Annotated in this window: 59 protein-coding genes, 3 tRNA genes and 1 riboswitch (2 of these 63 cut by a window edge); of the genes, 40 read left to right on the top strand and 22 right to left on the bottom strand. The window is 50.4% G+C overall.

Annotated elements, in window-relative coordinates; genetic code table 11:
* The 5 genes from nifJ to E1H14_RS05685 all read right to left on the bottom strand — a co-directional run.
* A protein-coding gene (gene nifJ / locus E1H14_RS05705) for a pyruvate:ferredoxin (flavodoxin) oxidoreductase (RefSeq protein WP_149390480.1) crosses the window boundary here: on the bottom strand, positions 1–3052 show its 5' portion. The gene continues 560 nt to the left of window position 1, outside the view; the window shows 3052 of its 3612 coding nt (coding positions 1–3052); the start codon lies at positions 3050–3052; its stop codon lies off the left edge, out of view.
* 90 nt (positions 3053–3142) lie between these two features.
* A complete protein-coding gene (locus E1H14_RS05700; protein ID WP_327436775.1) occupies positions 3143–3958 on the bottom strand; it encodes an ABC transporter permease in 816 nt (271 codons plus the stop codon).
* Between the two features lie 3 nt (positions 3959–3961).
* A complete protein-coding gene (locus E1H14_RS05695) occupies positions 3962–4642 on the bottom strand; it encodes an ABC transporter permease (protein ID WP_235017393.1) in 681 nt (226 codons plus the stop codon).
* Positions 4643–4649: 7 nt separating this feature from the next.
* The gene (locus E1H14_RS05690) at positions 4650–5411 is read right to left on the bottom strand and encodes an ABC transporter substrate-binding protein (RefSeq protein WP_149390478.1); all 762 of its coding nucleotides are present in this window, start codon (positions 5409–5411) and stop codon (positions 4650–4652) included.
* A 48-nt stretch (positions 5412–5459) separates the two neighbouring features.
* Positions 5460–6251 carry an ABC transporter ATP-binding protein gene (locus E1H14_RS05685; protein ID WP_149390477.1) on the bottom strand — a complete coding sequence of 264 codons (792 nt, stop codon included), beginning with the start codon at positions 6249–6251 and terminating at the stop codon, positions 5460–5462.
* Between the two features lie 130 nt (positions 6252–6381).
* Between E1H14_RS05685 and E1H14_RS05680 the strand changes: the two genes are divergently transcribed.
* On the top strand, positions 6382–7209 hold the full coding sequence (locus E1H14_RS05680; RefSeq protein WP_235017392.1) for a CvfB family protein: 828 nt from the start codon (positions 6382–6384) through the stop codon (positions 7207–7209).
* A 93-nt stretch (positions 7210–7302) separates the two neighbouring features.
* On the opposite strand, the gene E1H14_RS05675 is transcribed toward E1H14_RS05680, so the two are convergent.
* A complete protein-coding gene (locus E1H14_RS05675; RefSeq protein ID WP_149390475.1) occupies positions 7303–8421 on the bottom strand; it encodes a hypothetical protein in 1119 nt (372 codons plus the stop codon).
* A 163-nt stretch (positions 8422–8584) separates the two neighbouring features.
* On the opposite strand from E1H14_RS05675, the gene ydiJ reads away from it, so the two are divergent.
* The 5 genes from ydiJ to sppA all read left to right on the top strand — a co-directional run bounded on the left by ydiJ (position 8585) and on the right by sppA (position 14611).
* Complete coding sequence (ydiJ, locus tag E1H14_RS05670; RefSeq protein WP_149390474.1) at positions 8585–11641, top strand: D-2-hydroxyglutarate dehydrogenase YdiJ; 3057 nt, start codon at positions 8585–8587, stop codon at positions 11639–11641.
* 63 nt (positions 11642–11704) lie between these two features.
* The gene (gene rraA, locus E1H14_RS05665; RefSeq protein WP_149390473.1) at positions 11705–12196 is read left to right on the top strand and encodes a ribonuclease E activity regulator RraA; all 492 of its coding nucleotides are present in this window, start codon (positions 11705–11707) and stop codon (positions 12194–12196) included.
* 270 nt (positions 12197–12466) lie between these two features.
* Positions 12467–12862 carry a nucleoside diphosphate kinase regulator gene (rnk, locus tag E1H14_RS05660; RefSeq protein ID WP_149390472.1) on the top strand — a complete coding sequence of 132 codons (396 nt, stop codon included), beginning with the start codon at positions 12467–12469 and terminating at the stop codon, positions 12860–12862.
* A gap of 18 nt (positions 12863–12880) precedes the next feature.
* Positions 12881–13546: an HAD-IA family hydrolase gene (locus E1H14_RS05655; protein ID WP_149390471.1), complete on the top strand. Its 666-nt coding sequence runs from the start codon at positions 12881–12883 to the stop codon at positions 13544–13546.
* Between the two features lie 15 nt (positions 13547–13561).
* A complete protein-coding gene (gene sppA, locus E1H14_RS05650) occupies positions 13562–14611 on the top strand; it encodes a signal peptide peptidase SppA (RefSeq protein ID WP_149390470.1) in 1050 nt (349 codons plus the stop codon).
* A 74-nt stretch (positions 14612–14685) separates the two neighbouring features.
* On the opposite strand, the gene E1H14_RS05645 is transcribed toward sppA, so the two are convergent.
* Positions 14686–15267 carry a Maf family protein gene (locus tag E1H14_RS05645; protein ID WP_149390526.1) on the bottom strand — a complete coding sequence of 194 codons (582 nt, stop codon included), beginning with the start codon at positions 15265–15267 and terminating at the stop codon, positions 14686–14688.
* Between the two features lie 119 nt (positions 15268–15386).
* On the opposite strand from E1H14_RS05645, the gene E1H14_RS05640 reads away from it, so the two are divergent.
* The 13 genes from E1H14_RS05640 to E1H14_RS05580 all read left to right on the top strand — a co-directional run bounded on the left by E1H14_RS05640 (position 15387) and on the right by E1H14_RS05580 (position 25386).
* Positions 15387–15911, top strand: coding sequence for a YceD family protein (locus tag E1H14_RS05640; RefSeq protein WP_149390469.1), 525 nt, complete (start codon positions 15387–15389; stop codon positions 15909–15911).
* A 17-nt stretch (positions 15912–15928) separates the two neighbouring features.
* Positions 15929–16111 carry a 50S ribosomal protein L32 gene (gene rpmF / locus E1H14_RS05635; protein WP_149390468.1) on the top strand — a complete coding sequence of 61 codons (183 nt, stop codon included), beginning with the start codon at positions 15929–15931 and terminating at the stop codon, positions 16109–16111.
* Between the two features lie 2 nt (positions 16112–16113).
* Positions 16114–17172, top strand: a complete 1059-nt coding sequence (gene plsX, locus E1H14_RS05630; protein WP_149390467.1) for a phosphate acyltransferase PlsX — start codon at positions 16114–16116, stop codon at positions 17170–17172.
* A 91-nt stretch (positions 17173–17263) separates the two neighbouring features.
* A complete protein-coding gene (gene fabD, locus E1H14_RS05625) occupies positions 17264–18211 on the top strand; it encodes an ACP S-malonyltransferase (RefSeq protein WP_149390466.1) in 948 nt (315 codons plus the stop codon).
* Between the two features lie 7 nt (positions 18212–18218).
* On the top strand, positions 18219–18962 hold the full coding sequence (gene fabG, locus E1H14_RS05620; protein WP_149390465.1) for a 3-oxoacyl-ACP reductase FabG: 744 nt from the start codon (positions 18219–18221) through the stop codon (positions 18960–18962).
* Between the two features lie 166 nt (positions 18963–19128).
* Positions 19129–19362: an acyl carrier protein gene (gene acpP, locus E1H14_RS05615; protein ID WP_010323864.1), complete on the top strand. Its 234-nt coding sequence runs from the start codon at positions 19129–19131 to the stop codon at positions 19360–19362.
* 85 nt (positions 19363–19447) lie between these two features.
* Positions 19448–20686, top strand: a complete 1239-nt coding sequence (gene fabF, locus E1H14_RS05610; protein ID WP_149390464.1) for a beta-ketoacyl-ACP synthase II — start codon at positions 19448–19450, stop codon at positions 20684–20686.
* A 72-nt stretch (positions 20687–20758) separates the two neighbouring features.
* Positions 20759–21577, top strand: a complete 819-nt coding sequence (gene pabC, locus E1H14_RS05605) for an aminodeoxychorismate lyase (RefSeq protein WP_149390463.1) — start codon at positions 20759–20761, stop codon at positions 21575–21577.
* The gene (gene mltG / locus E1H14_RS05600) at positions 21571–22608 is read left to right on the top strand and encodes an endolytic transglycosylase MltG (RefSeq protein ID WP_149390462.1); all 1038 of its coding nucleotides are present in this window, start codon (positions 21571–21573) and stop codon (positions 22606–22608) included. The genes pabC and mltG overlap by 7 nt, the downstream gene beginning before the upstream one ends.
* A gap of 1 nt (position 22609) precedes the next feature.
* On the top strand, positions 22610–23236 hold the full coding sequence (gene tmk / locus E1H14_RS05595) for a dTMP kinase (RefSeq protein WP_149390461.1): 627 nt from the start codon (positions 22610–22612) through the stop codon (positions 23234–23236).
* Positions 23233–24225 (top strand): DNA polymerase III subunit delta', encoded by a 993-nt coding sequence (locus tag E1H14_RS05590; protein WP_149390460.1) that lies wholly within the window; start codon positions 23233–23235, stop codon positions 24223–24225. The genes tmk and E1H14_RS05590 overlap by 4 nt, the downstream gene beginning before the upstream one ends.
* 19 nt (positions 24226–24244) lie before the next feature.
* Positions 24245–24595, top strand: a complete 351-nt coding sequence (locus tag E1H14_RS05585; RefSeq protein ID WP_149390459.1) for a PilZ domain-containing protein — start codon at positions 24245–24247, stop codon at positions 24593–24595.
* Between the two features lie 8 nt (positions 24596–24603).
* The gene (locus E1H14_RS05580) at positions 24604–25386 is read left to right on the top strand and encodes a TatD family hydrolase (protein ID WP_149390458.1); all 783 of its coding nucleotides are present in this window, start codon (positions 24604–24606) and stop codon (positions 25384–25386) included.
* A 14-nt stretch (positions 25387–25400) separates the two neighbouring features.
* Here E1H14_RS05580 and E1H14_RS05575 read toward each other — a convergent pair whose 3' ends face one another.
* From E1H14_RS05575 to E1H14_RS05550, 6 genes are all read right to left on the bottom strand, one after another.
* On the bottom strand, positions 25401–25952 hold the full coding sequence (locus E1H14_RS05575; RefSeq protein WP_149390457.1) for a chemotaxis protein CheW: 552 nt from the start codon (positions 25950–25952) through the stop codon (positions 25401–25403).
* Positions 25953–26061: 109 nt separating this feature from the next.
* Entirely contained in the window at positions 26062–26388 is a 327-nt protein-coding gene (locus tag E1H14_RS05570) for a TusE/DsrC/DsvC family sulfur relay protein (RefSeq protein WP_149390456.1), read from the bottom strand.
* Entirely contained in the window at positions 26388–26684 is a 297-nt protein-coding gene (gene tusB, locus E1H14_RS05565) for a sulfurtransferase complex subunit TusB (RefSeq protein ID WP_149390455.1), read from the bottom strand. The genes E1H14_RS05570 and tusB overlap by 1 nt, the downstream gene beginning before the upstream one ends.
* A complete protein-coding gene (gene tusC / locus E1H14_RS05560; protein WP_149390454.1) occupies positions 26681–27040 on the bottom strand; it encodes a sulfurtransferase complex subunit TusC in 360 nt (119 codons plus the stop codon). Before tusC ends, tusB begins: the two co-directional genes overlap by 4 nt.
* Positions 27040–27438 carry a sulfurtransferase complex subunit TusD gene (gene tusD / locus E1H14_RS05555; protein WP_149390453.1) on the bottom strand — a complete coding sequence of 133 codons (399 nt, stop codon included), beginning with the start codon at positions 27436–27438 and terminating at the stop codon, positions 27040–27042. Before tusD ends, tusC begins: the two co-directional genes overlap by 1 nt.
* Positions 27439–27515: 77 nt before the next feature.
* Complete coding sequence (locus E1H14_RS05550; RefSeq protein ID WP_149390452.1) at positions 27516–28196, bottom strand: Bax inhibitor-1 family protein; 681 nt, start codon at positions 28194–28196, stop codon at positions 27516–27518.
* A gap of 157 nt (positions 28197–28353) precedes the next feature.
* On the opposite strand from E1H14_RS05550, the gene E1H14_RS05545 reads away from it, so the two are divergent.
* Positions 28354–29133, top strand: coding sequence for a pseudouridine synthase (locus E1H14_RS05545; protein ID WP_149390451.1), 780 nt, complete (start codon positions 28354–28356; stop codon positions 29131–29133).
* Positions 29134–29226: 93 nt separating this feature from the next.
* A complete protein-coding gene (gene mtnN, locus E1H14_RS05540; RefSeq protein ID WP_149390450.1) occupies positions 29227–30009 on the top strand; it encodes a 5'-methylthioadenosine/S-adenosylhomocysteine nucleosidase in 783 nt (260 codons plus the stop codon).
* On the opposite strand, the gene E1H14_RS05535 is transcribed toward mtnN, so the two are convergent.
* The gene (locus tag E1H14_RS05535) at positions 29994–30524 is read right to left on the bottom strand and encodes a TlpA family protein disulfide reductase (RefSeq protein WP_149390449.1); all 531 of its coding nucleotides are present in this window, start codon (positions 30522–30524) and stop codon (positions 29994–29996) included. The genes mtnN and E1H14_RS05535 overlap by 16 nt on opposite strands.
* 93 nt (positions 30525–30617) lie before the next feature.
* Between E1H14_RS05535 and E1H14_RS05530 the strand changes: the two genes are divergently transcribed.
* The 15 genes from E1H14_RS05530 to E1H14_RS05465 all read left to right on the top strand — a co-directional run bounded on the left by E1H14_RS05530 (position 30618) and on the right by E1H14_RS05465 (position 44407).
* Complete coding sequence (locus E1H14_RS05530; protein ID WP_149390525.1) at positions 30618–31490, top strand: NAD(P)-dependent oxidoreductase; 873 nt, start codon at positions 30618–30620, stop codon at positions 31488–31490.
* Between the two features lie 66 nt (positions 31491–31556).
* On the top strand, positions 31557–31700 hold the full coding sequence (locus E1H14_RS13150; RefSeq protein WP_200834042.1) for a hypothetical protein: 144 nt from the start codon (positions 31557–31559) through the stop codon (positions 31698–31700).
* A gap of 148 nt (positions 31701–31848) precedes the next feature.
* Positions 31849–32169 (top strand): excinuclease ABC subunit C, encoded by a 321-nt coding sequence (locus E1H14_RS05525; protein WP_149390448.1) that lies wholly within the window; start codon positions 31849–31851, stop codon positions 32167–32169.
* Positions 32169–33998, top strand: coding sequence for an excinuclease ABC subunit UvrC (gene uvrC / locus E1H14_RS05520; protein WP_149390447.1), 1830 nt, complete (start codon positions 32169–32171; stop codon positions 33996–33998). The genes E1H14_RS05525 and uvrC overlap by 1 nt, the downstream gene beginning before the upstream one ends.
* Before the next feature lie 25 nt (positions 33999–34023).
* Positions 34024–34572 carry a CDP-diacylglycerol--glycerol-3-phosphate 3-phosphatidyltransferase gene (gene pgsA / locus E1H14_RS05515; protein ID WP_149390524.1) on the top strand — a complete coding sequence of 183 codons (549 nt, stop codon included), beginning with the start codon at positions 34024–34026 and terminating at the stop codon, positions 34570–34572.
* A gap of 111 nt (positions 34573–34683) precedes the next feature.
* Positions 34684–34759 (top strand) — tRNA-Gly (locus E1H14_RS05510).
* A 49-nt stretch (positions 34760–34808) separates the two neighbouring features.
* Positions 34809–34882: transfer RNA gene (locus E1H14_RS05505), tRNA-Cys, on the top strand.
* Positions 34883–34957: 75 nt separating this feature from the next.
* Positions 34958–35045: transfer RNA gene (locus E1H14_RS05500), tRNA-Leu, on the top strand.
* A 362-nt stretch (positions 35046–35407) separates the two neighbouring features.
* A riboswitch (guanidine-I (ykkC/yxkD leader) is annotated at positions 35408–35510 on the top strand.
* Positions 35511–35571: 61 nt separating this feature from the next.
* Positions 35572–36621 (top strand): putative urea ABC transporter substrate-binding protein, encoded by a 1050-nt coding sequence (locus E1H14_RS05495; RefSeq protein WP_149390446.1) that lies wholly within the window; start codon positions 35572–35574, stop codon positions 36619–36621.
* A 43-nt stretch (positions 36622–36664) separates the two neighbouring features.
* Entirely contained in the window at positions 36665–37483 is an 819-nt protein-coding gene (locus tag E1H14_RS05490) for an ABC transporter permease (RefSeq protein WP_149390445.1), read from the top strand.
* Entirely contained in the window at positions 37483–38277 is a 795-nt protein-coding gene (locus E1H14_RS05485) for an ABC transporter ATP-binding protein (RefSeq protein ID WP_149390444.1), read from the top strand. The genes E1H14_RS05490 and E1H14_RS05485 overlap by 1 nt, the downstream gene beginning before the upstream one ends.
* Positions 38264–38980: an urea amidolyase associated protein UAAP1 gene (locus E1H14_RS05480; RefSeq protein WP_149390443.1), complete on the top strand. Its 717-nt coding sequence runs from the start codon at positions 38264–38266 to the stop codon at positions 38978–38980. Before E1H14_RS05485 ends, E1H14_RS05480 begins: the two co-directional genes overlap by 14 nt.
* Positions 38981–38990: 10 nt before the next feature.
* Complete coding sequence (locus tag E1H14_RS05475) at positions 38991–39629, top strand: urea amidolyase associated protein UAAP2 (protein WP_149390442.1); 639 nt, start codon at positions 38991–38993, stop codon at positions 39627–39629.
* Positions 39630–39705: 76 nt separating this feature from the next.
* The gene (uca, locus tag E1H14_RS05470) at positions 39706–43359 is read left to right on the top strand and encodes an urea carboxylase (protein ID WP_149390441.1); all 3654 of its coding nucleotides are present in this window, start codon (positions 39706–39708) and stop codon (positions 43357–43359) included.
* Between the two features lie 166 nt (positions 43360–43525).
* Positions 43526–44407 carry a DMT family transporter gene (locus E1H14_RS05465; protein WP_235017391.1) on the top strand — a complete coding sequence of 294 codons (882 nt, stop codon included), beginning with the start codon at positions 43526–43528 and terminating at the stop codon, positions 44405–44407.
* A gap of 25 nt (positions 44408–44432) precedes the next feature.
* Here E1H14_RS05465 and E1H14_RS05460 read toward each other — a convergent pair whose 3' ends face one another.
* The 6 genes from E1H14_RS05460 to rimO all read right to left on the bottom strand — a co-directional run bounded on the left by E1H14_RS05460 (position 44433) and on the right by rimO (position 49292).
* Complete coding sequence (locus E1H14_RS05460) at positions 44433–44840, bottom strand: SulA-like leucine-rich domain-containing protein (RefSeq protein WP_149390440.1); 408 nt, start codon at positions 44838–44840, stop codon at positions 44433–44435.
* A gap of 133 nt (positions 44841–44973) precedes the next feature.
* Entirely contained in the window at positions 44974–45540 is a 567-nt protein-coding gene (efpL, locus tag E1H14_RS05455) for an elongation factor P-like protein EfpL (protein ID WP_149390439.1), read from the bottom strand.
* A 74-nt stretch (positions 45541–45614) separates the two neighbouring features.
* Positions 45615–46067: a PaaI family thioesterase gene (locus E1H14_RS05450; RefSeq protein ID WP_235017390.1), complete on the bottom strand. Its 453-nt coding sequence runs from the start codon at positions 46065–46067 to the stop codon at positions 45615–45617.
* Between the two features lie 58 nt (positions 46068–46125).
* A complete protein-coding gene (locus E1H14_RS05445; RefSeq protein ID WP_149390438.1) occupies positions 46126–47106 on the bottom strand; it encodes a hypothetical protein in 981 nt (326 codons plus the stop codon).
* 142 nt (positions 47107–47248) lie between these two features.
* Positions 47249–47893: an LON peptidase substrate-binding domain-containing protein gene (locus tag E1H14_RS05440; RefSeq protein WP_149390437.1), complete on the bottom strand. Its 645-nt coding sequence runs from the start codon at positions 47891–47893 to the stop codon at positions 47249–47251.
* A gap of 79 nt (positions 47894–47972) precedes the next feature.
* A complete protein-coding gene (gene rimO / locus E1H14_RS05435; protein WP_149390436.1) occupies positions 47973–49292 on the bottom strand; it encodes a 30S ribosomal protein S12 methylthiotransferase RimO in 1320 nt (439 codons plus the stop codon).
* A gap of 146 nt (positions 49293–49438) precedes the next feature.
* On the opposite strand from rimO, the gene E1H14_RS05430 reads away from it, so the two are divergent.
* The 3 genes from E1H14_RS05430 (at position 49439) to E1H14_RS05420 (ending at position 51333) form a co-directional block, all read left to right on the top strand.
* Complete coding sequence (locus E1H14_RS05430) at positions 49439–50074, top strand: DNA-binding protein (RefSeq protein ID WP_149390435.1); 636 nt, start codon at positions 49439–49441, stop codon at positions 50072–50074.
* Between the two features lie 64 nt (positions 50075–50138).
* Entirely contained in the window at positions 50139–50576 is a 438-nt protein-coding gene (locus E1H14_RS05425) for a response regulator (protein ID WP_200834041.1), read from the top strand.
* An 82-nt stretch (positions 50577–50658) separates the two neighbouring features.
* Positions 50659–51333 carry a response regulator gene (locus E1H14_RS05420; protein WP_149390434.1) on the top strand — a complete coding sequence of 225 codons (675 nt, stop codon included), beginning with the start codon at positions 50659–50661 and terminating at the stop codon, positions 51331–51333.
* A 331-nt stretch (positions 51334–51664) separates the two neighbouring features.
* Here the strand turns inward: E1H14_RS05420 and E1H14_RS05415 are convergent, their stop codons facing one another.
* Both E1H14_RS05415 and E1H14_RS05410 read right to left on the bottom strand, forming a co-directional pair.
* On the bottom strand, positions 51665–52747 hold the full coding sequence (locus E1H14_RS05415) for an alkene reductase (protein WP_149390433.1): 1083 nt from the start codon (positions 52745–52747) through the stop codon (positions 51665–51667).
* Positions 52748–52799: 52 nt separating this feature from the next.
* The gene (locus E1H14_RS05410) at positions 52800–54629 is read right to left on the bottom strand and encodes an ABC transporter ATP-binding protein (protein WP_149390432.1); all 1830 of its coding nucleotides are present in this window, start codon (positions 54627–54629) and stop codon (positions 52800–52802) included.
* A 144-nt stretch (positions 54630–54773) separates the two neighbouring features.
* On the opposite strand from E1H14_RS05410, the gene E1H14_RS05405 reads away from it, so the two are divergent.
* Positions 54774–55961, top strand: partial view of a DEAD/DEAH box helicase gene (locus E1H14_RS05405; RefSeq protein ID WP_149390431.1) — the 5' portion only. It continues 207 nt past the right edge of the window; 1188 of the gene's 1395 nt are visible here — the first part of the coding sequence; its start codon is at positions 54774–54776; the stop codon falls past the right edge of the window.

The following is a 55961-nucleotide window of genomic DNA, read 5'->3' as shown; positions in this document are numbered from 1 at the left end:
TATTGGAATAGACCTCGGTATCCAGCACCAAAATGTTGACCTTCTCACCTGAGGCCAATACATGATCCAAGCCTCCAAAGCCTATGTCATAAGCCCAGCCATCACCACCGATAATCCAGACACTGCGAGCGAGTAGATCCTCGGCACAGTGCAGTAATGATTGAGCCTCGGGATGATCGGGCCGATCTCGGAGTGATTGCTGTAATGCCTCCAGGGCTTGGCGTTGGGTAGAGTGTTCGGCTTCATCCAAGGGTTCGTTGAAGAGAGGTGCAAGATCCAGTTCGGGGAGTTCGCTACGTAAAGCCTGCAGCCGTTGGCGTGCCAGATCACGTCTTTGATTAATCGCTAAACGCATCCCCAAACCAAACTCGGCATTATCCTCAAACAGAGAGTTGTTCCAAGCCGGGCCACGCCCAGCAAGGGTTTGGCTCCAGGGTGTGGTGGGGAGGTTGCCGCCATAAATGGAGGAGCATCCGGTCGCGTTAGCAATTACCATGCGCTCACCAAAGAGCTGGCTGGCCAGACGTAAATAGGGAGTCTCACCGCAACCTGAGCAAGCGCCGGAGAATTCAAACAGTGGCTGAGTCAGCATCGCTTCTTTAATCACATCGAGTCGTAACTCACGGCGATCAACTTCGGGTAGGCTTAAAAAATACTCCCAGTTGTGTTTTTCCATCTCCAACAGGGGGGCTAAAGGTTGCATGTTTAAAGCACGACGTCCGGGTTGAGTTTTATCCTTGATCGGACAAATTTCGACGCAGAGGCCGCAACCGGTGCAATCTTCCGGGGCGACTTGATAGCTGATTTTCCAATCCTTCGACATCTCTTTATGGTTAAAATCAGCGTAAAGAAAAGAGTCCGGTGCCTGCTCTAGATGCTCTGAGGTAAATATTTTGCTGCGAATAGCGCTGTGTGGGCACACGAGCGGACATTTCCCACACTGGATACAAAGATCTTGATCCCACTGCGGAATCTCCAGCGCTAAGCCGCGTTTTTCCCATTGTGCGGTCGCACTGGGCCAGGTGCCATCGCAGGGGATTTGGCTGACCGGAATACGATCACCTAACCCAGCCAGCAGTTTTGCACTCACCTGTTGTACAAACTCAGGCGCTTGAGGACTTAAAGCCCAAGGCTGAGTAGTCGGCGTGGTTTGGGACAGCGGGCCGCTGGGTTTGGCTAGAGGCGATAAGCGCAATAAGGCTTGGTCGATGGCGGCGGCGTTTTGTTCAATTAATGCCTGTCCTTTGCCACCATAGGTTTCAACGGCGGCTTGTTTCATGGCGATCAGGGCTTGATCCAGCGGTAACAGCTGCGTGATCGCAAAAAAACAAGATTGCATGATGGTGTTGATACGCCGCCCCATGCCGAGCTCTTCAGCGAGGGCATAAGCATCGATGACGTAACACTGAATCTCTTTTTCCAGCAGTTGTTGCTGCATCGCCTCGGAAAACGAATCCCAGATCGCCTCGGGCGGCAGGGCGCTGTTGAGTAAAAACACAGCCCCCTGAGCGGCATAGATCAGCGGATCAAAACGTTTTAATAAATGACTCTGATGGCAGGCAACAAAACGTGCTTCGCCTGGCTGAATTAAGTAGGCCGAGAGAATGGGTTGGGGGCTAAAGCGCAGATGAGAGATGGTGACCGCACCGGATTTTTTCGAATCATAGACAAAATAACCCTGAACATGCAGAGCGCTGTGATCGCCGATGATTTTGATCGAGTTTTTATTAGCACTGACAGTGCCATCGGAGCCTAAACCATAGAAGATCGCAGCGGTTGCCTGTTGGCTGGCTTGAGTTCGAAAATCTGTCTCCCAGTCTAAAGAGAGATGGCTGACATCATCATAAATCCCGATACTAAAAGGATGTTGAGGTTCGGGTTTATCCAGCTCATCAAAGACGGCTTTTACCATGCCTGGCGTGAACTCTTTTGAGGAGAGTCCATAACGTCCGCCAATAATACGAGGGAGAGTTGCAAAGTGAGGTTGGCGCGATTGCTGATCCTGTGCCACTAGACTCTGTATGTCGAGAAAGAGCGGCTCGCCCAGGCTGCCCGGTTCTTTACAGCGATCCAGAACGGCGATGCGCCGCACCGTTTTCGGGATCACGGCCAGTAAACTTGCGGCATCCAGAGGGCGGAACATACGCACAGCAAGTAGACCACAACGTCGGCCCTGCTGCTGCAAGTCCGGCAGCGTTTCTTGTACGGTTTGCACGGCGGATCCCATCAAGACGATTAAGGCATCGGCATCCGGGCTGCCATAATATTCATAGGCTTGATAGCTGCGCCCGGTGGTTTGGGCAAACGCCTGCATGACCTGCTCTAGGTGAGGTGCAAACGCAGTGTAAAAAGGATTAACACTTTCCCGACCTTGAAAATACACATCGGGATTCTGCGAGGTGCCGCGTATGACCGGATGCTCTGGGTTCAAAGCACGTGCACGATGAGCTTGAATGGCTTCTTCATCCAACAGTGTTTGCATCGTCTGGGCTGACACCAGTTCAATCTTGCTGACTTCGTGCGAGGTGCGAAAGCCATCAAAAAAGTGCAGTACGGGAATACGCGATTTTAGGGACACTGCTTGGGCAATGAGTGCCATATCCTGCACTTCTTGTACGCTGTTAGCGGCAAGAATCGCAAAACCGGTAGCACGTGCGGCCATCACATCGCTGTGATCACAGAAAATCGATAAGGCTTGAGCGGCGAGGGAGCGCGCCGCGATATGAAAGACGGTTGGACTCAGCTCACCAGCAATCTTATACATATTCGGTAGCATGAGCAGAAGGCCTTGAGAGGCGGTAAAAGTGGTGGCGAGTGCGCCGAGTTGTAGTGCACCATGCAAGGCACCTGCCGCACCGGCTTCACTTTGCATCTCAATAATGCGGGGAACCTGCCCCCAAAGATTCGTTTGACCTTCTGCAGACCAAGCATCGGCCAACTCCCCCATCACGGAGGCGGGTGTGATCGGATAAATCGCGATGATTTCATTGCAGGCGTGTGCGATACGGGCAGCAGCTTCACTGCCATCGAGAGTCAGGGTGATCGGATCCATAATCGCCATCCTAAGCGGTTAAACTTCCTTAACCTTAGATCTGCCCTGGTTAATCTGCCAACTTATTCGAATAAGGCTTGATCTAGATCCCTATTTCACCTGTTGTTCAAGATGTTCATCACGCAATTGCGCATCGAGTTTTTTTACAGAAAGATGTGTGGCGTGCTGATGTGCGTTATATACGCGCTCAAGTAAGCGAAACGCACCGATCAGTAAGGCGGTCATGAGTAAATAGAGTAACCCGGCCAGTAAGAAAAATTCGAGGCTTAAGTAGGTACGAGCGATGGCACCTCGGGTGGCACCCATCAAATCCATCAACGTGATGGTCGAAGCCAGCGCACTGCCTTTCAGCATGAGAATCACTTCATTGCCATACGCGGGCAGGATAATGCCAAACGCACGCGGCAACACCACAGACTGATACTGCTGACGTCGACTCATGCCCAGAGCTTGAGCTGCTTCCAGTTCGCCTACAGGCACCGCCTGAATGGCCCCGCGAAAGAGTTCAGCAATATAAGCAGAGGTGTTCAGCGTAAACGCGATAATCGCGCACCAGTAAGGCTGGGAAAGCACGTCCGTCCATAACCACCCGAGATTCCTAAGGCTCTCAAATTGTGAAAGGCCGTAGTAAACCAAAAAGATTTGTACCAGCAGGGGGGTACCACGGAAAAAGAAGATATAAGCGTAGGCCAGCATCCAGAGTCCGGGCGAGCGTGCAATCCGCATCAGCGCAAGCGGGATGGCCAGCAGAAAACCGGCAATACCGGATAGAATCACCAGCTGCAGTGTCACCCAAACACCGTCCATCAGGCGCGGTAGGTAACGAGCATAGGCGTCCCAAGGCTCTTGTCCCTGGGTTAGGGTGAGGAGCCATTCGGAAAGAGCCAATATCCATTCACCTAGCATAGGTTAACTCTCTGCATGTCGTTGCCAGGGTCGATTGGCACGTATTTCCATCCAGCGCAACACCTGCATACTGATAATAGTCAGGAGCAGATAGATACCGGCGGCGACCAGATAAAAGGTAAAGGGCAGCTTAGTGAAGCCAGCGGCCACATAGGCTTGGCGCATGAGATCATCGAGGCCGATGACAGAAACCAGCGCCGTATCCTTCAGTAACACTAAGAATAGATTGCCCAATCCAGGCAGCGCAATGCGCCAAAGCTGGGGCAGCTGGATATGATAAAAACTTTGCCAAGGGGTTAGACCGAGGGCTTGAGCCGCCTCTTTTTGGCCTTTAGGCATCTCCTGTAAGGCGCTGCGAAAGACTTCAGTTGCATAGGCACCAAAGGCGATGGAAAGCGCTGTGACACCGGCCGCAAAGGCACTGATCTCGACATAAACATCAAACACGCGCAAGAGCAACTCGGTGAGACCAAAATAGATGATCAGCACCAAGAGAAGTTCCGGAATGCCACGGATTAAGGTGGTATATAGGCTGGCCACCCAACGTAAAGGGGCCAGCGTGGAAAGCTTGGCGGCGGCACCTAAAAGACCCAGCAGTATGCCAAACAGTAAGCTGGTCAGCGCAAGTTGCAAGGTAATCCAGGTGCCTGCCAGGAGCAGGTGGCCAAAACCCTGTAGATCCATCACTTAATCAGTAGATATCAAAAGGAAAGTATTTGGCGTTGATTTCGGCATAGGTGCCATCTTCACGGATCGCTTGAATCGCGGCATTAAAGCGCTCTTTTAAAGCTTGGTCCTGCTGGCGGACGGCGATCGCGACCTTGTCATCAATATCAATATCTTCGCCTTTGAATGCAAAATTGGCACCGGCCTCAGTTTGCATCCAATCGTAGGCGGGGAGTTTATCACTTAATAGGCCATCCAGACGGCCCGCCGCCAGGTCAAGATAGGCGTTGTCCTGTGTATCGTAGAGACGAATATTGGCGATCTTACCAAACTGATCTTCCAGATACTGACCGGCGATGGTTGCTCTTTGTGCACCGAGGTTTTTGCCTTTTAGTGCTTCAGGATCTAGGGTGAGGTCACTGCCTTGCGCGGCCACAAGTGCTAGAACATTGGAGTAGTAGGGATCGGTAAAGGCGACAACACGCTCACGCTCTTCCGTAATCGACATGGAGGCGATGATGGCATCATAACGACGCGCGCGTAATGCGGGAATGATGCCATCCCAATCCTGAGTCACGATTTCACACTCGGCCTGCATTTTTTCGCAGAGTGCCAGGGCAATATCGACATCAAAGCCTCCCGGCTGACCGCTACTGTCAATAAAGTTAAAGGGTGCATAGGCACCCTCTGTAGCAATACGGATTTTATCGGCCATAGCATTCGGCGCCAATAAACTGGCAGAGGCTAGGATAAGAGCTGCACTCAGAAATTTTTTAGACCCACGCATAGAATCACCTCATTTCATTGAATGGCCCGGTCATCTTTAATAGCAAACTCAGCGATGACTGGAGATAAATTCCCGGCAACGTTCCGATGTCGGGTGATTAAAGACCTCATCCGGAGATCCGAACTCTTCAACACGTCCTTGATGTAAAAATAAAATATGGGAGGACACATCACGAGCAAAGCGCATCTCGTGGGTCACGATTAGCATGGTGCGTCCTTCTTCCGCCAAACCCTGCATTACACTCAAGACCTCATTGACCAGTTCAGGATCGAGGGCGGATGTCGGTTCATCAAACAACAACACATCAGGTTCCATGGCCAGCGTGCGGGCAATGGCAATGCGTTGTTGTTGTCCACCTGACAGCATGCTGGGGTAGGCCTTGGCTTTATCCGCCAGGCCCACACGCTCAAGTAAAGCTAGGGCGCGTTCACGGGCTTGTTGGCGCGAGAGCTTTAACACCTGAATCGGAGCGAGTTGAATGTTTTCCAAAACGGTCATATGTGGCCAGAGATTAAAGTTTTGAAAGACAAACCCCATACGTGCACGCATGTTTTCCAGTTCGCGGCGATTTTTGACCTCTAACTCACCGGCGGAGTTAAGGCTGAGATTGAGTGCCTGACCGCCCAAGCGTATTTCGCCTTGATTGGGTTTTTCCAACAGATTCAAACAGCGTAAAAAGGTGGATTTGCCTGAGCCGCTGGAGCCGAGAATAGAGATGACATTGCCTTCTGCTGCGGTAAGCGAGATGCCTTTTAAAACCTCATGTGCGCCATAACGCTTGTGAAGATCATGCACCTCTAGGGCGCAGGGCTTAGGTTGAGTGGATTGGGAAGCGCTCATCGGCATGGGCTGTCTTCTGATATTGCTGATTTCATCAGAGAGTAATCGTTTTTATACAAGTCTGTAAACGAAAAATGCTTGGGAGTTGTGCTAGTCTAGGCAAGGTTATCCAGTAGGAGTAGAAGCTTTGGTGCAGTTAGGTCGTTTTAATACGCTGAGCGTGATACGCCAGGTTGAATTTGGTGTGTACTTAGACGGTGGAAAGCTCGGTGGCATCCTTTTACCCAGCTCAGAAGTGCCGACAGACTGTGAGCTGGGCGATGATCTTTACGTCTTTGTCTATCTCGACAGTCACGATATGCCGGTGGCGACGCTGAAAAAGCCCTACATTCAATTGGGTGAGTTTGCACGCTTAAGAGTGTCTCAAACCAACGATATTGGCGCATTTCTGGACTGGGGGTTGCCCAAGGAGTTGTTTTTACCCTTTGCGCAGCAGCCGCAGAAGGTTGAAGCGGGCCAGCGCGTGACGGTGTTTGCGTATCTCGATAACTCTGGGCGTTTGGCTGCGTCGGCTAAGCTGGATCGTCATTTTGATAAAACGCCTTGTACTTTGGCGCCAGGGAGCGAGGTGGATCTATTCGCTTGGCGTCCGACAGAGCTAGGTTATCAGATGATCGTGAATCATCGTTGGCCGGCTATGTTGCATCGTCAAGATCAGGTACAAAATCTGCATGCAGGTCAAAGTGTTAAAGGCTATATCAAGACTTTGCGTGAAGATGGTAAGTTAGATGTGATGCTACACCCCCCCGGCTATGGGCGGGTTCATAGTGTGAGTGATCAGTTGCTTGAGTATTTGCAGCAGCATCAAGGCTTTTGTCCACTGCACGATAAGAGTGACCCGGAAGAGATCAAACGTGTCTTTGGTGTCAGCAAAAAAGCATTCAAGATGGCGATAGGTCAGCTGCTTAAGCAGGGCAAGCTGGTGCAGGATGAGCAGGGCTTACATCTGCGCGGCTAAAAATCCGGTGCGTCGAGCTTGGTGCCAGCAGGACGCAAACCCCTGCACCGAAAAGTCAGCTAGGGGAAGCCTAGGCTTCCCCTAATCTTTAGATTACTCGCGCTTTAATAAGAACCAGGCATCGGCATAATCACTAATATGGCGATTGGCTGCGTGATAGTCCTCCCAGCCATGGTAATAACCACTGAGCCAGTCGAGTTGATAGAGGTTGTCATGGAAAGCCCCTCCGGTATCCGCCAGGATATTCAGACGATAAGTAGGCTGTCCGGCTTCCTCCGTGCGTAGCAGAATCAAGCGCCCCAGGCCGAGTTGAAACAGATCCCCTGCAACCGTGACCTGTGGTTTGATGGGGATTTTGTAGTCCGCATCCTTGCCATACCCTAAGACGCCGGGTACCTCTTTAAAGTACCAGTAGCGCTCCTGTTCTTCCGGTTTACGCGTGCGATCATAGGCAATACCATTATTGCGATGCACATTAAAATATTGACGCAAGCCATTGTTTTCAATGACTGCTGTTCCTTGAAGTAAAGCCCCTTCCAGATCGGCGCGCGACAGCCAGGTTAAAGCGGGTGCGAGAGGCGTTGGGTGATTTAAAGCCCCTTTTAAAATCGTTTGTTTGCCAAAACGATAGCGTGTGATCTGATCTTTTAAGCGATCCGCTTCCTCCAAACTCAGGTGAGCTTCATCAAAGGGTAAGCCATAAAGTGCATGAGGCTGTGATGGGCTAGGTTGAGTCGCGCCCTGTGCTTTACGGACATAGTATTTGGTGAGCAAGATCCGTTCAGCGGGTAGACGCTGCAGGAGCGGCTTGTCGGCACTCAGGCTTTGGGCTTTGGCTTGATCTGGATGCCAGCGTACGCGTTCAAAAGCCTGTTCGATAAAGGCAGGATCGGCTAAGCGTGAAGGGCGCCCTTGCTGACGGTCTTCTTGTTGGATTTGGCAAATAAACGCGAGAGTCCGCTGAATGCGAGCCGGTGATACTTGAATGTTAGTCAGTTTGCCACCGTGAATGGCTTCCGGATCATAATTTTCTCCCTGCGCCAGATATGCTGAGGTTGCCTGTGCCACACTACAGAGATCGGCAGACTGGTCTACCCAGCGTCCGGCGGGTAAGGGCGTGTCCTGTGTGATAAAAGTGGGCGCTGCCCAGGCGGCACTGCTGAGCGCACAGGTGAGCAGATAAACGGGGAGTTGGGTGATGTTTCGCAGCATACGAGATTGACCCTAAGCATCGATAAAGAAACGCACTATAGCGACTTTCGATAGGTTGTATAAGTTTTTTGATTTGAACCTGAATCGCCAATCTAGGATGATTACGTACCTAGATCGATGTTGCTTTCGATACTTAATTCCGAGATGAGTTCAGGACTGTCACATGATTCCTCGCGTTGCTGATATTAACCCTACCCAAACCCTGTATTTAGACTTCATTGAGACATTGAAGCAGCAAGGCTTTGCGGGGGATCTGAACCCGGATTATGCCAATCGCGTGGTCTTGGCGACGGATAACAGTATTTATCAAATTCTGCCGCAAGGTGTGCTCTATCCAAAGCATACAGAGGATTTAATCCGCATCGCTAAGTTGGCGGATCAACCACGCTTTCACAGCATAGTGTTAAGTGCGCGTGGTGGTGGTACTGGAACCAATGGTCAATCCTTGACCGATGGTTTGATCGTGGATTGCTCTAAGTACATGAATCGTATTCTTGAGATTAATCCAGACCAGCGCTGGGTACGTGTGCAGAGTGGTGTGGTTAAGGATCAGCTGAATGCAGCACTTAAACCCTATGGACTGTTTTTTGCGCCCGAGCTTTCCACCAGTAACCGAGCCACGCTGGGGGGCATGATCAATACGGATGCCAGTGGTCAGGGTTCGGTGCTCTATGGCAAAACCCGAGATCATGTCTTGGAATTGGAGAGTGTGTGGTTAGGCGGTGAGCGCTGGTTGTCGCAGCCTCTAAGTGATGCTGCGCTGGATGAAATCTGCCAGCAAGAGGGGCGTGTCGCGGATGTGCATCGTTTGCTGAATAGGATCTATACCGATAAGCAAGCGTTGATTGCTGAGAAGTTTCCAAAGCTCAATCGCTGTTTGACCGGTTATGACCTCGCCCATATCCGTGATGAGTCTGGACGCTTTAATCTCAACTCGATCCTCTGTGGTGCAGAGGGGTCTTTGGCGTTTATCGCTGAAGCAAAGCTGAATGTTTTACCCATCCCTAAACATTCGGCCCTGGTCAACGTCAAATACGACAGCTTTGAATCCTCCCTTCGTGATGCCAAAGCGCTCATGGATTGGCAGCCCACCTCGATAGAGACGATTGACTCCAAGGTCCTCAATCTAGCCATGGGTGATATCGTTTGGGATACGGTGCGCGCTTACTTCCCTCAGCAAGAGGGTGAGCCGACGATTCAGGGAATTAACCTGATTGAGTATACCGGTGATGATCAGGTCGAGCTGCAGGCTCAGGTGGAAAAACTCTGCCAGCATCTTGACGAAGTGAGTGGTCAGCCAGGTAAAAGTTTTGGCTATTCTGTGGTCTATGGTGCAACCGAGATTAATAAAGTCTGGGCGATGCGCAAAAAGGCGGTGGGGCTCTTAGGTAATGCTCAGGGCGCTAAGCGTCCGATTCCTTTTGTCGAAGATACCGCAGTACCGCCGGAGAATCTCGCGGACTTCATTATGGATTTCCGTCGTGTCCTCGATGAGAATGGCTTGGCTTATGGCATGTTCGGCCATGTCGATGCGGGGGTGTTGCATGTGCGCCCCGCGATCGATATGAAAGATCCGCAACAGGAAGGTTTGATTCGTAGCATTACCGATGAGGTGGTGCGTTTGACCCAGCACTATAAAGGCTTACTCTGGGGTGAACACGGTAAGGGCGTGCGCTCTGAGTATGCACCGGAGTTCTTTGGTGAGTTGTATCCTGAGTTGCAGCGTATCAAAGCGGCGTTTGATCCACGTAATCAAATGAATCCTGGAAAGATCGCAACGCCGATCACTCAGGATGGTGCCGAATTGCTCAAGATTGATGCCGTGCCCACTCGAGGTCAACAGGATCGTCAGATACCTGGAGCCCTACGCGAGACCTATGATTCGGCCATGAACTGCAACGGCAACGGGGCCTGTTACAACTACGATCCGAATGATGCGATGTGCCCATCTTGGAAGGGGACACGTGAGCGTATCCACTCCCCTAAAGGACGTGCTTCTCTGATTCGTGAATGGTTGCGTTTGATGGCGCAACGCGGTGTCGATGTCAATGCGGAAGCTCGCGCAATTCGCCAGGGTGGTTTTTTGCGCAGCTTGCCAAAACGTATTCAAAACACCTGGCAGCGTAAACGTGGTGATTATGACTTCTCCAATGAAGTGCATGAAGCCATGATGGGCTGCCTGGCGTGTAAATCCTGTGTCGGCCAATGCCCGATTAAGGTGAATGTGCCGGACTTCCGTGCACGTTTTCTTGAGGTCTATTACGGCCGTTATCTGCGTCCGGTCAAAGACTATTTGATTGGTAGTTTGGAGTTTATGGTGCCGGTGTTGTCTCGTTTCCCCGCACCTTATAACTGGGCAATGCGTAACTCTTTTGTGCGCGCCTTCCTCAAATCGGCGGCGGGCATGGTCGATAGTCCAGTGATCTGCACCCACAGCTTAAAACAAGGGTTGCAGGCGCGAGGCTTGGACTGGGCAACGCCTGAAACCCTAGCTCAACTGACCCCTAAGCAGCGTGAGAAGAGTGTTATCCTGGTGCAAGATGCCTTCACCAGCTACTTTGAAACCCCTTTGGTGCTGGATCTGATCGATCTGCTGACACATCTAGGCTTTAATGTGGTTGTGGCACCTTATCTACCGAATGGTAAGCCCCTGCATGTGCATGGATTTATGCAGGCGTTTACGCAGGCGGCCGAGAAAAATCTGGAAATGTTGCGCGCGCTGCAGGCTTCAGGTGTACCGATGATCGGTGTGGATCCGTCCATGACACTCACCTATCGCTCTGAATATAAAGATTTGAGCCAGGATCTGCCGTCGGTACAGTTGATTCAAGAGTGGCTGGCCAGTGTGTTGGATCAAATTCAGCTCAAGGGTGAGGTGCAGGCCGGGGAGTATAAGTTGCTGGCGCATTGCACTGAAAAAACCTCCGCGGCACCTTCTATTCGTCAATGGCAGGCCATTTTTACGGCACTTGGGCAGAAGCTGGATGTTGTGGCTACAGGTTGCTGCGGTATGGCGGGCACCTTTGGGCATGAAGCTGAGAACTATAAACGCTCGAAAGCCATCTATGCTCTCAGCTGGGGGGCTGTAGTCAATGATCCAGCCCATAAAGGACAGTTGCTCGCCACCGGTTACTCTTGCCGTTCGCAGGTGAAGCGTTTGGATCGTCAGGAATTGCCGCACCCTATACAGGCCCTTTTGGCTGTCGTGCAAAAGTTGTAATGCAAATTGGCCGGGAATCAGCCACACTCGGCGCTGAATAAACTCAGCTTGATAGGAGCGAAGATGGACGATTTATTGCCGGAATTGTGTGACCAGTTTCCTGATTTGGTTCAGGTGGTAGAACCTATGTTTGCAAACTTTGGGGGGCGTGAGACCTTTGGTGGAGAGATTGTTACCATCAAAGCTTATGAAGACAACTCTCTGGTGCGTGAGCAGGTGGCGCAACCTGGGCAGGGTAAGGTGTTGGTTGTGGACGGCGGCGGTTCCATGCGTCGTGCCATGCTGGGTGATATGCTGGCAGAAAAAGCGGAAAAGAATGGCTGGGAAGGCATCATCATTTACGGTTGTATCCGTGATGTGAATGCGATCGGGCAGCTGGATCTCGGCGTGCAAGCCTTGGGTACACATCCGATGAAAACCGACAAGCGCGGCTTGGGTGACTTAAACATTGCGGTGACCTTTGGTGGGGTGACTTTCACGCCTGGCCATTATGTCTATGCAGACAATAATGGTGTGTTGGTTTCTGCACAGAAGCTCGAGCTGAGCGCTGAATAAATCTAAAGACGCAGAGCGGTCTGGTTTGGCTGGATCGCTCTGCGTTTGTGCTACAGGGCTTTCCGTGTCACCCATGCCTTGCCCCTTCATTCTTTAACACTTCTCTGGCACAATCTCATTTCTACTTAAGTGTGCTTTGCAACGATTCTTATGGCTGGCGCTCATTTCTGTCACCGCCAGATCGAAATCTAATTTCCCAAATGTTGTACTTAAAACTTGCCCTGCCTTGGCGGGGCAAATCTGTTTTTATTCTGTTGAATGGAGTTTGAAATGTCTGATCTGCCGCCCATTACTGTCTCTGAGTTGGACATAGATCGGCTAGAAACCTTGCTCGATAAAAAGCCCTATCGTGATGATAAGGCATTAGAGGGTTTGCGCCATGAGCTGGCGCGTGCTCAGGTGTTGCCGGTCAGCGAAATGCCAGATGAGTTGGTCCGTATGAACTCAACGGTCACTTTTGAGGTAGAAGAAACCGGTAAGCAGTTTCATTTAACCCTGTGCTATCCGCATGAAATCAAAGGTCAGCCGGAAACACTCTCGATTCTTGCTCCGATTGGAAGTGCTTTGTTAGGCTTGGCGGTGGGGCAGAGTATTGAGTGGACTTTGCCTGACACTCAGCATCGCCACGTGCGTATTATTAAAGTCGAAAACCCAGCTCAGGCTTAAGGCTTATAAGGAGAGGATATGTACCAACTCTTGATTTTCGACTGGGATGGCACCTTGATCGACTCGGAAGGTCGTATCATCTCCAGCATGCAAGCCGCCGCTGCTGATTTAACGCTGCCCAAACCAAGTGATGCCGCAGTGCGTAACATTATTGGTTTGGGTTTGCCTGAAGCGATTTTAGCCATCTACCCCGATGCCGATACGGCTTTAATTGAAGCACTACGTGATCGTTATGCGCATTATTTCCTAAGCGCTGATCCAACTGAAACACATCTCTTCCCAGGGGTGCGTGAAACCCTGCAGAGCTTGGCAAAAACACATCGCCTGGCCGTGGCAACTGGGAAAAGTCGCAAGGGGCTCAATCGGGCTTTGACGGAAACGGGCCTAGGTTCTTTGTTTGAAATTACCCGCTGTGCCGATGAAACCACGTCCAAACCCGATCCACATATGTTGGAAGAGATTATTTGGATGACCGATGTGTCCTCTAAAGCGGCGTTAATGATCGGGGATACTGAGTATGATCTAGAGATGGGACAGCGCGCAGGGATGGATACCCTAGCGGTGACCTATGGTGCCCATGAGGTTGAGCGTCTTTTGCGTTGGAAGCCTGTGCATCAAATCGATGAATTTAGCGAACTCCAGCCCTGGTTGGGTCGCCTCAATTCAGGCACGCAGCCGAGTTAAGAAAGGAGAGAGGAATTGAGCAATAACCATTGGGATGATCCCGAGCAGCAAGATAAATCTGTAGCAAAACAGGATGCTGAGTTGGAGCAAACTCTAGCTAAGGCGCAGAAAGATCCCTCGAGTCGGGAGTGGCGATTAATTGAAAAAATCGTCAGCAGCTTGCATGTTGAGCAGCGCCGCGCACGACGCTGGGGCATCTTCTTTAAACTCCTGACTTTCTCGTATCTTTTTGGCTTGTTGGGGATGTATTTTATCGGTGGTGGTTTATCTCCTTCCAAAAAAGAGAGTAACGAGCGCTCGCCGCATGTGGCTGTGGTGGAGGTGCGGGGTGTCATCGCCGATACAGCAGATGCCAGCGCAGATAATGTGATTCGTTCTTTACGCCGGGCTTTTGCGGCTGAGCAGAGTCGGGCGGTGATTCTGCGCATCAATAGTCCGGGAGGGAGTCCAGTTCAGGCCGGTTATATAAATGATGAGATCAAGCGCTTGCGCGCCTTACATCCCGAAAAGCCGATTTATGCCGTGATTACGGATATCGGTGCATCTGGAGGCTATTATATTGCGGTGGCTGCGGATGAAATCTATGCTGATAAAGCCAGTTTAGTCGGTTCAATCGGTGTCACCGCTTCCAGTTTTGGGTTTGTTAACCTGATCGAGAAGCTGGGCGTTGAGCGTCGCATCATGACCTCCGGCGAGAATAAAGCTTTTCTTGATCCCTTTAGTCCTTTGCGCGAAGAGGAAAAGCTCTTCTGGCAAACGGTGTTGGATACTACGCACCAGCAATTTATTCGCGTCGTGCGCGAAGGGCGTGGAGAACGCTTGCAGGATGATGAAGATCTCTTTAGCGGTTTGGTCTGGAGTGGCGAACAAGCATTGGAGTTGGGGTTGGTGGATGGTTTGGCTAGCAGTAGCCAGCTAGCGCGAGAAAAGCATGACCTTGAGGCTTTGCTGGATTACACCTTTGTGCCATCGCCCTTTGATCGCTTTTTTGATCGTCTAGGGGTGACCTTTGCAGAGCATTTGGCTACACGTCTTAGCCATCAACTGTTACCGGAATTGCGTTAAGCTTTTTGCAGCACATTTTTTGCAAAGCTTTGTTGGGGTGTCGGCCGGGTCGGCTCGACACCCTGATGCTAAGCCTAAGGCAAATCAATACCCGCCTGCTCTAGCATACGCACCAAACGAATCAAAGGTAGGCCGATCAAAGCATTAGGATCGTCTCCAACCAGACGCTCAAACAACACGATTCCTAAACCCTCCGATTTAAAGCTGCCAGCACAATCGTAAGGTTGTTCCTTTTCTAAATAGCGTTCAATTTGCTTCAAGCTGAGCTCACGGAAATGTACTTCGTAGGGCACCACTTCGGTTTGCGCGCGACCTTGGCTGGCATCCAGTACACATAAACCGGTCAAAAAGGTGACTGCTTTACCCGAGGCTTGTTGTAACTGAGCCACGGCACGTTCATGGGTGCCGGGTTTGCCAAGAATGTTGCCTTCTACAACCGCCACCTGATCTGAGCCTATCACCAAAGCGTCGGGTAGATCATGCGCGATTGCGCGTGCTTTCTCTTCAGCTAGACGTGCTACTAGGGCGTGCGGAGTTTCATTCGCGAGAGGGGTTTCATCCACATCGGGTTTACGGCTGCGAAAGGGCAAGCCAAGTTTGGCAAGAAGTTCGCGGCGGTAGGGGGAGCTGGAGGCTAGAACGATAGATTTATTGATCACGATTAGGCTCTTATGTGTCAACTTGAGTGAAAAGCCTATGATAATCGCATTTTTATCGGATGAAAGCTCGGAATCCCTTTGACAGATGGCATCTGTGTCCCTAGAATTGCGCGCTTATGTCGAACGGTCCATTACCGAAAAAAGCAGACCCGCGCAAGCTTGCTGAGCGGGGCGTACAAATCCAAGGTTGCGTTGAAATTTCTGCGCTGCCTCGGCTTGTGTCATTTTTAAGCAGCGATGCCGGCACAGCGGAAGCGACTTTGGATTTTACGGTGGATGATCAGCATCTGCGTACAGTGTCCGGTCAGGTGACTGCCAGGGTCGAGATGACCTGTCAGCGTTGCCTGGAACCTGTCCAGATCGATCTGAGTGCAGAGGTCAAACTTGCTGTTGTTCTGAATGAAGAACAGGCTAGAAACCTGCCAGGGTATTACGACCCACTCCTGACTCAAGAGGAAGAAGTGGCGTTATGGCCAATTATTGAAGATGAATTGATTTTGACTCTACCTTCTATTCCGAAGCATGCGTCTTGTCAGATTCAAACTTCCTTTGGCGATGCCGGGACAGTTCGTTCAGAGCAAGAGAAACCCAACCCTTTCAGTGTGTTGGCTGGCCTTAAAGGCAAGGCCGACAAGAGTTAACCAGGAGCTATATAACCATGGCAGTACAGCAGAACAAAAAATCCCGTTCACGTCGTGACATGCGTCGTTCACACGATGCGCTGACCGGTCCGACTCTGGCTGTGGATGCAACCACCGGTGAAACCCATCGTCGTCACCACGTTAGTGCAGATGGCTTCTACCGTGGTCGTCAGATCGTTAAATCCCAAGACGACGAGTAAGTTTGTCTGCGCGTTACACAATCGCTGTGGACGCAATGGGCGGGGACTTCGGTCCCCGTGTTACGTTAAGTGCTGCGCAGCGTTTTCTCGCTCACCACCCTCAAGTTCATCTGATTCTTTGTGGTGCTTTGTCATCACTTCAGGCGCAGCTAACATCCTGCCCTGAATCGCTGTTATCACGCCTGCAGTTAATCGATGCGCCAGATGTGATCGCTATGCATGCCAAACCTTCCCATGCTGTGCGTCACGGTCAAAACTCCTCGATGTATCACGCCTTACAACAGGTGCAGCTTGGAAACGCACAAGCTTGTGTCAGTGCAGGCAATACCGGTGCGCTTATGGCGCTGGGACGAACACTTTTGCACACACTCCCCGGAATTGATCGTCCGGCCATCTTAAGTGCGATTCCAACACTTACCGGGCACTCCTATCTGTTAGATCTTGGTGCTAACGTCGACTCAAGCCCAGAGCAGTTGTTGCAATTTGCCTTGATGGGTGCTGCTACGGCGCGTTCATTAGATAAGTGGCCAGAGCCTAGGATCGCCCTGCTAAACATTGGTCGGGAAGAGGTCAAAGGCAATGAGCAGGTGCGTTGTGCGGCGCGCTTATTCAAGCAGCAGGCAGGTTTGAACTATATCGGTTTTATTGAAGGGGATGATGTGTTTACCGGTCAGGCGGATGTCATTGTCTGTGACGGTTTCACCGGTAATATCGCCTTAAAAAGCAATGAGGGTTTGGCACGCTTGATTGCAGGGAAACTACGTCGTAGTTTTCAGCGCAACCTTTACCGACGTTTTTTAGGTTGGTTGGCGCGGCCTGTATTGCAGGAACTGCAGCGTCAAATCGATCCAGGACAGCGCAATGGCGCAAGCTTTGTCGGCTTGCGTGGCATCGTCATTAAAAGTCACGGTGGCGCGGGTAAGCGTCATTTTGAGTGCGCTTTGCGCCAAGCTTTGGTCGAGATCGAGAATAATTTGCCGGCACGCATCGCTGAGCAGATGACGCAATCGACCTCTGAAGAGGCCGCGAAAACAGCACTAAGACTTTCGTCAGGCGCTTAATGTTGTAAACTAGCGCCCTGAAGTGGGTCGATATCTCTTTGGCACTTCTTATTATTCATAGAATTACGTCTCAAAAAATCAAGAGGGTTTTATGTCGCAAGCGCTGGCATTTGTGTTTCCCGGACAGGGTTCGCAGCAACTTGGAATGCTGTCAGAACTGGCCGCCAGTCATCCCATTATTGAAGCCACCTTTGCAGAGGCCTCCGCTGCGTTAGGCTTTGATCTATGGGCAGGGGTTCAGCAGGGTCCTGAAGATTGGTTAAATGCGACTGAAAACACTCAGCCCGCTTTACTGACGGCGAGTGTGGCACTTTGGCGCTTGTGGTTGGAGCAAGGAGGGGAGCGTCCTGTTTTTATGGCGGGCCATAGTCTTGGTGAGTATTCCGCTCTGGTCTGTGCAGGTGCGATCAAGTTAGCTGATGCGGTACAGTTGGTGCGCCTGCGCGGTCAAGCCATGCAGGCAGCCGTGCCCGCGGGTAGCGGTGCGATGGCTGCCATTCTGGGATTAGACGATGCGGCCGTTGCACAAGCCTGCTTGCATGTGGCGCAGGGCGATGTGTTAGCCCCAGTGAATTATAATTGCCCGGGTCAGGTGGTTATCGCAGGTGAAAAAGACGCTGTGGCGCGTGGTATAGAAGCCTGCAAGTCTGCAGGCGCTAAGCGTGCGGTGGCCTTGCCCGTGAGCGTGCCTTCGCATTGTGCGTTGATGCAGCCGGCTGCTGAAAAGATGGCGCAGGCGCTGCAGGACATTGAGTTAAGCCTGCCTGAAATTCCTGTCATTCATAATGTCAGCGCGCAGACCTGCACAGATTTAACGCGCTTGCGTCAGCTTTTGGTGGAGCAGCTGTACAGCCCTGTGCTCTGGACGCGTAGTGTCTTGGAGCTGGCGACACAGGGTGTTCAGGTCTTGGTTGAGTGTGGCCCAGGCAAGGTATTATCGGGTTTAAATAAAAAAGTGGATAAGGCTTTTGAGGTCGTATCCCTGACTGATGCGGCGGGCTTCGAGAAAGCCCTGTCTTTGTCCACCCATAAGGATTAAAAGCAGTATGAGTATTCAAGGAAAAATCGCCCTGGTCACTGGGGCTACGCGTGGTATTGGTAAAGCGATTGCTGAAAACTTAGCGCAACAGGGTGCGGTGGTGATCGGAACCGCTACCAGTGCCAGTGGTGCTGAAACCATCACGGCGTATCTGCAAGCCTTAGGTAATCAGGGGCGTGGTCTTCTACTGGATGTAGCGGATCCAGCCTCTGTTGAGGCTGTCCTGAAACAGATCACAGAAGAGTGGGGTGCGGTCGAAATACTGGTCAACAATGCCGGTATTACACGTGATAACATCATGATGCGCATGAAAGATGAAGAATGGGATGCAGTCATCAACACCAACCTGACGGCGAATTTCCGTTTGGTGAAAGGGTGTGTGCGTGGTATGACCAAAGCGCGTTGGGGTCGTATTATTAACATCAGCTCGGTAGTGGGTTCGATGGGTAATGCGGGCCAAGCCAACTATGCTGCGGCAAAAGCCGGCTTGGAAGGCTTTAGTCGTGCCCTGGCGCGTGAAATTGCTTCCAGAAATATTACGGTAAACTGTGTGGCACCAGGTTTTATTGATACGGATATGACAGCCGGCCTGGCGGATGAGCACAAATCACACCTGCAAGGTCAGATTCCGATGGCGCGTCTGGGGCAACCTGCTGAAATCGCGGCGGTTGTTGGTTTCCTCGCAGGTGAGGGTGGTAGCTACGTAACCGGTGAAACCATCCATGTCAATGGTGGTATGTACATGGGATAAATCGGTTTATCCGATTTAGGGAATTGTATTTTCTGCTGATATGTTGATAATTGTCCGTCAGCAATAACTAATCGGTTGGCACGCTTGCTTGGGTGTAATCGATTCTAATAAAATTGCGTCTCGCATTTTGGGATGTGATGGTGTCTATAAGCATATAGGAAGAGATATGAGCAATATTGAAGAGCGCGTTAAGAAGATCATCGCAGAGCAGCTGGGTGTTAAGGAAGAAGAAGTCGTGAACAGCGCTTCTTTTGTAGAAGATCTGGGTGCTGACTCCCTCGATACTGTTGAGCTGGTTATGGCTCTGGAAGAAGAGTTCGAAACTGAGATTCCTGACGAAGAAGCTGAAAAAATTACTACCGTTCAGCTGGCGATCGATTACATCAACGCACACCAGTAATCAGTCCCATCGCTTTAGTCGAAAAGCCGCACCTATTTCGTAGAGTGCGGCTTTTCTTTTCTTAGCCGGAATTCTGGAGGAACGCATGTCTCGCAAACGCGTGGTTGTCACAGGTTTGGGGCTGCTAACACCTGTAGGAAACACAGTCAGGGAAACCTGGGCAAATATTCTTGCAGGCAAAAGCGGTGCTCAATTGATTGAGCACTTTGATGCATCGGCTTTTCCTACACGCTTTTCATCCTCGGTTAAAAACTTTGACCTTGAGCCTTACATGAGCTTGAAAGAAGCGCGTAAGATGGATCTTTTTATCCAGTATGGCATGGTCGCGGCGATTCAAGCGGTTGAAGACGCAGGGCTTGAGGTGACTGAAGCGAATGCACATCGTATAGGTTGTGCCATAGGTTCAGGCATTGGCGGCTTGCCCATGATTGAAAAGACCCATGATATGTTGAATGCATCGGGTCCGCGCAAAGTCTCTCCTTTCTTTGTGCCAGGCAGCATTATCAATATGATTTCGGGCAATCTGGCCATTAAATATGGCTTCCGGGGTCCGAACATTGCCATCACAACTGCATGTACTACGGGTACACATAATATCGGTCAGGCTATGCGTATGATCCAATATGGCGATGCGGATGTTATGGTCGCCGGAGGGGCTGAGATGGCGACAACGCCTTTAGGTATCGCCGGCTTTTCGGCCGCGCGTGCTTTGTCAACGCGCAATGAAAATCCACAAGCCGCGAGTCGTCCCTGGGATCGCGATCGTGATGGTTTTGTATTGGGGGATGGAGCGGGTATTTTGGTGCTTGAATCCTATGAGCATGCCAAAGCACGAGGGGCTGAAATCTACTGTGAGCTCAGTGGTTTTGGCATGAGTGATGATGCCTTCCACATGACCGCCCCGCCTGAAAATGGTGCCGGTGCTGCTTTGTCGATGAGTAATGCTCTACGGGATTCAGGTTTAAATGCCGAGCAGATTCACTACATTAATGCACATGGCACGTCGACCCCCGCAGGGGATATTGCTGAATCCAATGCGGCGAAACAGGTCTTGGGAGCTGCTGCGTCTCAGGTACGCATGAGTTCTACTAAGTCCATGATTGGGCATCTGCTGGGTGCAGCAGGAGCGGTGGAAGCGGCTTTTTGTGTGTTGGCACTGCGTGACCAGGTGGCGCCTCCGACCATTAATTTGGATCAGCCCTCAGAAGGCTGTGATTTAAATTATGTCGCGCACGAGGCTCAGCCTTGTAAAATTCAGGCCACCATGTCTAACTCTTTTGGTTTTGGTGGCACCAACGGCACCTTGGTGTTTAATCAGATTTAAACTTATGGGTCGGGGCTCTTTGAGTCCCGCCTGTTCGTGTTAAGCCTCATATCGATCACGAGAGGGCCAAACATGCTGACCCTGATTGATGGTCAAGTTCAAGATCTTTGTCCCAGCGATGACCGCGGTTTGACCTACGGTCAGGGGGTTTTTGAGACTCTGCCATGCACTGAGGGTCAGCCTTGGCTCTGGCCTGCTCACCTGCAGCGCTTGTTACGTGGGTGCCGTCAGCTCAAGATTCCTTGCGAGGCGTTGGAAGCCCAACTGCATGCTGATCTTCAGCAGTTACCTCAACAGGACGGTGTGCTGAAAATTCTAGTCACCGCGGGATCGGGTGGGCGAGGTTATGCCTTGCCGGAACCTATATATCCGCGTCGTATCCTGCAATTCAGCCCAAGACCCTACTGGCCAGATGCCCCTTTCCATCAAGGGATTCGTGCACGAGTGTGTCAGCTACGTTTAGCACATCAACCCGCCTTAGCGGGCTTAAAGCATCTGAATCGACTTGAGCAAGTATTGGCTCGGAGTGAATGGAGCGATCCCGGGATACGTGAAGGGATTCTTTTGTCTTATCAGGATGAGTTGATCGAAGGCACTATGAGCAATCTGTTTTTAGTGAAAGCGGGGCAACTGTTCACGCCCGATCTAAGCCAAACCGGTGTGAGCGGTATTATGCGCAACTATCTCATCGACATGGCCACAGACCTTTCGCTTCCAGTTCAGATCAAAGGTTTGACGCTGGAGGATCTCTGGGCGGCAGATGAGGTGTTTTTCTGTAACAGCCTCATTGCGATTTGGCCGTTGGTGGCTTTAGAGGAGCAAAGCTTTGCTATCGGGCCCATCACTCGGTGCTTACAAAAGGTTTTACAAGAGAGACGCTATCCATGTTAAAAAAAATCAGCCTATTGCTATTTGCACTGCTACTGCTGGGTGCTTTGGCGGTTGGATTAGCTTGGCAGGCTATGCATAAACAGATGCTGCAGCCCTTGCCGATTCAAGAAGAGATTACGTTTGATGTACGCAGTGGCCTAGCGTTTAATCAACTTTTGCAGCAATTGGATGCTAAAGATTGGTTACAACAGCGTGATCTGGTGCGTGTTTATGCGCGCTTGCATCCGGAAATTACGGCGATAAGGGCGGGTGAGTATCGAGTTCAGCCTGGTGAGTCCTTATTGGATCTGCTCGAGCGTTTAAACCGTGGTGATGTCATTCCACATTTTTTTACCTTGATCGAAGGCCATAATTTTCGTCAGATTCGGGCTGCTTTGGCCGCGGATGAGCGCTTACAGCAACAGCTCACTGGATTATCAGAAGCAGACATTATGACGCGCTTGGGTCGCCCTGATCAGCCTGCCGAGGGGCTTTTTTTAGCGGATACCTATCAATTCACTCGTGGCATGTCAGATTTGGATCTACTTCGCCGTGCTCTGCTTGCCCAGGAGCAGTTCCTTGAGGCTCAGTGGCAAGCACGTGCTCCCGAACTGCCTTATGCCAATCCTTATGAGGCTCTGATTATGGCCTCGATTATCGAAAAAGAAACCGGAGTACCCGAAGAGCGTGCCGAAATAGCCGGTGTGTTTGTGCGACGCTTACGCTTAGGGATGCGCTTACAAACCGATCCGACCGTCATTTATGGTATGGGGGAGTCGTACCAGGGGCGTATCCGTCGTGCAGATCTGGAGCGCCCGACACCTTGGAACACCTATACCATTGCGGGCTTACCCCCCACGCCCATCGCGATGGTAGGACGTGAAGCGATTGTTGCCGCCTTAAATCCTTTAGCCGGTAATACACTCTATTTTGTCGCTAAGGGTGATGGGACACATCACTTTTCACGAACCTTAAGTGAGCATAACGCTGCAGTACGACGCTATCAGCTCAATCGTCGCAGCGATTATCGTTCATCGCCAGGGGGAGGTTGAGATGTCTGGACGCTTTATCACTCTTGAAGGCAGTGAGGGAGTGGGTAAAAGTAGTAACTTGGCTTTTATCCATGACTTCTTGCAAGCTCGCGGCATTTCAGTCGTGCAAACACGTGAGCCAGGTGGTACTGAGTTAGCTGAGCAGATTCGCGAGCTCCTCTTAGCGCCGCGTCAGGAAAAGATGTCGCCTCAAGCGGAATTATTATTGGTGTTCGCAGCGCGCGCCCAACATCTGCAAGAGGTCATACGTCCGGCTTTAGCGCGTGGTGATTGGGTGTTATGTGATCGCTTTACCGATGCCACGTTTGCTTATCAAGGGGCGGGGCGGGGTATGGATCTGCAAGCCATTGCTTGGTTAGAGGATTGGGTGCAGGCCTCCTTACGTCCCGATTTAACCATTTTGCTAGATTTGCAGGTGGCACAAGGCTTGGCACGTGCGCAAGAACGTAGTCAACCGGATCGCTTTGAGCGAGAGGCGCAGTCTTTTTTTGAGGCGGTGCGCCAGGGATATCTGCAACGTGCAGCGGCTGAGCCTCAGCGCTTTGCTATCATCGATGCGGCTCCTGCCTTAATCAAGGTGCAGCAGCAGATACAAGATGTGTTGCAAGCCAGGCTGGGATTAGCATGAGCACAGCTCAAGTGTATCCTTGGGCGCAAGCGCTCTGGCAACGCTTGTTGCGCCAGCATGCTCAGCAGCGTCTGCCTCATGCTCTGCTCATGAGTGGACATGCCGGGATAGGTAAACTGGCGTTTGCCCAGGCTTTAGCGCAATACTTGCTTTGCCAACACCCGCATCAAGATACCCCTTGTGGGCAGTGCCGTAGCTGCCAACTTTTTGCTGCTGAGGGACATCCTGACTGTGTGCTACTCTTTCCCGAAGAAGCGGGTAAGGTGCTGAAGATCGACCAAATTCGCGAATTGACCGAGTTTTTGCATGCAACGGCGCAACAGGGTGGGTATCGCGTGGTGATTCTTGAGCCAGCGGAAGCGATGACTTTAGCGGCGGCTAACGCACTGCTTAAATCACTTGAAGAACCGGGTAATAACACCTTATTGGTGCTTGTGTCACATCAACCGGGGCAATTAATGCCTACAATTCGTAGCCGTTGTCAGCGCATCGATTTCCCTGCGCCGAGCCCACTCGAAGCCAACCAATGGTTACAAAGTCATTTAGGACTGACAGCACAGCGTGCTGAGCAACTCTTGAGTATCGCAGGCGGTGCACCCTTAAAAGCGCAGCGCTTGCAAGAAAGCCAAGCTTTACCCCTACGCGCCGAGCTCATGAAGGGGTTAGCCGATCTGTTAAAAGGCCGCTGCTCTGTGGTGGAATTAAGTGTTAAGTTACACAAAGAAGATCTGCTGCAGCTACTGGAGTGGTTGCAAAGCCTATTAGCCGATATTGCGCGCTTGCAGTTAGTGGGTGAGGCGGCACAATTAAGTAACCTTGATATGACAAAAATGTTGTCAGCCGTTGCGAAAAAGACGACAGTCGGTAAACTTTTCCAAGTGATCGATCATTTACAAATGGAGCGAATCAGTCTGATGGAGCGCTATAACCCGAATCGACAATTGTTGCTGGAAGGGATTTTTATGCGCTGGATCGATCTGGTGCGTTAACAGCGGGAGCTAAAAGGCTATGTCCATCGTACCTCGCATCAGTCATGGCATTTTATCGCTGGCGATTGAGAATAAAGAAGATTTATATAAGTCCTATATGCCATTCGTGAGCCATGGTGGCTTGTTCATTCCTACTACCCGACCTTATCAGTTAGGAGAAGAGGTTTTCATGCTGCTAACGGTCATGGATGAAGCTGAAAAGATACCTGTGACGGGCAAGGTGATTTGGGTGACACCTAAGGCGGCACAAGGAGGACGTGTTCCAGGTATAGGTATCCAGCTTACCAGTGAGGATGCACCGCTGGTGCGTAAAATTGAAAATTATCTGGCCGGTGCGCTCAATAGTGCGCGTCGTACCTATACCATTTGAGAGCGCATATGTTTATTGATTCTCACTGTCACCTTGATCGCATCGATTTAGCGCGTGAAGGGTGCAGTCTGGAAACCTTACTGCACCAGGCGCATGAGCAGTGCGTTGAACAGATGCTCTGCGTTTCGATCGACCTTGAGCAGTATCAGACGATGCAACAGGCCATTTCGGCCTATCCTCAGGTTTGGGCCTCAGCGGGTGTGCACCCCCTGCATGTGGATACGCATCCCTTTGATGAAGCGAAGCTTCGCGCCGCCGCTGCGTATCCGAATGTGGTGGCGTTAGGTGAAACCGGTTTGGATTATTATTACAGTCAAGATCATCTTGATGCTCAGCATGAAAGCTTTGCGGGACATCTGCGTCTTGCCGGTGAGTTGGGTTTACCGGTGATTGTGCATACCCGTGATGCTCGAGAAGACACGCTTAAATTAATTGCCGAACATGGCAATCTCGAGACTTCGGGTGTCTTGCATTGCTTCACGGAATCATTAGACATGGCACAGGCTGCCGTTGAGATGAACTATCGCATCTCCTTTTCCGGCATTATTACCTTTCGTAATGCCAGCGAGTTGCGCGAGGTCGTCAAGGCGATTCCATTACAGCACCTGCTGATAGAAACCGATTCTCCCTATCTGGCACCCGTGCCCTATCGTGGTAAGCAGAATCAGCCGGCTTATGTGGGCAAGGTGGCGGAGTGTATAGCTGAGCTCAAAGGGATAGGTGTGGAGGAAGTCGCTGAAGTCACACGCCAGAATTTTTACGATCTGTTTACCAAGGCTCAGCCTCGCTGAGCCTTCGATGGCCGTCAGAAGGTATATTCTTCATCCGAGACAGGCATGATGCTCAAGAGCATTTTGCTCAGATCCAGAAGAATAATCAGAATATTGTTGTGATAACACACACCCTGTACAAAGCGGCGAGTCGATTCATCTCCACTTAGATTCGGTGCACGATCAATACGGTTAGCTGGAAGATTGATGACTTCATCGACGCTATCCACCACCAGGCCAATCACTTCTTTATCATTCAGCTCCACAATAATGATGCGCGTGTCATCATCATAGGGGGCATCCGCCAAGCGGAAGAGGCGACGAGTATCTATTACCGTTACGACATTACCCCGCACATTGATGATGCCTAGGACGGAGTGATCGGCGCCGGGCACGGGTGTGATTTCCACGTAGCGCAGTACTTCCTTCACCTGCATGACATCTATGCCAAAGAGTTCATTATTGACGCGAAAAGTCGCCCATTGGTGATAGACAATCTCTTCTTCCTTGGCACGACGAGCCGCATCATCCTGACGTTTTTTTTGTTCGAGCATTCGGATCTGCTCAGCAGCGACTTCTAAACCCATTCTTGTTTCCTGTCGGCTAACATGCGGATGTAATTACTATAGACTAGTTTGCTTAACGCTGAGTATCCCACAGAGCTCAGCCAGTGAAAACCCTGAAAAGAAGCAAGGATTACAAACAATTATCGGGCTTGGGCAGGCCTGCTAAAAAAGCAGCGAGTTTAGCCGGACTGCCGGGGAAGAGTTGTAATAGATAAATACTACGTCCCTTGTCAGTACCGAGCTTCTGAGCGATCGCCTTGCAGAGTGGTCGCATGGCGGGAGAGTGCTGATACTCTTGATAAAAATCACGTAATAAATAGAGAATTTCCCAGTGAGCCGGGGTCAATGTCAGGCCTTTTTCTTCGGCCCAGGCTTGTGCTAAAGATTCAGACCAATCGGAGAGGTCTAAAAGATAACCTTCTGGATCTCGTGCAACCGAGGTAGAGGAAATGTTCATTAAAACCAGCTCACCACTTTGTTGTATTCCACACACAAGGCAACAAAACCCGCGTCATCGATTGGGATGACGGAGTCGGGAGCTTGGAGACCGCGCGCTTGCAGATCCGGTATCAACGCATAGACCTTAAGATGACGGATCTTCTCGAATGCCTGGGGACGTAACCAGTACACGCCATTTTCAAGTAAGAGTAGGGCATCTGTTGCCGCCATCGCCTGACAGCAGGTATGCATCAAAGCTTGTTCACGAGGTGAGGTGTTAAAGGTGTGGAGACTGCATGAGTTGGATGAGGTCATAGCGTAATTACACTTTCAAATTCTGCGATTAAGGCTTGTATCTCTTCACTCTGAAGCGGCTGCGCTGTGAGGCAGAGATCTTCGAGTTGTAAATCGTAGAAGCTCATCGCCTCTGCTTCGACGTAGATACGCTCAAGGTCATAGAGGGGTAAAGAAGCCTGAATCGCATTCAGATTTTTTTGTGCGATTGTTTGTGGCTGTTGTTGGCTTTTTAACTGTAAAACACCATCGCCGATCAAGAGCAGGGCCACTGGAAGTTCAAAGACAGAGGCTGTAAGTGCAATATCTAACAGATCACGAGCCGCTGAGCTGCCATAGGGTGCCGCTGAGCTGATCAGTAAGCAGGATTTCGCCATTACGCCCGTCCTCCAAAAGTCACTATGCGATCCGACACCAGCGTCGCTTCAATCAATTGACCTAAACCAGAAAGATCAAACTCTGCCGCCAGGGTCGCGGTGTGCTTGCCGTAGCGGTGCGCTTCTTCTTCACTGATCACGCCACGGCGGACACCCGCAGCAATACACACCACAAGGTCGATCTCATGAGCGCGAGCAAAAGCTTGCCAGGCATCGGGTAGATTGAGTTCGTCGGAGGGTGTACAGCTGCTATTCAGTGCCGTATAGACGCCGTCACGATAGAAAAATACACGGTGCAGTTGATGGCCGGAGCTGAGTAGGGCTTGAGCAAATCTCAGGGCCGTACTGGCCGCCTGTTGTTGCAAAGGCGAGGCCTGAATAATCAGGGAAAAGCGCATAAATCACCCTTTAGCAGACATAAAAAACCCCGCCATTCTAACCGAAGTGGCGGGGTGATCCGAGATGTGTCGTCAGATTAGTCGTTGCTCAGTACACCGACCAGGTGCAACAGATGGACGAACAGGTTGTAGATGCTCAGGTACAAGCCCACAGTAGCCATCACGTAATTGTCGTATTTACCGTTAACGATGTTGCTCGTGTCATACAGCAGAAATCCGGCCATCAGCAATACGACTAAGGCGGAGAAGGCTAGGTGCAGCGCCGGCATGTGAACCCCAAACAGAGGCAGAACCAGCAAAGCCACCATCGCAATCAGCATCACAATCGCACCCGTTGCCAGGAAGCCGCCCATGAAGCTGAAATCTTTTTTACTGCTCATGACATAAGCAGACAGACCGACAAAGGTAAAAGCCGTCATGCCCAGTGCGGTCATCACAATCTGTCCGCCGCCTTGCAGCGCCAGATAATGATTTAATAAAGGCCCCAAGCCAAAGCCTAAAAGGCCGGTAAAAGCAAAGGCCAGTGGTAAGGCGGCCGCAGTATTTTGCTTACGATTTAAGACAAAGAGTAGAACAAAACTGACCAGTACACTGCCGATATAAAATAAGAAGGGAGGATTGATCGCCATGGAGATGACGGCAGTAACGGTACTGAACGCCATGGTCATTGCCAACAACATGTAAGTGTTGCGAATCATCTTGTTTGTACGTAAGACCGATTCTTGAGCGGAATAGGCCAGATCCTGTGCTTTATCCATAGAGACCCTCATCGATTAATTATTCAACACAAAACATCATCCTGACTTCAGCGCTTGAGTTCAAGTCATTCCGAACTTTTTCGACTTAGGTTCGACTCTAGGAAGTCGAATAAATTCCACGTAAACTTCGCGAAATCTCGCATATAAGAGTCGAACTGTGACTGACACTACGCATTTTGTAGCGCCTGAGATCCTCTATCAGGACGAATATATACTAGCTTTACATAAACCCGCTGGGGTTTTGGTGCATCCGAGCTGGATCGCCCCCGCACGTACGCCCAACCTCGTTAGCTGGTTAAAGCAGCAGTATCCCGAAGATACCTTTCACACCCTCCATCGCCTCGATAGAGCCACTTCGGGCGTGATCGTTTTTGTTCGCAATAACAAAGAGCTCGCGCAAAAGATTCATACGTTATTCGAACAAAGAAAGGTGAAAAAGACCTACTGGTGTGTGGTGCGCGGTTGGATAGATGAAGCGGGAACCATTGACTACGCACTCAAACCTATTGCCGATAAGTATGCCGATCATCCTAAGGCGAATCCTGATAAAGAGCCGAAAGATGCGGTGACACATTATCGACGTTTAGCCTGCGTGGAACTTCCTATTCCAGTTGGGCGTTATCCTGTCGCGCGTTACTCCTTGGTGGAAGTGAAACCGGAAACTGGGCGCAAGCATCAAATACGCCGTCACATGAAGCATCTGCTGCACCCCCTAGTCGGAGATACTAAGCATGGAGAAGGGCGGCATAATCGTTTGTTTCGTGAACATTTTGCAATTCAGCGTTTATTGCTGATGGCAACCGAGATCAGCTTTGAGCATCCTGATAGCGGTCAAACGATGCACTTCAAAGCGCCTCTTGATGCGGAAGTTTGTCACTTATTGGTTCAATTGGGTTGGCAGCATCTGTTACCTCGGACTGAACATCCGGAAGTTTAAGAATTTACGCCACTCGCAACGCTATTCATTGCGAAACTGTGCTGCTCTGGTAGCATTAGCGCCTTTGATAATCTCTTGAATTAGTCACCGAGCATGAGCAATCCAACTACTTATATTAGTCCACTCGTGGAACGTTTAGCGTCACCCCAGCCTTTACGCATTGCCTTGATCGGTGCCATGGATCAGGAGATTGAGCTCCTGCGCACCTCTCTTGCTCAACTCAACTCCTTCACCCAGGCGGGTTATGATTTTCATGAAGGCGAGTTACACGGGGCGCAAGTGATGTTGTTGAAATCCGGCATCGGCAAGGTGAACGCCGCGATCGGCACTGCACTTTTGTTGAGCCAGTTTCAGCCGGATTGTGTCATCAATACAGGTTCGGCGGGCGGTACTGATCCCAGTTTGCAGGTGGGTGATTTAGTCATCTCGGATGAGGTCTTGCATCACGATGCCGACTTAACCATCTTTGGTTACCAGCCAGGACAGCTGCCTGGTATGCCTGCCACCTTTTCTTCCGACCCTTTGCTATCACAAGTGGCCGAGGAGTGCATTGCTCAGTTCTCTGGTATGCAGATGGTGCATGGTTTAATTGCAACAGGTGATAGTTTTATGAATCAGCCAGAGCGTGTGGCACATATTTGTCAGCTTTTTCCTGATTTAAAAGCAGTTGAAATGGAAGCGGCCGCCATTGCACAAACCTGCTTCCGTTTCCAAACCCCGTGTATTGTGATCCGTGCTTTGTCAGATGTTGCTGGGCGCGAGTCTAATATTTCGTTTAAAGAGTTTTTAGAAACCGCTGCGACGCATTCCGCACAGATGGTGAGTGCGATTGTTAAAGACTTGGTCCAGCGTCAAGCGACTCAGTCATCGCTCTGAGTCAGTAGCCTACGCAGTGGGGTGACGATCTCTGGCGCATCCCACTCCTTCTCGCCCAGAACACGTTCAACCAGTTTACCCTGACGATCGTAAATTAGGGTGCTGGGAAGGCCTCTGAGTCCCAGTTGACCAAAGCCTTTCCAATTTTCATCTAAACCCTGGGGGAGAGTGATGGGCTGCTCAAGATCCTGCAGAAAAGCAACGACCTGCTCTGGGCTCTCGCCCACATTAATCAAAATGACCTGAAACGCCTCCTCCTGCAACGTCTCTTGCAGGCGTTGAAATGAAGGCAGCTCTTTTACGCAAGGCGGACACCAGGTAGCCCAAAAGTTCACCACCAAGACTTGATCCGCATAGTCGGTAAACTGAAAAGTCTGGCCTTGCAGATCTTGAAAGGAGAGTGCTTGCGCTTCCTCTGGTGCCGGTTTGACTAGGCTGAGTGCCAGAGCATGAGAGCTGCCCCCTAATAACAATAGACCAATGAGTAGAGCGTTGAAGAACGAACGCGGGCGCATGAGCTGAACTCCTTTAAATCCTAGGGTGAGCACTTTAAGCTTATAAGCGAATTGTTAGCAACCGGATCTTGATTGCTCAAGCATGAGGTGGATATGGCGCAGGTAGGATTTATTGGATTAGGTACGATGGGATTCCCGATGGCTGGGCATTTGGCGGCAGCGGGACATAGGGTAAAGGTGTACAACCGCACCCCTCAGAAAGCAGCGGATTGGTTGGCTAAACACCCTGGTCATTTGGCACCGACCCCGGCTGAGGCCGCGCAGGGTGCAGAGTTTGTATGCATCTGTGTCGGAAATGATGACGATCTGCGCTCAGTTGTGTTGGGCAGTGAGGGCGTTTTAGCAGGGTTGAGCCAAGGCGGTCTCTTAATTGATCATACGACGGCATCGGCTCAGGTTGCGCGTGAGCTGTTCGCACAAGCCCAAGCGCAAGGCTGCGGTTTTTTGGATGCGCCCGTATCAGGCGGCCAGGCAGGGGCTGAGCAGGGAACGCTCAGTATCATGGTCGGCGGCGAAAAAGAAGATTTTGCACGTGCTGAAGCCTTAATGACGGCCTATGCGCGCTCACAGAAACACTTAGGTGCTTCAGGTGCCGGTCAATTGGCTAAGATGGTCAACCAGATTTGTATTGGCGGTCTTTTGCAAGGTCTGGCGGAAGCCGTGCATTTTGTAGAATGTGCCGGTTTAGAGGGCGAGGCGGTTTTTGATGTGATTCAACATGGCGCAGCGGGCTCTTGGCAGCTGACTCATCGGCATCAGAGTATGTTGGAAAAGCGCTTTGATTTTGGCTTTGCCGTGGATTGGATGCGTAAAGATTTAGGCCTAGTGTTAGAGGAGGCGCGTCGTAATGGTGCTTCTTTACCCATCACCGCACTGGTCGATCAGTTTTATGCTGACGTACAAGCTTTAGGTGGTGGGCGTTGGGATACCTCTAGCTTAGTAAAAAGGCTTGAGCCAAAGCGTTGATCCTCTATAATTTCACCATCTGCACGCTTTACCTTAATGATTATAAAACTCAGGAGAGTAAGTTCTATGCTGTCTATCGATAAATACAGTCTGATTTCTTTAGCCCCGAGCATTGCGGTGATTGCGGCCGTAGTGGTCATCACTATTTTGGGTGTGGGTTTTCTGAAAAAAGAGATCGCTAAAGACGCTGCGGCGGCTGAGCGCAAGTAAGCGGATCCCGTTGCAAACCCGAGTCGCTTAGGCGGCTCTTTTTCATTCTAGAGAATAGATAATTTTGCGGCTTTAACGGGTTCACTTTGTTCTCTAAAGCGCCTAAAGTGTTTATACATAACGTTAAATACTCATGAGTCTGCCCTTTATGCCAAGTCGTCACGCTTGTTTGAGCACCGATTCTTCCAGCAGCTTGGAGAGTCACCGCCACCCCCTCTTGTCAGACAATGATATCAACAACATCCTCGTCAACGGTGCACAAATCTCTTTGACCAAGCTTAAGCGTGCACGCTCGTTTAATGCGCGCATCTATTATTATGCTGAGATAGGTGTGTATCTGGAGGTGTCTCTATCGCGTGGAGCGGGCATCAACGATGCGACGCGTGAGCAGCTACAGCGTATTCATAACGAAGCAACACATTTGCATATGGACGCGAATAAAAAGCTGGCGCTTAAAACTTCAAACTGATGTCTAATCCGGCTTTCGACAGTCAGGCGTTCCTGGCGACCTTGAATAGTCGACCCGGCGTCTATCAGATGTACGACGCTCAGGATCGTATTCTCTATGTGGGAAAAGCACGCCATCTGAAAAATCGGTTGGCCAGCTATTTTCGCAGCAGCGGTTTGGGCACCAAAACACGCGCACTGGTTTCGCATATCAGGCGAATCGAAGTGACCGTGACACAGAGTGAAACGGAAGCGCTGTTACTTGAACAAAATCTGATCAAATCGCAAAAACCGCCTTACAATATTTTATTACGGGATGATAAGTCCTATCCCTATATATTTATCTCCTCCACCGATACCTATCCTGCGGTGCGTTTCCATCGTGGCGCTAAGCGTGAGGCCGGACGTTATTTTGGCCCCTTCCCAAGCGGTGGCGCTGTGCGGGAAAGCTTGAACCTTCTGCAAAAGCTGTTTCGTATTCGTCAATGTGAAGAGAGCTTTTTTCGCAATCGATCACGCCCCTGTTTGCAGCATCAAATTGATCGTTGTACAGCGCCCTGTGTGGAGTTGATTAGTCCAGAAGATTACCAGCGTGATTTACGTCATGCGCAGATGTTTTTGGAGGGTAAGAACCAGGGCGTGATTGAGGAGATCGCTACACAGATGGAGCAGGCCGCCAGTGCTCTGAACTTTGAAAAAGCCGCAGCGTTGCGTGATCAAATCCAAGCCCTGCGCCAGGTGCAAGAGCAGCAGTCCATCTCGGCAGACGGCGGAGAGGCGGATATTTTTGGCTGTGCGCTGGGGTCGGGACAAGCCTGTGTACATGCCTTATTCGTGCGCGGTGGGCGCATTATTGGAAGTCGGGTCTATTACCCCAAACTGGCACTCGATGAAGGGCAGGAATCTCTGTTATCCGCTTTTATTGCACAGTTTTATTTTGCCTCGGTGCGTGAGATTCCTCCTCATGTGATTTTGCCGCAAGGCTTAGAAGATCAAGAGTGTTTAGAGCAGGCCTTATCTGCCAAAGCGCATCGTAAAGTCCACCTGGCGCATCGAGTTCGCGGGGATAGAGCGGCATGGCAAAGATTGGCACAGACCAATGCTGAACAACAATTATCCAGCCATTTAGCGCAAGCGCAGCATCTCGCGGCGCGTTATCAGCAGTTACAGGCGCTGCTTGCACTGGAACAACCCATCCAGCGTATGGAGTGCTTTGATATCAGCCATAGCTCAGGTGAAGCAACGGTTGCCTCATGCGTGGTATTTGACGATAAAGGGCCGCTGAAATCAGACTATCGGCGCTTTAACATCGAAGGTATCACCCCCGGTGACGATTATGCCGCGATGGATCAAGCGCTCAAGCGGCGTTATCAGCGCTTGAAAAAAGGCGAGGGTAAATTACCCGATCTATTGATCATAGACGGAGGGAAGGGGCAGGTCAGTCAGGCTTTGCAAGTATTAGCGGAGCTGCAGGTGCAGAGCGTCCGTATTTTAGGTATCGCTAAGGGACCAACCCGCAAAGCGGGTTTTGAAGTCCTGATCGATCCTCAAACACAGGAAACGCGCGTTTTACAAGGGGATTCACCTGCCTTACATCTCTTACAACAAATTCGTGATGAAGCACATCGCTTTGCGATCACGGGCCATAGAGCGCGACGCGGCAAGCAACGCCAGCGTTCGGTCCTTGAAGATATCCCCGGTGTGGGCGCCAAACGTCGGCGAGAATTATTAAAGTATTTTGGCAGTGTCAAAGAGATAGAGAACGCAAGTGTTGAAGAAATTGCAAAAGTCTCTACCATAAGTCAGACACTTGCTCAGACGATTTGGGCAAGCTTGCATCCAGACAGCTGAATAGGACTTGCGCATGCTGTTTTCAATGAAACTTCCGAATCTGCTGACACTGGGGCGAATTCTATTAATTCCTGTGTTTGTACTGGTTTACTATTTACCTTTTAACTGGGCCTCTTGGGTCGCGGCAGCCGTCTTTGGGTTGGCCGCCTTAACCGATTGGTTTGATGGTTATCTTGCCCGCCGTTTGGATCAAAGTTCACCCTTTGGTGCTTTTTTAGACCCTGTGGCAGATAAGCTCATGGTGGCCACAGCACTCGTTGTGTTGGCTGAAAGTTATGCAACACCGCTGCTCACCATTGCAGCAGCCATCATCATAGGGCGCGAAATTGTGATTTCCGCACTGCGCGAGTGGATGGCCGAGATTGGAGCGCGCGCTCAAGTTGCGGTTTCGATGGTCGGTAAAATCAAAACCACCCTGCAAATGATCGCAATCTTGATTTTGATCGCTTTGCCTGTCGGCCATTGGTTATCTTGGCTGGGCATGCTCACGCTCTATCTTGCAGCACTTTTGACACTCTGGTCGATGATTTTGTATCTGCGCGCGGCCTGGCCACATTTGAGCGATGATATTTAAGTCCTTAGGGTTGTTCAAAATTTGAACAGAAACAACTTGAAAAACAAAAACTTAAAAAAAGTATTGACCTGGTGAAAGGAATCCGTAGAATACGCACCACTTGATCGCGTTGCGGGAATAGCTCAGTTGGTAGAGCACGACCTTGCCAAGGTCGGGGTCGCGAGTTCGAGTCTCGTTTCCCGCTCCAAATCAGGCTGCATTTCAAGAAGATATGCAAAGATTTAAAAAGAGTTAAGGGCTGGATGGCAGAGTGGTCATGCAGCGGACTGCAACTCCGTGTACGCCGGTTCGATTCCGACTCCAGCCTCCATCTTTTTAAATCGCTACATGAACTGCTAATTCTGGAAGTGTGACAACCTGAATTGGTCTGCGGTTTTCAGCCCTTGCCTGGGTGGTGAAATCGGTAGACACAGGAGACTTAAAATCTCCCGGGCGAATAGCCCGTGCCGGTTCGAGTCCGGCCCTAGGCACCATTTACAGTTAAATCTCTGTCTAAGCAAAAGTTAAAGATTACTTTGCTTATGAACTGGGACAAAACTGTCTTTACATTATGTAAACTCAAACAATCTTTTATCCGATGATGTATGCCCCTTGCGGGTAGGTCGTCTCAGGGTCCGAGATGCTGGCACTGATTCCATCCTGTTGAAAAAATGCTTCTTTCTGACGCATTCTTAAGGCATCTGCACCTGTATTGTGCGATCTAGGTGCGAGCGGGCGGATCTTATCTGTGCAATACCTCCCTTATCGGTGTTGATAACGGTCTTTGATTAGATTGGCATATCGCTTGCTAGTGTTAGTTGTCCGTACTCCTGACATGACGTGACACAAAATTGATGAAATAGAGCGCTAGGGTTCCGACTGCCAATTGGCAGTGACTGGTCCGAGAGCACTCGACCTTTCAGTGAAAGGTTACACGGCGGGACAAAAGCCCGGGAGACTGAAGGCGTAATGCCGGGGGTACTCCGTGAGCAACCGACCGAACCGACTGAGAGGTGCGCTATGAAGCGACTTTCCCTTTTCTCTGTTTTACTCTTTTCCCTCCTTCTTTCTAGCCATGCGATGGCCCGTGATACCTTTAAGGTCTGCTGGTCGATTTATGTGGGTTGGATGCCTTGGGCCTATGCTGATGAAAAAGGTATCGTACAAAAATGGGCTGACAAATATGGCATAGAGATCGAAGTGGTACAGATCAATGACTATATCGAATCTATCAATCAATATACCGCCGGGGCATTTGATGCCTGCACCATGACCAACATGGATGCGCTGACCATTCCTGCCGCCGGTGGCGTTGACAGTACCGCCTTAATCGTAGGTGATTTCTCAAATGGCAATGATGGTGTGGTGCTGAAAGGGAAAAAAGCCCTAAGCGACATTAAAGGCCAGCGCGTCAATTTAGTGGAGTTGAGCGTTTCTCACTATCTCTTGGCACGTGCGTTAGACAGCGTCGGCTTAACTGAACGTGATATACAAGTGGTCAACACGTCTGATGCGGATCTTGTCGCGGCCTTTGGCACATCGGGTGTGACTGCCGTTGCCACTTGGAACCCTCTGCTCAATGAAATAGTTTCTCTTCCTAATAGTTATAAAGTCTTTGATTCCTCACAGATTCCGGGTGAGATTATTGATCTATTGGTCATTAATACGGCCACTCTAGAGAAGCATCCTGAGTTAGGTAAAGCACTGACCGGTGCCTGGTATGAAGTGATGGAAATCATGAGTGCTGAGAGCGAAGCGGCTACAGTCGCCAAAACTTTGATGGCCGAAGCTTCGGGTACCGATTTAGCTGGGTACGAAGCACAATTAGCCAGCACTGAGATGTTCTACACCCCAGAGCAGGCGTTAAATCTCACACACAGTCCCACCTTAATGACAACCATGCAGTACGTGGCGGAGTTTTCCTTCGAACATGGTCTGCTGGGTGAGGGGGCCCCGGACGCCGGATTTATCGGCATCGAAACACCCAGCGGTCTTTATGGCAATCCACAAAATGTGCAGCTGCGTTTTAATCCGAGCTTCATGCAGATGGCGATGGATGGTCAGCTCTAAACATCATGCTGGAGCAGGGACGCTCTTTGTTTAAGGATGCCGTATGAAACGTCTGATCAATCAAACGCCGACACCGGGCTTGCGTCTAGCTTTAGGGATCTTACCCTTTGTGCTACTGCTCTTGGTTTACCTCCTGGCATCGGATGCACGTTTGGCCGAAAACCCGAACGATAAACTTTTGCCTAGCTTTAGTCAGATTGGGGATGCGATTCAACGCATGGCTTTTGAGCCGAACCGACGTACCGGTGAATACCAACTCTGGGCCGATACCGCGAGCAGCTTAACTCGCTTGGGGTTAGGAGTGCTCTTGGCTGCAAGCTTGGGCTTGATTTTGGGTTTATCGACGGGTGCGCTGCCGATGGTTTCGGCACTGACCAGCCCTTTGTTGACGGTGGTTTCCCTGATTCCGCCCTTAGCCATCCTGCCCATTCTGTTTATCGTGTTTGGGTTAGGTGAACCGGCTAAGGTGGCGTTAATTGCGCTCGGAATTACCCCTTTTATTGCGCGTGATCTTCAGCGCCGTACCCTTGAAATACCGATGGAACAGTTGGTGAAAGCTCAAACCCTGGGCGCGAATACCAGCCAGATCATCTGCCGAGTGCTGCTGCCACAGCTGCTGCCACGCTTAATCGATTCTGTTCGCCTTTCGCTAGGTGCAGGTTGGTTATTCTTAATCGCGGCAGAAGCGATTGCCGCAACCGATGGTTTGGGATACCGCATCTTTTTGGTTCGTCGTTATATGTCGATGGACGTCATTCTGCCTTATGTAGCCTGGATCACTCTTTTGGCTTTTATGATTGATGCCGCCTTAGCGGGGCTTAGCCGTCGCCTGTTCCCTTGGCAGAATAAAGGAGGCCATTGATGCTTGAAGCACGCAATTTATGGAAGCGTTATGGCGATAAGGTCGTTCTGGAACAGATCAATCTAAAAGTGAAAGAGGGTGAGTTCATCACACTCGTAGGGGCATCCGGCTGTGGTAAAAGCACGTTCTTAAAGATGCTGCTTGGCACAGAAACGCTGAGCAGCGGTGAGTTATTGCTGGATGGTCAGCCGATACCTGCAGAACCCGGTGCCGACCGTGGCATCGTGTTCCAACAATACTCAGTCTTCCCACACATGACAGTGTTGCAGAATGTGATGGCGGCTAAGGGCTTTCAGCGTCCAGGTCTGACGGGCTGGTTGTTTGGGGCAGCCAAGCGGCAGGCACGGGATGAAGCCATGGTGATGCTAAGGGAGGTCGGGCTGGAAAATGCACACTCACTCTATCCTGCCGAGCTTTCAGGTGGCATGCGTCAACGCTTAGCGATTGCCCAGGCTCTGTTAGGTAAGCCGCGGATTCTGTTGTTGGATGAACCCTTCGGTGCGCTCGATCCGGGTATCCGGGCGGATATGCACGAGCTGGTATTGCGCTTGTGGCGCGAACATCAACTGACGGTCTTTATGGTGACACATGATCTGAAAGAGGGATTTTATCTTGGCACCCGATTATGGGTATTTGATAAAACTCGCCATGACCCTCAAGCACCTCACGCCTATGGCGCGAGCATTACCTATGATCTAGCGGTCGGCAATACGGATCATCGCACCTTTGAAAAAATCGATCAGTCTGTGACCTTAACTGAAAAAGAAACGGACAAACTTTATGAAATCAATTGAATACACCACGGATATCATCGCGGGTGGACATTGGTCCCTGAGAATGAATCGCGGTACGGTTATGCGCCTGACGGATCTTCAGGGAGGCGCAAACCTTGGCATGCTGTTTTATAACCCAGAAAACCTATTTGAACGCTACAACGCGCCCGATACTTTGAAGTGCCAGCACACCTTTAAGCTGTCACGTGGCCATTGCCTGTATTCAGACATGGGGCGCATTTTTGCTTCGATTATTGAGGATTCTTTAGGTTGGCACGACACCACCTTTGGAAATAGTCACGCCGAGAGTGTGGCAGCACGCTGGGGGCAGCGTGACTATCAACAGGATCGTAATGCGTGGCATCAAAATGGCCAGGATGCCTTTTTGGTTGAGCTGGCAAAATATGGTCTGAATCGTGCGGATCTTGCCGCCAATATAAATTGGTTCAGCAAGGTCATCAGTGATGAAGCCGGAGAGATCACCTGGTGTGCCGAACACAGCCCAGCTGGGAGTCAGGTCACATTGCGCTTTGAAATGGACACGCTCGTGATTTTACACACCTGTCCTCATCCGCTGAACACAGCAGAGGAATATCCGATGCGTCCAGTTCGCATTGAACTAGGTCTGGCCGATCCGGTGACCGATGCCGATGAGTGCCTAAACTTTTGTTCCGAAAATCGTCGGGGTTTTCAGAATAACGCGCTCTATTACCTCGGACGTTGAGGAGTTGAAGATGATCACGACCAGTACACGCTTAGCTGAAGCAGCATTGTCACGCCACCAGATCGCTGCAGGCGATTATTTTATTGGCCGAATAGAATGTGGCCAAACGTTACGCCTGGTGGATCTTGAAGGGAATCAAGCCGCCGATACCCTCTTTTACAACGCCGAAGACCCAAGCGAGCGTTACAGCGCAATGGATACTCTGCGCGAACAGGGCAATATCTATCTCACCTCAGGGTCAGTATTGAGGTCCAATTTGAATCGCCCCATGCTGGAAATTGTGGCGGATACCTGTGGCCGTCATGACACCCTAGGAGGCGCTTGCGCCACAGAGAGTAATACCGTGCGTTATGACCTCGAAAAGCGTTGTATGCATGCTTGCCGTGATAGCTGGATGCTGGCGATCACTGAGCACCCCGAGTATGGCATTCAAAAACGCGACATTAGTCATAATGTGAATTTTTTTATGAATGTGCCTGTGACACAAGACGGTGGACTCAGTTTTGCCGACGGTATTTCAGCGGCAGGAAAATATGTAGAAATGACGGCAAAAATGGATTTGGTGGTACTTGTCTCCAACTGCCCACAACTGAACAATCCATGCAATGGCTATAACCCGACACCGGTTGAGCTACTGATCTGGAATTAATCACCGCGTAAACCCTCTTCAGTGGACGGCCACTGTCGTACTTCATCTGCCGGGACGACCCGCGCCAGGATCATTTATGTTCGATAAAGTTCTGATTGCTAACCGAGGTGCCATCGCTACACGGATTATGCGGACGCTGAAACGCTTAGGGATCGCTTCGGTCGCAGTGTATGCCGAATCAGATACCGAAAGTTTACATGTCAAACAGGCGGATGAAGCCTATTGCCTAGGTGAGGGCGGTGCGGCCGATACCTACTTGAATATGGAGCGGATTTTACAGATCGCGGAACAATCCGGTGCTCAAGCCATTCATCCGGGGTATGGTTTTTTAAGTGAAAATGCGCTGTTTGTTGAGCGTTGTGCCGCTGCTGGGGTGGTTTTTATTGGGCCGACCTCTGCACAGATGCTGGAGTTTGGCTTAAAGCATCGAGCACGTGAACTCGCAGAGCAAGCAGGGGTGCCTCTGCTACCGGGCTCGGCACTCCTCACCGATCTTGCCCGTGCATTAGTGGCCGCAGAAGCGATTGGTTATCCCGTCATGTTAAAAAGTACGGCGGGCGGCGGTGGCATTGGTATGCAGCTTTGTGAGGATGCGCAGGCCTTAGAAAGCGCGTTTGAATCGGTGAAGCGCCTAGGTGCGAATAACTTTGCCAATGATGGTGTTTTCTTAGAAAAATTCATCGCTCGGGCGCGTCATATTGAAGTGCAAGTGATTGGGGATGGCCAGGGTCAGGCTTTGGCTTTAGGAGAGCGTGATTGCTCCAGCCAACGTCGTAATCAGAAAGTCATTGAGGAGTGTCCAGCACCTCACTTGACGGATGAGCTGCGTCAAGCGCTGTATCAAACTGCCGAGCGCTTGCTGGCAAGTGTGCAGTATCGGAACGCCGGAACAGTCGAGTTTATCTATGATGATTCGACACAAGCTTTTTACTTTTTAGAAGTGAATACGCGCCTGCAGGTAGAGCATGGTGTCACAGAAGAGGTTTACGGAATTGATCTTGTGCAGTGGATGCTCGAAATCGCGGCGGGCCAATCACCTGATTTACAGGCTGTGCGTCAAACGCTCAACGCACAAGGTCATGCTATTCAAGTACGGGTCTATGCGGAAGATCCCGGACGTGGCTTTCAACCCTCTGCCGGTTTACTCAGCCATGTTTTTTTCCCTGAAGAAGAGGGGGTGCGCATTGATCACTGGATCGAAACCGGGATTGAAGTGCCCCCTTTCTTTGACCCCATGTTAGCTAAAGTCATTGTCAAAGCAGACGATCGAGATCAGGCCATTTTAAAATTGCAGCAGGTTTTATCATGCATTCAACTTTATGGCAGCGAAACCAATTTAGAGTATTTACGTCAGTTAAGTGCGGATCAAACCTTTTTGGCGGGCAAGGTCACGACACGTTATTTAAATAGTGTTGATTTCCAACCCGCACGTGTTGAGGTGATTCAGGGTGGAACTCAAACGACTCTGCAAGATTTTCCAGGTCGTCAGGGTTATTGGAATGTCGGCGTGCCCCCTTCGGGTGCCTTTGATTCCTATTCATTAAGGCTGGCGAACCGCGTACTGGATAATCCAGTCGATGCCGCCGTGCTGGAGATCACCCTGCAGGGACCCATTTTGAAGTTTGCGCAAACGACCCAGATTGTAATTAGCGGGGCTGAGATTGACGCCCAATTAGACAATCATCCCGTACCACTCTGGCAGATAGTGCAGGTTGAAGCTGGGCAAACCCTGAGTCTGGGCCGCATTCGTCATGCCGGTGCACGAGCCTATTTGGCTGTGCGGGGTGGATTTCAATGTCCGGAATATTTAGGCTCTAAATCTACCTTTACCCTTGGCCAATTTGGCGGTCATAACGGCCGTCCTCTACGTGCGGGGGATATGCTTAAACTCTTGCCTGTACAGCTACTTTCATCGAAGGCCAAAAAGACGGTGCCGGTCGAGCTCAGGCCAGAAATCAGCCATGACTGGCAGATTCGTGTCATCTATGGTCCTCATGGAGCGCCCGACTTTTTTACCGAAGAGGATATCCAGGCTTTTTTCGCAGCGGATTGGGAGGTGCACTATAACTCCAGCCGAACCGGCGTGCGCTTGATCGGCCCGAAACCCAATTGGGCACGACGCGATGGAGGGGAAGCGGGGCTGCATCCCTCTAACATTCATGACAATGCTTATGCGTTTGGAACGGTCGATTTTACCGGAGATATGCCGGTAATTCTGGGACCAGATGGCCCCTCCCTCGGCGGGTTTGTCTGTCCTGCGACCGTTATCACAGCCGATCTTTGGAAGATCGGCCAACTGCGTGCTGGAGATAAGCTCCGCTTTGTCGCCGTGGATTTGCCACAAGCCGTGGCACTAGAAGCGGCACAACAACAGCAAATTGCCCATTTGCAACCCCAGCCCTGTCCTTGGCAACCTATTACCATTACCAGCCCAATTCTAGCGCAGCTTCCCGCCTCGATCTTCGGTGATGAAATCACCTGTCGTCTTGCGGGAGATCACTTTTTGCTGGTTGAGTATGGCGCGCAAGAGTTGGATCTGCGCTTGCGTTTTCGTGCGCATGCTTTGATGCAGTGGTTAGAGCAGCATCCTTTACCGGGTTTGCGCGAATTGACCCCGGGGATTCGCTCACTGCAAATCCATTTTGACAGCCAGCAATTGAGCCATGATCGCCTACTGGCTCATATAGAAGAGGGTGAGCGCGAACTGGCCAATCAGCTTGCAGATTTGAAGGTGCCCTCACGGATTCTTTATTTACCTCTTTCTTGGGACGATGTGGCGTGCCAGTTAGCGATTGAAAAGTACACCCAGTCCGTGCGCCAAAATGCACCTTGGTGCCCAAGTAATCTAGAATTTATTCGACGTATCAATGGATTAGAATCGATTGATGAAGTCAAACATATTCTTTTTTCAGCCTCCTATTTAGTCATGGGTTTAGGGGATGTGTATTTAGGTGCCCCTGTGGCGACGCCGATCGATCCACGCCATCGATTGGTCACAACCAAATACAATCCAGCTCGAACCTGGACCGCCGAAAACTCAGTCGGAATCGGCGGTTCCTATCTTTGTGTCTATGGTATGGAGGGGCCGGGAGGGTATCAGTTTGTCGGACGAACTCTACAAATGTGGAACCGTTATCGTCGTACCCAAGCGTTTGAGCAACCTTGGTTGCTACGCTTTTTTGATCAGATCCGCTTTTATGAAGTGAGTCAGGATGAGTTGCAGAAGATTCGGCAAGATTTTCCACAAGGGCGTTATCCTTTACGGATTGAAGAGAGCCACTTCTCCCTCTCTGAATATCAGGCGTTTATCGATGCACATGCACAAGAAATTACCGACTTTACCTTGCAGCGCAATCGGGCATTTGATGAGGAGTTAGCGCGTTGGCATGCACAGGGGCAGTTTGATTATGTGGTCGAAGAGGTCATAAGTGAAACGATTGAGCAAGACTGGCCCGAAGACGCCTGTGTGCTAGACAGTCCGGTTTCCGGTAGTGTTTGGCAAGTCGAGGTGCAGATGGGCGCGAGTGTTAAGGCAGGGCAGACATTGATGATTTTAGAATCGATGAAAATGGAGATTCCAATACACGCACCTGTCGATGGAGTCGTGAGTCAATTGCGCGTGACGGCAGGAGGGCGTATCCAGGCCGGGCAGGCGTTGCTTGTTTTGGAGGATGAGGCGGTACTGGCTCAGCGCTTTGCCAGCAAGCCTTCCACCCCGACTCAAGACTAATCAGTTCCTAGAGTTGCCGTTGCTTTGCATCGGCAATTCGCCTTTTGTTATGATTCCCCGCTCCTGAGTAGCAGCTCGTTTTCTGCAATCCACCTGCACACTCTCAACAGCGCGAGACAGGCTGCAAAACTGATAGAATGTCTTGCCTCTGCATTAAGGTTACGCTTTGATCCCTCTTTGGATTCCATTTACGATTTTTGCTGCCTTTATGCAGTCTTGGCGTAATGCGTTCCAGAAACGCTTAAGCCAGGAGGTCAGTACGGCGGGTGTCACGCTGGCGCGCTTTCTCTATGCGAGCCCTTTGGCGGCTCTCTATCTTTATCTACTGTATCGGTTTATTCCGGCACCTTCGCCGCCATTATCCTTTGATTTTGCACGTTTAATTCTTCTCGCTTCGTTGGCGCAGATTGCCGCCACCGCCTTGATGATTATGCTTTTTCGTCTCCGTAACTATGCGATAGGTGTGGGCTTGGCGAAGAGTGAGGCTGTGATTGCGGCCGGCCTTGGGGCTGTGTTTTTTAGTGCCCCTTTAAGCTGGGTGGCTTGGTCGGGTGTGCTAGTAGGTGCTTTAGCCGTTTGGTTATTGTCTAATCCGGGCCCCTTGCGATCCATTTCCTGGAAAACCCTGTTGATCGGCTTATCCAGTGGTTTGTGCTTTGCGCTGACGGTTTTGTGGGTGCGTGAAGCAAGCTTGATGCTCGGTTTGCCGTTTCTGATCAGTGCCGCTTGGGTGCTCTTGAGCGTCATTCTGACACAAACTCTGATCTTGCTGGCTTGGATCCTATTGCGAGAGCCACATACCCTGAAAGCTTTATGGTTCAGGCCTAAGCTTACCCTAGCCATCAGTTTTTTTAGCGCTTTGGGATCCGTCGGTTGGTTTACGGCGATGAGTTTAGAAAGTGTGGCACTGGTCAAAACACTTGGCCAGATTGAAGTGCTATTCACTTTATTAATCTCCGCCCAGTGGTTTCGCGAGCGTTTGAAACCACGGGACGTTTGGGGGATTGGCTTGATTGTGCTAGGTGCTTTGTTGGTGATCTTGGCTTAAAGCAGGATGCCGATATCTATATTGGTTAAAGAGCAAGCTCGATCTGCTCTTCCGTAACAGACCGGTCGGCATGCATCGCATGGCCCTGGGTGTTCATCAACATACATAGGGTTTCACCCTGGCGACAAGCCTCCTGCAGCCGCGACATCTGGTCAGGCTTCAAACGCTTGCCCGTCCAAGCGAGCACTAAGCTGCTGGTGCCCGCTCGGCAGGCCTGCTCAAGATACCTTTCTACTTCATATTTTCCTTGGCTTTGAATAACACGTAAGCGAGAGGGATCGATGCCGGCGTGTTTTAATTCTGCCTGAGATGGCAGGGAGGCCGGATTCATCAAGGTGATCCAGCGCTGGCTGTGGCTGGCTAAAGCCAGCATGGGTAATAACAAGCGATGATCGGTGGTAATGGATTCAACAGCGGTATGTGCAGTGTACATATCGACTACCTAACTGGTCATTTATACAGTACATGTATTTATATACAGTATTTAATCCCAGTGCAAGTTTTCTTTGTTTGATACTGTAAACAAAAACAGCGGCCAAGGCCGCTGTAGTCAAACTCGGGGTGTCTTAGGCACGCGACAGGAACTTACCTGTTTCGGTATTGATTTTGACCTTTTCACCCGCCTCAATATACTCAGGTACTTGCAGTTCAAGTCCGGTTGCACAGCGTGCCGGTTTAGTACGGCCTGTTGCGCTGGCTGCTTTCATACCGGGTACGGTTTCCAGAATCTCCATGACGACGGTGCTAGGTAGGTCTAAGGCAATCATATTCCCATCAACCAAAAGCGCCACGATCCCTTCCATACCGTCCATCAGATAGGGCAGCTGGGGTTCAATCATCTCGGCATTAATGGTGTATTGGCTGTAATCTTCAGCATCCATGAAGGTGTAAAGATCGTCTTCTTTATACAGATAAGAGACTTTACGTCTTTCGAGCTGAATATCTTTGAGCAGATCATCCCCAACAAAGGTTTCTTCATACTTACGCCCACCCGGAACCTGAGCAAAGCGCATTTTGTATAGGGTCGCCGCACCGCGTGCAGAAGGGCTTTTTACGTCAACGTTTTGTACGATGTAAAGGGAGCCATTGATTTCAACAACGTGGCCACGTTTCACTTCAGAAGCTTTTGGCATGATCGATTTACTCAAAGAAAAAGTTGCGCAAATTCTAGCTGAGGACGCGAGATCATTCGATAAAAATTTAAGGTTCAAACCCGAGCATTCGTCAGCTGAGGTGGGATCGAGTAGGTGGCAACCACATGCGCCAGACAAGCCTGCTCGCCCTCGCTGAAAAGGCGCACTTCACCAATCACGAGACGTTTGCCCAGCTTTAATAAAGAGGCTTCGGCCAAAAGGGGTCGGTCCGCAGAAGGTTTATTTAAAAAGTGGCAGGTGAAATCCGTGGTGACAGCCAGTGCAATCGGACCTAAGCGTGCCAAGATTGCAGCATAAAGCGCAACATCCGCTAGTGCCATTAAGGTTGGCCCTGAGACCGTCCTACCTGGGCGTAAATGCTTATCTTCTATCTGTAAACCTAGACAGCAGCAGGTTTCGTTGAGACTTAGGACTTCACCCTCGAATTGTGGAAACTCCCGGGCAAGAAAATCCTGCAAAGTGGGCAGATCCATGCGCAATGGGGAAGGATCAGTTTCACCAAACATCACTTTATCCTATGGGAATAAAAGTTCGGAGTTTAGCAGAACCTAAGGGAGAGTGCTTTCAGGAAGCTGGCGTTAGAGGGAAGGGCAGAAGCATCCCTTCATCTCCTAGATGACGCATCAAGAGGAACTCTTCGATAAAAGTTTGTGGATTTTTATGCGCGAGCAGTCGTGCGAAACCATGCTCATAGGCGTCACGCAAGAGATTGACTTGTAACAAACAAGGAGGGGCGCTAAAGCGGGCATCAGGGGCTTGTAGGTAGATATCCAGGGTTTGAATATCGGCCAGTTGGTTAAAGGTATAACCTGCCAAGCGAGTGACGCAACCATATACATAACGAGTGTAGAGTGAGGTTTTAGCTTCTGCGTCTAACCGAGAAAAAATATCCGACTTCAGTGCCGGTAATACCACGTGCATTCTGAGGCGGGCAGCTTTGGCATCGAGTGTAAAAAGGAGGTGTACAGGCGTTGGCCAATGCAATTGCTCCAGCGCTGTTTTTAGATGATCAGCTCTTTTTTGTGGGCTTTGGTTTGCTTCTTTGCGTTGCAAAGATTGAGCGCGGTAGACGCCTTCCTGAATAAAACGGCGATTCATCTCCCAAGCGCGCATTTGCAGCTCATACTCTTCACAGGCATCCTGAAAAGATTTTTGTGCGCGGACTAAAGCGCAACGCCAATGCCGACGATCTTTACGATAAATTTGTACCTTATCGAGATATTGGTTGAGCACGCAGCGACGGTATAAGGGCAGCCATTTTAACCAGGTGATAGGTTGGGGTTTGCTTGGGCGTAAGGGCGCCGGATAAATCGTAAAGGGATGGGGCGGATGAGGACGTGTTGCCTCTAAGTCTGCGGGTGTTTCGGAGTCGGCATCACGCTGAGGTGAAGGGGTGTCGAGAAATACATCACGCAGCTCTTGCGCAAAATCTAAGCGCGCATTGAGATCACCACGACAGATGACCTGGCGCGAATGCTGATCGGTTTCTGACCAATAGGCATTAAAACTGGTGAGAAAAAGTGATGGACTGAGCTGAAACGACATACTCGACACTCCATGTCACAAAATATAAAGAAGATCACGTCAGCAACGCAGACTTCCCGACCGAAAGGAAGACACCCATCGATACATCCAAGTCCTTGCAGATTAGCAGTGAATTCTTAGGTGCGCAATTAGGCGCTTAGCATTAATGCCGCAGTGCTTCGCTCGTGCCGGCATTCGCTTTTAAAGCAAGGTAAGTTTCAAGCCAATCTAAGCGATCTTCTGCGCGCTCGATCTCCAATAAACTTTGTTTATCCTCACCTGGAAAAGGCATGCCGGTAATCAAGCCATTCACTAATTGCAGTCCATCCATTTCATTGAGCGCTTCACGATCTACAGCCAGTCGATTGGAATGGGCGTAGGCCTCCAAATGATCGAGAAAAATGCGCTGCCGATCGCTATTTAACTTCAATTCGGCCTCGTAATCGCCTTGAAATCTTTGCCAGTCTGGCGTACCCAGCAAGTAGCCTGATGCAGTTTCTTCCAGCGCATTTAATTCAAAGCGACAGACCCCGGTCAGAATAATTTCAATGCGACCATCATCGGTTTCATTAAAAAATTGGATACGACCCGCGCCCCCCACGGCAGCCAGCTGACCACCCTCTGTTGCGGGTTGAATCATGCCGATCAAACGTGAAGAGTTCAGCGCATCTTGAACCATGGCAATATAGCGTGGTTCAAAAATATTTAAGGGCAGGCGAGCGCCCGGCATCAAGGCCACATTGGGCAGTGGAAATACCGCGAGCTTGGTGGGTAAAGACTGAAAAGGTGTAATGAAGTGACGATGCATGGACGCCCCCAATTCAACGTTTAACGCAGATTAACTCATGTACGTTGATAATGGGGGCGCAGATGTTAAGTTCAAGTGATTAGTCGATCAGTTCGGCCCAGAGATCGTATTCATCGGCATCCACTACACGCACACGCACGATGCTGCCTGGCTCTAGGTGTGTCGCATGATCGATAAAGACCTGACCATCAATTTCAGGAGCATCGGCTTGGCTACGACCCACCGCGCCTTCTTCCACCACTTCATCAATGATCACTTGAATCTCTTGGCCGATACGCGCCTGCAGTTTCGCCGCACTAATTTTAGCCTGAACCGCCATAAAACGTTCCCAACGTTCCTGTTTGATCTCATCGGGTACTGGATCAGCCAAGGCATTCGCAGGCGCGCCCTCAACGGGTGAATATTGGAAGCAGCCGACACGATCAAGCTGTGCTTCTTCCAAGAAGTCCAGCAGGAGCTGGAAGTCCTCTTCAGTTTCTCCTGGGAAGCCCACAATAAAGGTACTGCGAATGATCAACTCCGGACAGATCGCACGCCAAGCGCGGATGCGCTCTAAGGTGTCTTCGGCATGTGCTGGGCGCTTCATGGCTTTAAGAACACGCGGGCTGGCATGCTGGAAAGGAATGTCGAGATAAGGCAGGATTTTACCTTCCGCCATGAGGGGGATAACCTTATCGACCGAAGGATAGGGATAGACATAATGCAGGCGTACCCACACCCCGAGTGAACCCAAGGCTTCAGCCAACTCAAGCAATCGAGTTTTGACAGGACGCCCATTCCAAAAACGAATTGGATACTTAAGATCAAGCCCATAAGCACTTGTATCTTGAGAAACAATTAAGAGTTCCTTGACACCGGCTTTGACTAAACGTTCGGCTTCATTTAAAACATCATCCGCCGTGCGTGAAACGAGATCACCGCGCATAGAAGGAATGATGCAGAAGGTACAGCGATGGTTACACCCTTCACTGATTTTCACATAAGCATAGTGACGAGGCGTCAGCTTGATGCCTTGAGGCGGTACTAGGCTAGTAAAAGGATCGTGCTCTGACTGGAAAGGGGCATACTCATGGACAGCGCCGACAACTGATTCATAAGCCTGGGGGCCGGTCACAGTTAAGACTTGAGGGTGCAAGGCACGAATCTCATCTTCATTCACCCCCAAACAACCGGTGACGATGACGCGGCCATTTTCTTTAATGGCTTCCCCAATCGCATCCAGGGATTCAGCTTTAGCGCTGTCAATAAAACCACAGGTATTCACGACCACAATATCGGCATTGTCATAAGAGGGTGAAATGTCATAACCCTCTGTCCGCAGTTGCGTCAAAATACGTTCAGAATCGACCAATGCTTTTGGGCAACCGAGACTGACAAAGCCCACCTTGGGTGCATTCATTCAGGAAAAACCTCAGAAAAAAATCAAAAGAATAGTCTACCAAAGTGGCCACTAATGATCGAGGTGGCCGCTCTATCAGAAGGGGAAAGACTTGAGGTATAGTTAATACTATTAATACGTATTATGTACTTAATATACGAGATGCGATGAAGATGCGAGTCGGTACACGCCAGGCTGTTTATGACACGGCTGATGCACTTTTAAAAGAAGGGATCAAACCCACGCAACAGAATGTTCGTGAGCGGATTGGCAGTGGCAGCTTAACTACGATCAATCGTGCTTTAAATGAATGGTGGGAGCAGCTTGCACAGCGCATGCAGCAACCTCAGCGTCCAGAGATTCCTGAAGCGGTTCTGAGTCTGGCGAGCCAGGCCTGGGATCGAGCTTTAGCCTATGCCGAACAACAATATCAAACTGAACGACAAGGAAGCGCCGAGCGTGAGGTCAGCTTGCGCCGAGCACTTGATGCAGCGGAGCAAAAAGCACAAGTGACGTTGCGCGCTCTGCAAGCTCAGCAGGCGGAGTTGATGAATAAATACACACGAATTTTGGAGGAAAAACAGCAGTTAGATAAGGAGCACAGCAAGCTGGAGCGTGAGCTCTTTACAATCAAAACATCTTCACCTGCACTAGCGGTGGATCCCGCTACACAAGATGCCTTAATCGAGGCGCGCGTTACTATGCGGATTCAGGATGAAGAGATCCAGCGCTTGAAACTTAGAATTGAACATTTATTAACAGAAAATATTGCACTCAAACAGCGCTTGTCGGACACTCGTTGAATGCTTACAACCGAATGGGCTTAGGCCAATAAATCACTTTATCTTCTGGATGTAATTCATTGATATGGAAGATTTTATAAAACCAGGAAGTTCGATTGAGCAAGTACGGACGCTGATTCGTGGTGCCGCAACTGGGAGCCGCATTTGCTGCCAAGACCTCGAAACGTTTGAGCTGGCCAAGCGCGCCTTGGTCGCTGAAAGGGCATTGGGCGTCACCCTACAACTGGTCGATGAAGAGGGCTATATTTCACGCCAAGTGACCAGTAAATCACGAAGCGAATCTCTGGCGCCGGATAGCTTTAACGATCGACAGCTGGCCGTTATTCGCGCCTTGGAAAAGGTGTTTGAGCACTGTCAGAAAGAAGGGATTCAGCTTGTTGGTTTTAGTGATGAGTTGGTTGCACAACGGGTTGGTACAAAAACGAACCATCTTGGCTTAAGTGCGGGAGCTTTAGATCTCGATACTCACGGCATGTATCGTGGTGCAGATCTAGAGCCCTAAGTGAATTTCCACTTGAGTCTAATGCAGTCTAGCGAGCTTTACGGCATACTAAGCGCTCGGTTTTCAGCGCGGATCCAGCAATATGCCCCATCCTGAGTCCTCCTTAGTGTCTATTTTGTTGGTGGATGATCACTCCATCATTCGTGCTGGCTATCGGCAGATTCTGCAAAAGAATCCCTCCTTGCAGGTAGTCGCTGAAGCGGAGTCTGGCCAGTGTGCGCTCAAGGCTTATCAGCGGCATCAACCAAACATTGTTCTCATGGATCTTTCTATTCCTTTGCGACAAGGGGAGGGGGAGGTTTCATCGGCCTGCGGGCTAGATACGATTCGACGCTTGGTGAGTCAAGACAGCGAGGCGCGTGTTTTAGTGCTAACAGCATTAAACTCTGAGCCTTATCCATCCCAAGCCATAGCCGCGGGTGCTAAAGGCTATCTGACTAAGCATTGTGCTCCTGATGAACTCCTAGTGGCTGTCGCATCTTTGATGAAAGGTGAAACCTATGTTTCACGCTCAGTGCTGGCGATGATGGATGGCTGCTCCGAATCCACGTCTAAAATAGATCGACTGAGCCAGCGTGAGCAAGAGGTTTTCTGCATGCTGGCACAAAGCTACCCAATCGCCAAGATCGCCGATACGTTGCATTTAAGTCCAAAAACGGTCCATGCACACCGTGCCAATATCCTGCGCAAGCTAGAGCTCAAAACGAACTCAGACTTGGTTCGCTTGGCCATGCGTTATGGAATGCTGGAAACCTAATATCCCTCCAAAAGATAAAACTATCTATCCGCTGACTGATGATGTGATTTTGATCAACGCAGCCTAATGTCAATTAGACTGCGTCAAGTCACGACCAGCATCTAGCCTTAAGAAAAACCTAGAACTCTCATTTAACTTTAATTGGAACCGACAGAATTTCGAGGCTTTTTCCTAGTCTATTTCAGCATGCTTGATTTCGTATAATGTATATTATGTTAAATTGTGTATTTTAAGGGACAGGTATCAGGTGAGATTTCTTTTAAGTTTCAGGTTCTGGCTTTCCCAGCCTGATCCGATCCAGGATCAGACCAGACCAGGTATACAGATAGGCTTATTCGGAAGTGGCTGCACTCAGAGTCGGATAATCGTTATACCCTTCCCGTCCTTGGGTATAAAAAGTTGCAGGATCGGCAGCATTCAGTTCAGCTTTTTGGCGAATACGCTCCGGTAAATCTGGATTAGCCAAGAAAGACACACCAAAGGCAATGGCATCGGCTTGTCCGCTCTCAACGGCCGCTTCAGCCTCTTCAGGGCTATAACCCATATTCAAAACTAAATGTCCTTGATAAAGCTCGCGCACAGGTGTCACCACATCGCCTTTTTGCTGCCCAAAGAAATCCGCGCGCATGAGATGCAGGTAGGCTAAATTACGCGAGTTCAACTCCTTAGCTAGCCAACTGATCAATGATATTGGGTCGCTATCACGCATATCGTTGTAACTATTTAAGGGTGATAATCGTACGCCGACACGCTGACTCCCGAAAACATCCGATACTGAATCAATTACTTGCATTAATAACTTCGCGCGATTCTCTAAGCTTCCACCATAGATGTCCTGGCGCTGATTGCTGCCGTCGCGCAAAAACTCATCGAGCAGATAGCCATTGGCGCCATGGATTTCAACACCATCAAAGCCTGCCGCTTGGGCATTGAGGGCAGCTTGGCGAAAACCTGCGATAATGTCTGGTATTTCATCCAGGCTCAATTCGCGAGGCAGTGTGTAGGGTTGCTTGCCTTGAGGCGTATGAACTTCATCATTCTGAATGGCGATTGCGCTTGGCGCGACAGGTTGTTTGCCCTGATTGAGTAATGGATGGCAAGCGCGGCCTCCGTGCCAGATTTGCAAGAAGATACGCCCTCCTTCCTTATGCACCGCTTCGGTGACCTGTTTCCAGCCTTGAATTTGCGCGTCTGAGTAGATACCTGGCTCGCGCCAAAAAGCCGAATTTCCTTCCATCGCCATGGTCGCTTCCGCAATGATCAAGCCCGCACTTGCACGCTGCGCATAGTGCTCCACCATCAACGCACCAGGAACATGGTTATCTTCAGCACGGCAGCGTGTCAGTGGCGCCATAAAAATTCGATTTTTCAGTGTTAAATCGCCTAAGACGAGGGGTGTAAACAGGGTATTCATTAGCTTTCCTCAAAATAGATATTATTAATACACAATACGTACTTTAAATATTTCATGCATCTTCGCTTAAAAAACCTCCAGACTGATGCGCCCAAAGTGATGCATAGAGTCCTCCCTTCTCAATTAAGGCGGCATGGCTGCCCTGCTCAAGAATATCGCCTTGATCTAGTACGATTAGGCGATCCATAGCTGCAATGGTTGAGAGGCGATGTGCAATTGCAATCACCGTTTTACCTTCCATCAGTTGATAGAGATTTTCTTGGATAGCGCTTTCCACTTCGGAATCCAGGGCTGAGGTGGCTTCATCTAAAATTAGAATGGGCGCATCTTTTAACATGACACGCGCAATGGCAATGCGTTGGCGCTGGCCACCAGACAACTTAACACCGCGCTCACCAACCTGAGCGTCATATCCCCTACGTCCCGAAGCATCTTGCAGTTCAAGAATAAACTCATGCGCATGGGCTTTTTTAGCGGCTTGGATAATTTCCTCATCACTGGCATCCGGTCGGCCATAGGCGATATTTTCACGTACTGAACGATGCAGTAACGAAGTGTCTTGGCTGACCATCCCGATGGCAGCACGCAAGGATTCCTGCTGAACGTCAGCAATGGATTGTCCATCGATTAGGATTTTGCCCTGCTCTAAGTCATAAAAGCGCAAAAGCAAATTCACCAAGGTTGACTTGCCAGCACCTGAACGCCCGACTAGACCTACTTTTTCGCCCGGGCGAATATCCAGTGAAAGCCGCTCGATCACACCCGCTTCTTGACCATAGTGGAAGCTGATCTGGTCAAATTTGATCTCACCTCTATGGGCTTGCAGCCGAGGTGCATCAACCCGATCCTGAATGGTTTGAGGGACGGCAATACTGGCGATGCCATCTTTAACTGTCCCTATATTTTCAAAAAGTGCGGCGACTTCCCACATGATCCATTGCGACATACCTGAGAGACGCAAAACCAAACCTATCGCCACCGCCAGCGCACCGAGACTCAGTGCGGCGTTTGACCAAAGAAAGAGACTCAGTCCTGCCACACCTAACAGCAAGAGAGAGTTCAATAAATATAGACAGGTGTTAAAAATCGTCACCAGGCGCATTTGCTCATGCACGGTCACGAGAAAACCCTGCATACTCGCTTGCGCATAATCAGATTCCCGCTGGGCATGCGAGAAGAGCTTGACTGTCTGGATATTAGTGTAAGCATCGACCACACGCCCGGTCATGATCGAGCGTGCATCGGCTTGGCGTTGTGACACAGCACCTAACAAAGGCACAAAGCATTTTAATAGCAGAATATAAGCCGCCAACCAGAGCAGTAACGGCCAAACCAGTCGCAGGTCGGCACTGCCGAGAATCAGCAGCGTGCCCAAAAAATATACGCTGACATAGTTGATCACATCGATCAGCTTAATCACGCACTCACGCACAGACAGCGCTGTTTGCATCAGCTTGGTGGCAATACGACCGGCAAACTCCTCTTGATAATAATGTATCGATTGTCGCAGCAAGTATCGATGGATTAACCAACGTATGCGCATTGGATAATTGCCCATTAACACCTGAAAGTTCACGAGTGAATGCAGCAAAACAATCAAAGGCAGGAGCAAGATCACCAGCGCCATGCCCAGTAGCGTCCAGCGCTGCGTTTGCCAGAAGCTCTCGATCTCCTGGGTCGATAACCAGTTCACTAGATTGCCCATAAAACTGAATAACCACACCTCGATCAGGGCAACGCAGGCCATCAACAAGGCCGATACGAGTAACCAAGGCCAAGCGCTACGCGAGTAATGCCAGCAAAAAGCTAAAAGCCCGCGCGGTGGTAAGCTGGGTTCTTCTTTGGGAAAAGGGTTAAGACGGCGTTCAAACCATTGAAACATTAGGATTCCTAATCTCTGAGGGGTAAAAGTGAGTATAGACGTTGGATGTCGCTAGGATGGAGGCCCGCAGCTAGGTCTTTCTACTTGTAATGGAGAAATCTGCTAAACTCGCACTTTATTTTCGCCTGTTATTGGAATGTCTGCATGACGCGCTTTGCTGAATTAAACCTCTGCCCTGAACTCCTGGCAAAGCTTGAAGCCTTGGGTTACAAAGAACCTACGCCGATTCAAGCCAAAGCGATCCCTTTGATTCTTCAAGGCAAAGACCTTTTAGCTGAAGCTCAAACTGGCACCGGTAAAACGGCGGCCTTTGCTCTGCCTATCTTACAGACGTTGCAGGCACCACAGCGTCAAGATGAGTATCACCTGATCCGCGCACTCATTTTAGTCCCGACTCGCGAGCTGGCCATACAGGTCGCGGATCAAACCCTGGCGTATGCCGAATATTTAGGTCTGCGTGTTGTGGCGATTTATGGGGGCGTGCGTTTTGATAATCAACTGCGCAAAATGAAACGCGGTGCCGATGTCCTAGTGGCTACCCCTGGGCGTTTGCTGGATATGTTGCTGCAGAAAAAGATCTCTTTGCAACATCTCGAGCACCTGGTTCTTGATGAAGCAGATCGCATGCTGGACCTCGGGTTTATTGAAGAGATAGGTAAAATCCTGCGCTTTGCGCCCAGCCAACGTCAGACCCTGTTGTTTTCAGCGACGCTGAACTCACGCATTGATGAGCTGGCCGAGGCGTTATTAAACGACCCGCAACGCCTTTCTATGTCCACACGTAATTCCGCGTCCAAACAAGTACAGCATTATGCTTACGCTGTGGATGCATCGGATAAAGCGGATATTTTATGTTACCTCATTAAAGGTGCCGCTTGGCAGCAAACGCTGGTGTTCACTCGTACGCGCAAACGTGCAGATGCTTTAACAGACTACTTAAACCAAGAAGGTGTTGCTGCGCGCGCCCTTCACGGCGATAAAATTCAAAAAGAGCGTACGGCTGCTTTACAGGCATTTTTGCAGAATGAGATCCGTGTTTTGGTGGCGACCGATGTGGCCGCTCGCGGGCTACATATCGATGCGTTACCGCAAGTTGTGAATTTTGATTTGCCTAATATCGCAGAGGATTATGTGCACCGTGTGGGTCGGACCGGACGTGCCGGTCAGAAAGGCCAGGCCCACTCTTTGGTCGGACCGGATGAAAAGCGCTACCTGAATGACATTTGCGCCCTGATTGGACAAAACATTCCTCTACGCCCGGTTCCACAAGCGACCAAAAGTGGCTTGCAGCAAGCCACTCCGATCGCGTCCGCCCACCCATCCGCCCGCGCA

This window comes from Nitrincola tapanii, assembly GCF_008368715.1.
GTDB lineage: Bacteria > Pseudomonadota > Gammaproteobacteria > Pseudomonadales > Balneatricaceae > Nitrincola > Nitrincola tapanii.
This window is presented reverse-complemented; position numbering and strand designations above follow the sequence as displayed.

What these genes read in the sequence shown, in the direction of transcription:
- E1H14_RS05700 (WP_327436775.1), bottom strand. Translation starts at nt 3,958, where the DNA reads ATGCTAGGTGAATGGATATTGGCTCTTTCCGAATGGCTCCTCACCCTA.
- rpmF (WP_149390468.1), top strand. Translation starts at nt 15,929, where the DNA reads ATGGCAGTACAGCAGAACAAAAAATCCCGTTCACGTCGTGACATGCGT.
- rnk (WP_149390472.1), top strand. Translation starts at nt 12,467, where the DNA reads ATGTCTGATCTGCCGCCCATTACTGTCTCTGAGTTGGACATAGATCGG.
- E1H14_RS05655 (WP_149390471.1), top strand. Translation starts at nt 12,881, where the DNA reads ATGTACCAACTCTTGATTTTCGACTGGGATGGCACCTTGATCGACTCG.
- E1H14_RS05570 (WP_149390456.1), bottom strand. Translation starts at nt 26,388, where the DNA reads ATGAACATTTCCTCTACCTCGGTTGCACGAGATCCAGAAGGTTATCTT.
- E1H14_RS05420 (WP_149390434.1), top strand. Translation starts at nt 50,659, where the DNA reads ATGCCCCATCCTGAGTCCTCCTTAGTGTCTATTTTGTTGGTGGATGAT.
- E1H14_RS05685 (WP_149390477.1), bottom strand. Translation starts at nt 6,251, where the DNA reads ATGAGCGCTTCCCAATCCACTCAACCTAAGCCCTGCGCCCTAGAGGTG.
- uvrC (WP_149390447.1), top strand. Translation starts at nt 32,169, where the DNA reads ATGTCTAATCCGGCTTTCGACAGTCAGGCGTTCCTGGCGACCTTGAAT.
- E1H14_RS05495 (WP_149390446.1), top strand. Translation starts at nt 35,572, where the DNA reads ATGAAGCGACTTTCCCTTTTCTCTGTTTTACTCTTTTCCCTCCTTCTT.
- E1H14_RS05550 (WP_149390452.1), bottom strand. Translation starts at nt 28,196, where the DNA reads ATGGATAAAGCACAGGATCTGGCCTATTCCGCTCAAGAATCGGTCTTA.
- E1H14_RS05440 (WP_149390437.1), bottom strand. Translation starts at nt 47,893, where the DNA reads ATGCATCGTCACTTCATTACACCTTTTCAGTCTTTACCCACCAAGCTC.
- ydiJ (WP_149390474.1), top strand. Translation starts at nt 8,585, where the DNA reads ATGATTCCTCGCGTTGCTGATATTAACCCTACCCAAACCCTGTATTTA.
- E1H14_RS05585 (WP_149390459.1), top strand. Translation starts at nt 24,245, where the DNA reads ATGTCCATCGTACCTCGCATCAGTCATGGCATTTTATCGCTGGCGATT.
- E1H14_RS05450 (WP_235017390.1), bottom strand. Translation starts at nt 46,067, where the DNA reads ATGTTTGGTGAAACTGATCCTTCCCCATTGCGCATGGATCTGCCCACT.
- E1H14_RS05445 (WP_149390438.1), bottom strand. Translation starts at nt 47,106, where the DNA reads ATGTCGTTTCAGCTCAGTCCATCACTTTTTCTCACCAGTTTTAATGCC.
- E1H14_RS05485 (WP_149390444.1), top strand. Translation starts at nt 37,483, where the DNA reads ATGCTTGAAGCACGCAATTTATGGAAGCGTTATGGCGATAAGGTCGTT.
- fabF (WP_149390464.1), top strand. Translation starts at nt 19,448, where the DNA reads ATGTCTCGCAAACGCGTGGTTGTCACAGGTTTGGGGCTGCTAACACCT.
- E1H14_RS13150 (WP_200834042.1), top strand. Translation starts at nt 31,557, where the DNA reads ATGCTGTCTATCGATAAATACAGTCTGATTTCTTTAGCCCCGAGCATT.
- E1H14_RS05415 (WP_149390433.1), bottom strand. Translation starts at nt 52,747, where the DNA reads ATGAATACCCTGTTTACACCCCTCGTCTTAGGCGATTTAACACTGAAA.
- E1H14_RS05480 (WP_149390443.1), top strand. Translation starts at nt 38,264, where the DNA reads ATGAAATCAATTGAATACACCACGGATATCATCGCGGGTGGACATTGG.
- E1H14_RS05675 (WP_149390475.1), bottom strand. Translation starts at nt 8,421, where the DNA reads ATGCTGCGAAACATCACCCAACTCCCCGTTTATCTGCTCACCTGTGCG.
- acpP (WP_010323864.1), top strand. Translation starts at nt 19,129, where the DNA reads ATGAGCAATATTGAAGAGCGCGTTAAGAAGATCATCGCAGAGCAGCTG.
- E1H14_RS05575 (WP_149390457.1), bottom strand. Translation starts at nt 25,952, where the DNA reads ATGGGTTTAGAAGTCGCTGCTGAGCAGATCCGAATGCTCGAACAAAAA.
- E1H14_RS05580 (WP_149390458.1), top strand. Translation starts at nt 24,604, where the DNA reads ATGTTTATTGATTCTCACTGTCACCTTGATCGCATCGATTTAGCGCGT.
- efpL (WP_149390439.1), bottom strand. Translation starts at nt 45,540, where the DNA reads ATGCCAAAAGCTTCTGAAGTGAAACGTGGCCACGTTGTTGAAATCAAT.
- E1H14_RS05530 (WP_149390525.1), top strand. Translation starts at nt 30,618, where the DNA reads ATGGCGCAGGTAGGATTTATTGGATTAGGTACGATGGGATTCCCGATG.
- E1H14_RS05490 (WP_149390445.1), top strand. Translation starts at nt 36,665, where the DNA reads ATGAAACGTCTGATCAATCAAACGCCGACACCGGGCTTGCGTCTAGCT.
- rimO (WP_149390436.1), bottom strand. Translation starts at nt 49,292, where the DNA reads ATGAATGCACCCAAGGTGGGCTTTGTCAGTCTCGGTTGCCCAAAAGCA.
- mtnN (WP_149390450.1), top strand. Translation starts at nt 29,227, where the DNA reads ATGAGCAATCCAACTACTTATATTAGTCCACTCGTGGAACGTTTAGCG.
- tmk (WP_149390461.1), top strand. Translation starts at nt 22,610, where the DNA reads ATGTCTGGACGCTTTATCACTCTTGAAGGCAGTGAGGGAGTGGGTAAA.
- pgsA (WP_149390524.1), top strand. Translation starts at nt 34,024, where the DNA reads ATGAAACTTCCGAATCTGCTGACACTGGGGCGAATTCTATTAATTCCT.
- E1H14_RS05425 (WP_200834041.1), top strand. Translation starts at nt 50,139, where the DNA reads ATGGAAGATTTTATAAAACCAGGAAGTTCGATTGAGCAAGTACGGACG.
- E1H14_RS05535 (WP_149390449.1), bottom strand. Translation starts at nt 30,524, where the DNA reads ATGCGCCCGCGTTCGTTCTTCAACGCTCTACTCATTGGTCTATTGTTA.
- E1H14_RS05410 (WP_149390432.1), bottom strand. Translation starts at nt 54,629, where the DNA reads ATGTTTCAATGGTTTGAACGCCGTCTTAACCCTTTTCCCAAAGAAGAA.
- uca (WP_149390441.1), top strand. Translation starts at nt 39,706, where the DNA reads ATGTTCGATAAAGTTCTGATTGCTAACCGAGGTGCCATCGCTACACGG.
- tusC (WP_149390454.1), bottom strand. Translation starts at nt 27,040, where the DNA reads ATGGCGAAATCCTGCTTACTGATCAGCTCAGCGGCACCCTATGGCAGC.
- E1H14_RS05475 (WP_149390442.1), top strand. Translation starts at nt 38,991, where the DNA reads ATGATCACGACCAGTACACGCTTAGCTGAAGCAGCATTGTCACGCCAC.
- rraA (WP_149390473.1), top strand. Translation starts at nt 11,705, where the DNA reads ATGGACGATTTATTGCCGGAATTGTGTGACCAGTTTCCTGATTTGGTT.
- tusD (WP_149390453.1), bottom strand. Translation starts at nt 27,438, where the DNA reads ATGCGCTTTTCCCTGATTATTCAGGCCTCGCCTTTGCAACAACAGGCG.
- E1H14_RS05640 (WP_149390469.1), top strand. Translation starts at nt 15,387, where the DNA reads ATGTCGAACGGTCCATTACCGAAAAAAGCAGACCCGCGCAAGCTTGCT.
- E1H14_RS05695 (WP_235017393.1), bottom strand. Translation starts at nt 4,642, where the DNA reads ATGGATCTACAGGGTTTTGGCCACCTGCTCCTGGCAGGCACCTGGATT.
- pabC (WP_149390463.1), top strand. Translation starts at nt 20,759, where the DNA reads ATGCTGACCCTGATTGATGGTCAAGTTCAAGATCTTTGTCCCAGCGAT.
- E1H14_RS05430 (WP_149390435.1), top strand. Translation starts at nt 49,439, where the DNA reads ATGAAGATGCGAGTCGGTACACGCCAGGCTGTTTATGACACGGCTGAT.
- E1H14_RS05690 (WP_149390478.1), bottom strand. Translation starts at nt 5,411, where the DNA reads ATGCGTGGGTCTAAAAAATTTCTGAGTGCAGCTCTTATCCTAGCCTCT.
- E1H14_RS05460 (WP_149390440.1), bottom strand. Translation starts at nt 44,840, where the DNA reads ATGTACACTGCACATACCGCTGTTGAATCCATTACCACCGATCATCGC.
- fabD (WP_149390466.1), top strand. Translation starts at nt 17,264, where the DNA reads ATGTCGCAAGCGCTGGCATTTGTGTTTCCCGGACAGGGTTCGCAGCAA.
- E1H14_RS05590 (WP_149390460.1), top strand. Translation starts at nt 23,233, where the DNA reads ATGAGCACAGCTCAAGTGTATCCTTGGGCGCAAGCGCTCTGGCAACGC.
- mltG (WP_149390462.1), top strand. Translation starts at nt 21,571, where the DNA reads ATGTTAAAAAAAATCAGCCTATTGCTATTTGCACTGCTACTGCTGGGT.
- fabG (WP_149390465.1), top strand. Translation starts at nt 18,219, where the DNA reads ATGAGTATTCAAGGAAAAATCGCCCTGGTCACTGGGGCTACGCGTGGT.
- E1H14_RS05525 (WP_149390448.1), top strand. Translation starts at nt 31,849, where the DNA reads ATGCCAAGTCGTCACGCTTGTTTGAGCACCGATTCTTCCAGCAGCTTG.
- tusB (WP_149390455.1), bottom strand. Translation starts at nt 26,684, where the DNA reads ATGACCTCATCCAACTCATGCAGTCTCCACACCTTTAACACCTCACCT.